49 protein-coding genes and 1 tRNA gene (2 of these 50 cut by a window edge) are annotated in these 57,671 nt (G+C 51.5%); 16 read left to right on the top strand and 34 right to left on the bottom strand.

The features are described 5' to 3' along the window. From queF to ACFO4L_RS07430, 3 genes are all read left to right on the top strand, one after another. Window positions 1–291 carry the 3' portion of a preQ(1) synthase gene (gene queF, locus ACFO4L_RS07440; RefSeq protein ID WP_377909061.1) on the top strand. Its footprint begins 198 nt before the window's first position, so only the last 291 of its 489 coding nucleotides appear in the window; the start codon falls outside the window, past its left edge; it ends in the stop codon at window positions 289–291. Window positions 292–963: 672 nt separating this feature from the next. Continuing rightward, entirely contained in the window at window positions 964–2,484 is a 1,521-nt protein-coding gene (locus tag ACFO4L_RS07435; RefSeq protein WP_377909060.1) for a cryptochrome/photolyase family protein, read from the top strand. Further along, entirely contained in the window at window positions 2,481–3,179 is a 699-nt protein-coding gene (locus ACFO4L_RS07430; protein WP_377909059.1) for a DUF429 domain-containing protein, read from the top strand. Before ACFO4L_RS07435 ends, ACFO4L_RS07430 begins: the two co-directional genes overlap by 4 nt. A 96-nt stretch (window positions 3,180–3,275) precedes the next feature. Here ACFO4L_RS07430 and ACFO4L_RS07425 read toward each other — a convergent pair whose 3' ends face one another. The 7 genes from ACFO4L_RS07425 to ACFO4L_RS07395 all read right to left on the bottom strand — a co-directional run bounded on the left by ACFO4L_RS07425 (window position 3,276) and on the right by ACFO4L_RS07395 (window position 12,583). After that, window positions 3,276–4,028, bottom strand: coding sequence for an SDR family NAD(P)-dependent oxidoreductase (locus tag ACFO4L_RS07425; protein WP_377909058.1), 753 nt, complete (start codon window positions 4,026–4,028; stop codon window positions 3,276–3,278). 337 nt (window positions 4,029–4,365) lie between these two features. Then, window positions 4,366–7,143, bottom strand: coding sequence for an ATP-binding protein (locus tag ACFO4L_RS07420; RefSeq protein WP_377909057.1), 2,778 nt, complete (start codon window positions 7,141–7,143; stop codon window positions 4,366–4,368). Next, window positions 7,140–7,493: a response regulator transcription factor gene (locus tag ACFO4L_RS07415; RefSeq protein WP_377909056.1), complete on the bottom strand. Its 354-nt coding sequence runs from the start codon at window positions 7,491–7,493 to the stop codon at window positions 7,140–7,142. Before ACFO4L_RS07415 ends, ACFO4L_RS07420 begins: the two co-directional genes overlap by 4 nt. A 2-nt stretch (window positions 7,494–7,495) precedes the next feature. Then, a complete protein-coding gene (locus tag ACFO4L_RS07410) occupies window positions 7,496–8,917 on the bottom strand; it encodes a glycosyltransferase family 2 protein (protein ID WP_377909055.1) in 1,422 nt (473 codons plus the stop codon). A gap of 2 nt (window positions 8,918–8,919) precedes the next feature. Further along, a complete protein-coding gene (locus ACFO4L_RS07405; RefSeq protein ID WP_377909054.1) occupies window positions 8,920–9,957 on the bottom strand; it encodes a HEAT repeat domain-containing protein in 1,038 nt (345 codons plus the stop codon). Then, complete coding sequence (locus ACFO4L_RS07400) at window positions 9,957–11,549, bottom strand: response regulator (RefSeq protein WP_377909053.1); 1,593 nt, start codon at window positions 11,547–11,549, stop codon at window positions 9,957–9,959. The genes ACFO4L_RS07405 and ACFO4L_RS07400 overlap by 1 nt, the downstream gene beginning before the upstream one ends. A gap of 110 nt (window positions 11,550–11,659) precedes the next feature. After that, window positions 11,660–12,583, bottom strand: coding sequence for an acetamidase/formamidase family protein (locus ACFO4L_RS07395; protein ID WP_377909052.1), 924 nt, complete (start codon window positions 12,581–12,583; stop codon window positions 11,660–11,662). Between the two features lie 206 nt (window positions 12,584–12,789). Between ACFO4L_RS07395 and ACFO4L_RS07390 the strand changes: the two genes are divergently transcribed. The 3 genes from ACFO4L_RS07390 to thrB are packed head-to-tail and all read left to right on the top strand — an operon-like array spanning window position 12,790 to window position 16,069. Then, window positions 12,790–14,088, top strand: a complete 1,299-nt coding sequence (locus ACFO4L_RS07390) for a homoserine dehydrogenase (RefSeq protein ID WP_377909051.1) — start codon at window positions 12,790–12,792, stop codon at window positions 14,086–14,088. After that, window positions 14,088–15,152, top strand: coding sequence for a threonine synthase (gene thrC, locus ACFO4L_RS07385; protein WP_377909050.1), 1,065 nt, complete (start codon window positions 14,088–14,090; stop codon window positions 15,150–15,152). The genes ACFO4L_RS07390 and thrC overlap by 1 nt, the downstream gene beginning before the upstream one ends. Beyond that, window positions 15,149–16,069 (top strand): homoserine kinase, encoded by a 921-nt coding sequence (gene thrB, locus ACFO4L_RS07380; protein ID WP_377909049.1) that lies wholly within the window; start codon window positions 15,149–15,151, stop codon window positions 16,067–16,069. Before thrC ends, thrB begins: the two co-directional genes overlap by 4 nt. A 359-nt stretch (window positions 16,070–16,428) precedes the next feature. Here the strand turns inward: thrB and ACFO4L_RS07375 are convergent, their stop codons facing one another. Next, a complete protein-coding gene (locus tag ACFO4L_RS07375) occupies window positions 16,429–16,950 on the bottom strand; it encodes a DoxX family membrane protein (protein WP_377909048.1) in 522 nt (173 codons plus the stop codon). A 475-nt stretch (window positions 16,951–17,425) separates the two neighbouring features. On the opposite strand from ACFO4L_RS07375, the gene ACFO4L_RS07370 reads away from it, so the two are divergent. Further along, on the top strand, window positions 17,426–18,178 hold the full coding sequence (locus ACFO4L_RS07370) for a hypothetical protein (RefSeq protein ID WP_377909047.1): 753 nt from the start codon (window positions 17,426–17,428) through the stop codon (window positions 18,176–18,178). A gap of 316 nt (window positions 18,179–18,494) precedes the next feature. Here ACFO4L_RS07370 and ACFO4L_RS07365 read toward each other — a convergent pair. Next, a tRNA-Arg gene (locus ACFO4L_RS07365) sits at window positions 18,495–18,571 on the bottom strand. Window positions 18,572–18,649: 78 nt separating this feature from the next. After that, on the bottom strand, window positions 18,650–19,429 hold the full coding sequence (locus ACFO4L_RS07360; RefSeq protein WP_377909046.1) for a Cof-type HAD-IIB family hydrolase: 780 nt from the start codon (window positions 19,427–19,429) through the stop codon (window positions 18,650–18,652). A 203-nt stretch (window positions 19,430–19,632) separates the two neighbouring features. Here ACFO4L_RS07360 and metA point away from each other — a divergent pair, with 203 nt between their 5' ends. Together metA and ACFO4L_RS07350 are read left to right on the top strand one after the other, a co-directional pair. Beyond that, window positions 19,633–20,547 carry a homoserine O-acetyltransferase MetA gene (gene metA, locus ACFO4L_RS07355; protein WP_377909045.1) on the top strand — a complete coding sequence of 305 codons (915 nt, stop codon included), beginning with the start codon at window positions 19,633–19,635 and terminating at the stop codon, window positions 20,545–20,547. A 139-nt stretch (window positions 20,548–20,686) separates the two neighbouring features. Next, window positions 20,687–22,141 carry an alpha-amylase gene (locus tag ACFO4L_RS07350; protein WP_377909161.1) on the top strand — a complete coding sequence of 485 codons (1,455 nt, stop codon included), beginning with the start codon at window positions 20,687–20,689 and terminating at the stop codon, window positions 22,139–22,141. Between the two features lie 62 nt (window positions 22,142–22,203). Here ACFO4L_RS07350 and ACFO4L_RS07345 read toward each other — a convergent pair whose 3' ends face one another. Together ACFO4L_RS07345 and ACFO4L_RS07340 are read right to left on the bottom strand one after the other, a co-directional pair. Continuing rightward, window positions 22,204–23,568 (bottom strand): aspartate kinase, encoded by a 1,365-nt coding sequence (locus tag ACFO4L_RS07345; RefSeq protein WP_377909044.1) that lies wholly within the window; start codon window positions 23,566–23,568, stop codon window positions 22,204–22,206. A 162-nt stretch (window positions 23,569–23,730) separates the two neighbouring features. After that, window positions 23,731–25,419 (bottom strand): glutathione ABC transporter substrate-binding protein, encoded by a 1,689-nt coding sequence (locus ACFO4L_RS07340; RefSeq protein WP_377909043.1) that lies wholly within the window; start codon window positions 25,417–25,419, stop codon window positions 23,731–23,733. A gap of 413 nt (window positions 25,420–25,832) precedes the next feature. Between ACFO4L_RS07340 and ACFO4L_RS07335 the strand changes: the two genes are divergently transcribed. From ACFO4L_RS07335 to ACFO4L_RS07320, 4 genes are read left to right on the top strand one after another with little or no spacing between them, the layout of a single operon-like run. Further along, the gene (locus tag ACFO4L_RS07335; protein WP_377909042.1) at window positions 25,833–26,729 is read left to right on the top strand and encodes an ABC transporter permease; all 897 of its coding nucleotides are present in this window, start codon (window positions 25,833–25,835) and stop codon (window positions 26,727–26,729) included. 25 nt (window positions 26,730–26,754) lie between these two features. Then, a complete protein-coding gene (nikB, locus tag ACFO4L_RS07330) occupies window positions 26,755–27,675 on the top strand; it encodes a nickel ABC transporter permease (protein ID WP_377909041.1) in 921 nt (306 codons plus the stop codon). A gap of 33 nt (window positions 27,676–27,708) precedes the next feature. After that, window positions 27,709–28,752 (top strand): ABC transporter ATP-binding protein, encoded by a 1,044-nt coding sequence (locus ACFO4L_RS07325; protein WP_377909040.1) that lies wholly within the window; start codon window positions 27,709–27,711, stop codon window positions 28,750–28,752. After that, window positions 28,712–29,731, top strand: a complete 1,020-nt coding sequence (locus ACFO4L_RS07320) for an ABC transporter ATP-binding protein (protein WP_377909039.1) — start codon at window positions 28,712–28,714, stop codon at window positions 29,729–29,731. Before ACFO4L_RS07325 ends, ACFO4L_RS07320 begins: the two co-directional genes overlap by 41 nt. A 206-nt stretch (window positions 29,732–29,937) precedes the next feature. Here ACFO4L_RS07320 and ACFO4L_RS07315 read toward each other — a convergent pair whose 3' ends face one another. The 7 genes from ACFO4L_RS07315 to ACFO4L_RS07285 are packed head-to-tail and all read right to left on the bottom strand — an operon-like array spanning window position 29,938 to window position 35,229. After that, a complete protein-coding gene (locus ACFO4L_RS07315; RefSeq protein ID WP_377909038.1) occupies window positions 29,938–30,534 on the bottom strand; it encodes an FMN-dependent NADH-azoreductase in 597 nt (198 codons plus the stop codon). Next, the gene (locus ACFO4L_RS07310; RefSeq protein WP_377909037.1) at window positions 30,531–31,127 is read right to left on the bottom strand and encodes a CDP-alcohol phosphatidyltransferase family protein; all 597 of its coding nucleotides are present in this window, start codon (window positions 31,125–31,127) and stop codon (window positions 30,531–30,533) included. Before ACFO4L_RS07310 ends, ACFO4L_RS07315 begins: the two co-directional genes overlap by 4 nt. Then, window positions 31,124–32,059 carry an ABC transporter ATP-binding protein gene (locus ACFO4L_RS07305; protein ID WP_377909036.1) on the bottom strand — a complete coding sequence of 312 codons (936 nt, stop codon included), beginning with the start codon at window positions 32,057–32,059 and terminating at the stop codon, window positions 31,124–31,126. The genes ACFO4L_RS07310 and ACFO4L_RS07305 overlap by 4 nt, the downstream gene beginning before the upstream one ends. A gap of 11 nt (window positions 32,060–32,070) precedes the next feature. After that, window positions 32,071–32,862 carry an ABC transporter permease gene (locus tag ACFO4L_RS07300; RefSeq protein ID WP_377909035.1) on the bottom strand — a complete coding sequence of 264 codons (792 nt, stop codon included), beginning with the start codon at window positions 32,860–32,862 and terminating at the stop codon, window positions 32,071–32,073. Beyond that, window positions 32,859–33,704 carry an ABC transporter permease gene (locus tag ACFO4L_RS07295; protein WP_377909034.1) on the bottom strand — a complete coding sequence of 282 codons (846 nt, stop codon included), beginning with the start codon at window positions 33,702–33,704 and terminating at the stop codon, window positions 32,859–32,861. The genes ACFO4L_RS07300 and ACFO4L_RS07295 overlap by 4 nt, the downstream gene beginning before the upstream one ends. Continuing rightward, window positions 33,688–34,893 carry an ABC transporter substrate-binding protein gene (locus ACFO4L_RS07290; RefSeq protein WP_377909033.1) on the bottom strand — a complete coding sequence of 402 codons (1,206 nt, stop codon included), beginning with the start codon at window positions 34,891–34,893 and terminating at the stop codon, window positions 33,688–33,690. The genes ACFO4L_RS07295 and ACFO4L_RS07290 overlap by 17 nt, the downstream gene beginning before the upstream one ends. A gap of 12 nt (window positions 34,894–34,905) precedes the next feature. Then, window positions 34,906–35,229 (bottom strand): CHY zinc finger protein, encoded by a 324-nt coding sequence (locus ACFO4L_RS07285; protein WP_377909032.1) that lies wholly within the window; start codon window positions 35,227–35,229, stop codon window positions 34,906–34,908. A gap of 65 nt (window positions 35,230–35,294) precedes the next feature. On the opposite strand from ACFO4L_RS07285, the gene ACFO4L_RS07280 reads away from it, so the two are divergent. Further along, window positions 35,295–35,825 (top strand): acyl-CoA thioesterase, encoded by a 531-nt coding sequence (locus tag ACFO4L_RS07280; RefSeq protein WP_377909031.1) that lies wholly within the window; start codon window positions 35,295–35,297, stop codon window positions 35,823–35,825. A 208-nt stretch (window positions 35,826–36,033) separates the two neighbouring features. Here ACFO4L_RS07280 and ACFO4L_RS07275 read toward each other — a convergent pair whose 3' ends face one another. From ACFO4L_RS07275 to gltB, 3 genes are all read right to left on the bottom strand, one after another. Further along, window positions 36,034–36,228 carry a hypothetical protein gene (locus ACFO4L_RS07275; protein ID WP_377909030.1) on the bottom strand — a complete coding sequence of 65 codons (195 nt, stop codon included), beginning with the start codon at window positions 36,226–36,228 and terminating at the stop codon, window positions 36,034–36,036. Between the two features lie 113 nt (window positions 36,229–36,341). Next, the gene (locus ACFO4L_RS07270; RefSeq protein ID WP_377909029.1) at window positions 36,342–37,829 is read right to left on the bottom strand and encodes a glutamate synthase subunit beta; all 1,488 of its coding nucleotides are present in this window, start codon (window positions 37,827–37,829) and stop codon (window positions 36,342–36,344) included. Between the two features lie 518 nt (window positions 37,830–38,347). Then, a complete protein-coding gene (gene gltB, locus ACFO4L_RS07265) occupies window positions 38,348–42,940 on the bottom strand; it encodes a glutamate synthase large subunit (protein WP_377909028.1) in 4,593 nt (1,530 codons plus the stop codon). 733 nt (window positions 42,941–43,673) lie between these two features. On the opposite strand from gltB, the gene ACFO4L_RS07260 reads away from it, so the two are divergent. Continuing rightward, window positions 43,674–45,101, top strand: a complete 1,428-nt coding sequence (locus ACFO4L_RS07260) for an NAD-dependent succinate-semialdehyde dehydrogenase (RefSeq protein WP_377909027.1) — start codon at window positions 43,674–43,676, stop codon at window positions 45,099–45,101. A gap of 52 nt (window positions 45,102–45,153) precedes the next feature. On the opposite strand, the gene ACFO4L_RS07255 is transcribed toward ACFO4L_RS07260, so the two are convergent. Next, a complete protein-coding gene (locus tag ACFO4L_RS07255) occupies window positions 45,154–45,951 on the bottom strand; it encodes an ABC transporter ATP-binding protein (protein ID WP_377909026.1) in 798 nt (265 codons plus the stop codon). Window positions 45,952–46,092: 141 nt separating this feature from the next. On the opposite strand from ACFO4L_RS07255, the gene ACFO4L_RS07250 reads away from it, so the two are divergent. Further along, window positions 46,093–46,989: an AEC family transporter gene (locus ACFO4L_RS07250; RefSeq protein ID WP_377909025.1), complete on the top strand. Its 897-nt coding sequence runs from the start codon at window positions 46,093–46,095 to the stop codon at window positions 46,987–46,989. An 82-nt stretch (window positions 46,990–47,071) separates the two neighbouring features. Here the strand turns inward: ACFO4L_RS07250 and ACFO4L_RS07245 are convergent, their stop codons facing one another. From ACFO4L_RS07245 to ACFO4L_RS07195, 11 genes are all read right to left on the bottom strand, one after another. Beyond that, the gene (locus tag ACFO4L_RS07245; protein WP_377909024.1) at window positions 47,072–47,530 is read right to left on the bottom strand and encodes a DinB family protein; all 459 of its coding nucleotides are present in this window, start codon (window positions 47,528–47,530) and stop codon (window positions 47,072–47,074) included. Window positions 47,531–47,631: 101 nt separating this feature from the next. Then, on the bottom strand, window positions 47,632–49,074 hold the full coding sequence (locus ACFO4L_RS07240) for an alanine/glycine:cation symporter family protein (protein ID WP_377909023.1): 1,443 nt from the start codon (window positions 49,072–49,074) through the stop codon (window positions 47,632–47,634). A 525-nt stretch (window positions 49,075–49,599) separates the two neighbouring features. Beyond that, on the bottom strand, window positions 49,600–50,580 hold the full coding sequence (locus ACFO4L_RS07235) for a siderophore ABC transporter substrate-binding protein (protein ID WP_377909022.1): 981 nt from the start codon (window positions 50,578–50,580) through the stop codon (window positions 49,600–49,602). Between the two features lie 20 nt (window positions 50,581–50,600). Then, complete coding sequence (locus ACFO4L_RS07230; RefSeq protein WP_377909021.1) at window positions 50,601–51,359, bottom strand: iron ABC transporter ATP-binding protein; 759 nt, start codon at window positions 51,357–51,359, stop codon at window positions 50,601–50,603. Next, window positions 51,356–52,303: an iron chelate uptake ABC transporter family permease subunit gene (locus ACFO4L_RS07225; RefSeq protein ID WP_377909020.1), complete on the bottom strand. Its 948-nt coding sequence runs from the start codon at window positions 52,301–52,303 to the stop codon at window positions 51,356–51,358. The genes ACFO4L_RS07230 and ACFO4L_RS07225 overlap by 4 nt, the downstream gene beginning before the upstream one ends. Further along, a complete protein-coding gene (locus ACFO4L_RS07220; protein WP_377909019.1) occupies window positions 52,293–53,246 on the bottom strand; it encodes an ABC transporter permease in 954 nt (317 codons plus the stop codon). Before ACFO4L_RS07220 ends, ACFO4L_RS07225 begins: the two co-directional genes overlap by 11 nt. 500 nt (window positions 53,247–53,746) lie before the next feature. After that, window positions 53,747–55,525 carry an ABC transporter ATP-binding protein gene (locus ACFO4L_RS07215; protein WP_377909018.1) on the bottom strand — a complete coding sequence of 593 codons (1,779 nt, stop codon included), beginning with the start codon at window positions 55,523–55,525 and terminating at the stop codon, window positions 53,747–53,749. A 6-nt stretch (window positions 55,526–55,531) separates the two neighbouring features. Continuing rightward, entirely contained in the window at window positions 55,532–56,665 is a 1,134-nt protein-coding gene (locus ACFO4L_RS07210; protein ID WP_377909017.1) for a nucleotidyltransferase domain-containing protein, read from the bottom strand. Continuing rightward, entirely contained in the window at window positions 56,640–57,095 is a 456-nt protein-coding gene (locus tag ACFO4L_RS07205; protein ID WP_377909016.1) for a lasso peptide biosynthesis B2 protein, read from the bottom strand. Before ACFO4L_RS07205 ends, ACFO4L_RS07210 begins: the two co-directional genes overlap by 26 nt. A 37-nt stretch (window positions 57,096–57,132) precedes the next feature. Further along, window positions 57,133–57,420: a lasso peptide biosynthesis PqqD family chaperone gene (locus tag ACFO4L_RS07200; RefSeq protein WP_377909015.1), complete on the bottom strand. Its 288-nt coding sequence runs from the start codon at window positions 57,418–57,420 to the stop codon at window positions 57,133–57,135. Next, window positions 57,371–57,671, bottom strand: the 3' portion of a protein-coding gene (locus tag ACFO4L_RS07195; RefSeq protein WP_377909014.1) for an aldolase. 662 nt of this gene lie beyond the right edge of the window; only the last 301 of its 963 coding nucleotides appear in the window; its start codon lies off the right edge, out of view — the gene reads right to left on this strand; its stop codon occupies window positions 57,371–57,373. The genes ACFO4L_RS07200 and ACFO4L_RS07195 overlap by 50 nt, the downstream gene beginning before the upstream one ends.

Raw genomic sequence — 57,671 nt, 5'->3', positions numbered from 1 at the left:
AGCTACATTCCGGATGAGCGCATGGTGGAAAGCAAATCGCTCAAGCTGTATTTGTTCAGCTTCCGCAACCACGGCGACTTTCATGAGGACTGCATGAATACGATTTTAAACGACCTCGTCAAGCTGATGGACCCCCGTTACATTGAAGTCTGGGGTAAATTCACGCCGCGCGGCGGCATTTCCATCGACCCGTACACGAACTACGGCAAGCCCGGCACGAAATATGAAAAAATGGCCGAGCACCGCATGATGAACCACGACATGTACCCGGAAACCATCGACCACCGATAGCCATCTTAAGCCGCCTGCTGGGCGGCTTCAGGCTGTTGAGAAAGTCAATCAGCTTATATATTTATTCAATTGATTGTATTTCCCCTTTGCTTACCGGCGGAAGCTTGCCGTGGGCTTGCCTTCAGCTATTTCTCAGGGGAAACCCCTGAGAAAGGATCTTCAGGCTGCGCTTATTCCACAGGCGTCCCCGCCGGATACGACGGGAAAACGGGTTTGTTTAATGGAAAAAAACGTCCCGATCGCTAGACGCTGCAGCTCTTTTGCTTTTTTGGTGAATATTTGAAGCACTGGCATCCCTATTCGACATCGAAGTGTTGCCTATATAAAGGTTTTATCCATATGGAACAAGCTCGTTTGAATCATCACCAGGCGTTTCAAACGGACTGCCAGCTGCCAAATCGAAGGACCTCGACTAAAGGAGGATCAGAACGAGGTGAAAGCCGAGCCCATTCCCTCCGGAAAATGAGTATCCGCAGATGCAAGGTTATTCACCTGAAATGACGTTATCAACACTCTGAAGCCGCCTCTTGAGCGGCTTTTTTTGTTGTCTCCTCTACTGCTGATTCAGGACCTTGTGCTGTCATTTGTGATGAGTCTTTCGTTTACATATATCAATGAACGGATTGCAGAGGGATGGATGGGGTATGGAGAAAGGAGAAGGAGGCGGTTATGTTGGCAACGCTTTGGCTGATGGGTCATCAGTGCTCGCTCCGGCAGCCCTGGTTCGAGTCGTTTGATAAAGAAGAGGATACGGTGCTGCTCGTTGAGGAGCATTCAAAAAAATTGTGGAAAGGGTATCATAAGCAAAAACTCGTCCTCATTTTTTCGATTATGCGCCATTTTAAAGAGGAGCTCGAAAAGAAAGGCTACAAAGTGGATTACCGAACGGCCGATACGTTCTCAGAAGGGCTCGACAAGCACGTCAATCAGTATCGTCCAAACGAGCTTTACCTGCATGAACCAACCGACTACCATCGGCTGCAGGACGTTCGGAAATGGGTGAAGGCGCAGAAAGATACGGACGTGCATACGACGGAGGAAGGTGGATTTTTAATCGGACGCGATGAATGGGAATCGCTTCTTCCAGACAATGAAAACTGGCAGATGGACAAGCTGTACCGCAAATTCCGCAAAGACATGGACGTGCTGCTGACGAAGCAGAAAAAACCAATTGGCGGTAAGTGGAGCTACGATGCCGACAACCGCAAAAAGCCGAAAAAAGATATGGAATTTCCGAACCCTGACTGGCCAAAACCGGATCAAATCACAAAAGACGTGATACAAGAGGTCGAAAAAAACTTTCCTGACACGTACGGCACACTGGAGACCTTTCATTATCCGGTTACAGCCGATGCCGCTGAGGCTTTTTTAGAGGATTTTATGAAAAACCGCCTCGAGCTGTTCGGTGATTATCAGGACGCGATGATTCCGGGAGATCCGTTTATGGCCCACTCGCTGCTCTCGACTTCCATCAACAATGCGCTGCTGGACCCGCTCGATGTTGTACGCAGAGCGGAGCAGGCGTATCACGATGAGCAGGCTCCGCTTAATGCTGTCGAAGGCTTTATCCGTCAGATTATCGGCTGGAGAGAGTATATCCGCGGCATTTACATCCGGAAAATGCCGGACTATGAGAATACAAACGAGCTGAACCACAAGCGCGACCTGCCCGACTTTTACTGGACGGCAGACACCGAGATGAACTGCTTAAAGGAATGCACCAGCGCGGTCGTGGATCACGGCTACAGTCATCACATTCAACGGCTGATGGTGCTCGGCAACTTTGCAAATCTGGCCGGTATTGAGCCAAAGCAGGTGTCCGACTGGTTCAATGAAATGTATGTGGATGCGCACGACTGGGTTGTACTTCCGAACGTGCTGGGTATGGCGCTTTACGCGGACGGCGGCCTGATGTCGACTAAACCGTACGTGTCGAGCGGAAACTACATCCAGAAGATGAGCCGCTACTGCGGTGACTGCCGCTACAGCGTGAAAGAAAAATACGGCGAAGACGCCTGCCCGTTCCATGCGCTCTACTGGGACTTTCTTGAACGGCACGAAGACAGGTTCCGCAGCAACCAGCGCATGGGCATGATTTACAAGCACGTAGACAATCGCAGTGAAGAGGATACGAAGCAGCAGAAGGACACCGTCAAGCTGAACATGAAGCGGATGGAGGAGGGAACGCTTTGATTGCAGCCGGACTGGACGGATGCCGCCAGGGCTGGATTGCAGTGACCTCAAAGAACGGCCGGCTCACCGGCGCTTTTCTGCTCCCCCAGCTGAGTAAGCTTGCAGCGGGGGACTACGGGGCCATCTGGATCGATATTCCGATCGGGCTCCCTTCCGCCGGCAGCTATCCGCGCCGAACAGAACAACTGGCTCGAAAACGGCTTCCCGGCCGAGGTTCAACTGTGTTTCCGGTGCCGGCTGAGGAAGTGCTGGAAGCAGCTTCCTATCCTGAAGCGAACGTGCTCCATAAAGAGCTGACCGGCTCCGGACTGCAGAAGCAGGGCTGGTTTATCCTGCCGAAAATCGCCGAAGCTCGAGAAGCTGCAAACATTCTCGCTTTAACCGAGGCCCATCCGGAGCTGTTATTTGCCTGCCTGAATGAAGGTCCCGTATTGTCCAAAAAAAAGCAGCCCGAAGGCCGCGAAGAGCGGCTTACGCTGCTTGAAACGCTCGATCCCGGCGTACGTCGCTTTTTTTCCGACACGCTCCGGCAGTACCCGCGGTCTGCCTTTGCCACGGATGACCTGCTCGATGCAGCCGTGCTGGCACTTTGTGCATCCCACCCCGCCTTAATCCGGGAGCCGCTTGACCCTGAACCGCTTCACGACAGGCTCGGCCAGCCGATGAATATGATGCTTGTACGGCTCCGTGCATAAGAAGGGGCTGCTCCGCGGTCAATCCCGGAGCAGCCCCTTCTATCAGCTTGCATCGTATAGGACCCGGAAAGTCCGCGGTACCTCTCCCGGGTCAATCTATTTCAACGAGTACCCGCCGTCAACGACGAGCTCGGTGCCAATGACATAAGAGGCAGCGTCTGAGGCTAAAAACCGGACAGCTGCGACAATTTCAGATGGATCGGCATACGATCCGCGCGGTGCTTCCTTTGAGGCTTTATCAAAGGATTCTTCGTTCCCATATGCTTTCACGGCCAGCTTTGTCTTTGTAGGACCGGGAGAAATACAGTTGACGCGTATACCTTGTCTCGCAAAACGCAGCGCCGTGCTTTTCGTCATGGCTTTAACGGCTGCCTTTGTTCCGCTGTATGCCGGAAGCATCGGATTGACTTTGTCGTTTCCGAGGATAGCGGCGTTGTTAATGATCGCACCGGATTTCTGCTTCTGCATTTGCTGAAGCGTATACTTCATATACAGAAACAACGCGGTCTGGTTCACTGCGATGAGTTCATCCCAGTCTTCTTCCTTTACCCGTGCGAGCGGGCCACTGCCAAGTGAAAGGACGCCTGAGTTGTTAAACAAAATGTCGATCTGCTCTTCTTCTTCCAACAGCTTCTCAAAAAAATCAGCTACTTCCTGACGATTCGTGTTATCAACTTTATGAAAGTGGGCAGTGCTTCCGGCTTCCTGCTCCACGGATTTTCCTTCATCTTCCCGTCTTCCTGTGAAGTAAACGCGCGCACCGCGTTCAGCAAACTGCTTGACGGCTTCTGCGCCGATTCCGGAAGTCCCGCCGTTAACGAGAACAACCTTCCCTTCAAAGTGTTCCATTCCTATCCGCCTCCAGTATTGTTGAGCTTTTGTTTAATATATTCCCAATCTATGTATAACTAAACCTGTTTGATATGTGATTTTATGTAGTCGTGTTTCCAGGCTTTCACGTGCTGCCAGGTCTTCAAAGTCGTTTGATGTTGAACGGAAGGCCAGATAAGCGGAGAAGGATGGCATAGAAATGATAAACAGTTAACGAGAATAACCTTTTCATCTAAAGGATGGGAGGAGGCTTTCAGCGTACACCCTGAAAGGCAGCGGCATTTTACTTCGTTAAAAAGCGTGAGCGGACGATCGAAAACTCGATCGTCCGTTCATATGCTGCGCGCTAACGTGTTCAGGTAGTGGAGCTGTTTTCGGGAAAAAGAATATCACCGTTTTGCCCTGCGTTCTCCATCACCGCGCGGCTCAGTTTTTCCGGCGGATACGGCTTCGTCAAGTAGCGGGCGATACCGAATTCCTCTGTTTTTTCTTCTGCTTCATCGAGCGCTGAGGAAATGACGATCGGAATGTCCTTTGTGGCAGCATCCTGTTTCATTCGCTGAACCAGATCCCAGCCGTTCCCTCCTTCGCCGAGCATCAGGTCAATCACAGCCGCTGACGGCGGGGTTTCCTTCATCGCGTTCAGGGCAGCTTCCGCGTGTAAATAATGGACTACCCGGTATCCGTTTGTTTTCAGCTCCTCTGACAGCAGCAGAGCGAGACTCGCATCGTCTTCCACGATCACAACGGTTTCGCCGTTCACATTCGGCTCCCGGTCGTCAGACGGCTGTGCGTTTACGAGCAGTGGAAGTTCGACAGTAAACGTGGAGCCTGTTCCCTCTACGGAATCTACGAAGATTCTGCCGCCATGTTTCTCGACGATTTCCCGGCAAATCGCGAGACCGAGTCCCGTACCGCCGATGTTGCGGCGGTCGCTCTGGTCAATTCGCTGGAACTTCTGAAACAGTCTGGCGATTTCTGCCTCTGGAATACCGAGTCCTTCATCAGACACGCTAAGCCGCAGCAGATCCTCTTGAGCGGCAAGCTTCACTTTCACAGCTCCGCCTTCAGGGGAAAACTTCACAGCGTTGCTGATCAAGTTCGTCAGCACCTGCTGCATCCGCTCTCCGTCTGCTTCAACTGTTACTCCGCCTGCCGTATCCTCAAACAGAAGCTCATGCGTCGTCACGTGACGGAACTGGTACATTGTTTCGAGAACCAGCTGATCGAGCTGTATGTTTTCCATCCGGTACGGCTGACTGCCGGCCTCCATTCGCTGCAGATCCAGAAAATCATTAATCAAATTGGTCAGACGCTTCGCTTCTTTATGAATCGTCGTAATGTATTTTTTTTGACGCTCCGGCTTCAGCTCTTTCTTTAAGAGCAGCTCTGTAAAGCCTAACACGCTGGAAAGCGGCGTCCGCAGCTCATGGCTTACCGTGCTGACGAGCTCGGATTTCATGCGGTCGAGCTCCGATTCCCTCGTACGATCACGGTAAACAAAAATGGTGCCGATGCGCTTATCGTCGTCAAAGACAGGTGTTCCGTACACGCTGTACACGACGGAGCCTTCTTCATGCTGTATCGTAAATTCATGAGAAGCCGATCCCGACTGCCGGTGAACCATGTCCTCAAAGAAGCGTTCCAGCTCCTCCGGTTCATCCACAAGCTGAAGAAGACTGGACGGCCACTCCCCAGGAACCAGCTCCGCTGCCGCCCGGTTTTCCTGAAGGCGAATTCCCTCGCCGTCAATCAGCTGAATGCCTTCATTGACAGTGTCGAGTATGGTTTGACTGATTTGCCGCGATGTCGCAATCTCTTCATGAATAAGGACACGCTGCAGACCGATCCCTACATGGCTCATCAGGGCCTCGATTTCTTCCATTTCTTCTTCTGTAAACCGTTTCCCGATCGTAGTAGCGGCAAAGATAGCGTAAATGTGCCCTTCAGCGTCTCTCACAGCTGTATAATAATCGGTCACATCTGCTTCAGGTGCGATCCCTTTATCCGAGGCTTCGGCCGGGCGTGTGATGATGACACGTTTCTCGTTTAACAGACGTTTAACCCAGACTGCTTTATCCGCCTCCCGCCAGGATTCGATCATCGCCTCCGTCATGTTGGCTGAACGGAAATCACTGGTATCCACCATACAGAACATGCTGCGGTCGCTCGGATAAAGCTCGTTCACGTAAGCGAAAACGGCGCTGAGAAGCTCCTGGCGGTCAAGGCGGGTCGACATCGTTTCATTCAACAGGCTGAAACGGTCCACCTTGCGTTTTTCCCGATCCGCTTCTTCCAGCAGCTCCTGCAGCGAATCCTGCTGCGCTTTCAGTTCTTCATTCTGCGCCTGCATTTCCTCTTCGTTCTGCTGCAAGGTGAGTGCCATATTCATGAAAGATCGTCCAAGCACGCCCAGCTCATCATTGCGGGTCGCTGCCTCTATGTCGATCGCTTCCCCTTCTGCCAGCTTATCGGATGCTTCCGTCAGCTCTTCTACTGGAATGATCAGCTGCCGGAGTAAACGCTGTGAGACAAACAATATAGCAATAAAAACGATCATCCCAAACATAAAAGAGAGCACGAGATTGGTCATACTTTCATCTAGTGCTGATTCGTATTCCTGCTGCAAATCAGCGAAAACGGTATTCCGCAGCTCAGATGCTTCATCGAAAAGCCCGTTAATCTGCGCTACCGAACCTTCCTGGCCGAAGCTGCGAAGCCCTTCGTAATCATCGGCAGCTACGAGTGCCACAGCGGTTGGCAGAATGTCCGATTCATAAGTAATCAAAAATGACCGAAGCTCTGCAGCAAACAAGCTTTCTTGCTCCGTCAATTCAAGCTCTTCCATCCGGTCAAGTGCTACAAAAAGCGCTCTTAAGTCCAACTCTGCGCGGCGAAGGTCTTCAGAATCTTGATAAGCATAGTAGGATCTCACGTGAAAGAACAGCTCGTTCAGCCGTTCTGAAACGGCATCAACCACTTCATAACGCTCTGTCAGCTGCTCCTGTGCTTCTTCTGCCTGATTTTGGTCATAAATTAAATAGCCTGTGACCGCAGCTGTGACAATCAAGACAATTGCAACGACGATCGCCGCTTTTCGAATGTAGCTGCTGCGAATCGAACGTTTCATCATAAAATATCCTCCACGAGCGCTTCCAGTTCTTCCGGACTGAACGGTTTTGCCATAAAATAATCGGCTCCTGCAGCGAGGGCGCGCTGCTTATCCTGCTCCTGTGCTTTAGCAGTCAGCATGATAACAGGCATATTCCGCTGTTCATCCGACAGGCTTTCCAGCACTTCCATTCCTGTTTTCTCCGGCATCATATAATCGACGACGAGTAAATCAAACGAGGCTTCGCTAAGCTTTTGCAGCGCATCCGCCCCATCCTCTGCTTCTGTAATATCATGACCGAGATCCTCCAGCGTATCGGTGATCAGCATGCGCAGAATCTCTTCATCATCTGCAACTAAAATTCGTTTCACGATCAGGCTCCTTTCTGCTCTTCTTCAATTCCTTTTCTCTTCATGTCGCCCCAGGACTGCTTCTTCTTCAGGACGGAGAACAATCCGACAACACGGCACCAGACCATAAACGGACGGAACCAGAATGATTCGGTGAGCGCCCAGAAATACAAAACGAGGATGCTCTTCATATCCCGGTACTTGTGATACGTCCACTCCTCCAGCAGCACCGCCAGTGCAGAAAGCAGCGAGCCGTACAGAATCGTGACAATGATCATGAGGGTCGTCACTTCCGGATTCACTAGTCCGAACACGAGACCGGCTATGATAATAAAATAACCGAGAAATTCAAAGACGGAGCTGAGCAGCTCCACAAAAAAATAATACGGCATGGAAAACAGGCCGATGCCTTTATATTTTGGATTAAACATCATCTTCTTATGACGCCAGAGCGTCTGGGCAAGCCCTTTCTGCCAGCGGATCCGCTGCGATTTCAGCGATTTGACGTCAGATGGCGCTTCCGTCCAGCAGACAGGGTCCTGAATGTATTCAATGCGCTGCGTTGATTTTTCATCCTTGAGCATTTTATGCAGCCGCACGATCAGCTCCATATCCTCACCGATCGTTTTCGTTTCATAGCCCCCGGCCCGGATCACCCGCTGCTTTTCAAACACGCCGAACGCGCCGGATATAATCAGCAGAACGTTGACCCGGCTGAGCCCCAGCCTGCCGATTAAAAACGCCCGGAAGTATTCCACAATCTGCATGATCGCGAGCGGCTGCTTCGGCAGGGCGATTTTTTCCACGACGCTGCGGCGGATTTCCGATCCGTTGGCGATCCGGACCGTCCCGCCTGTGCAGGTAACTCCGCCGTTTGAATCAATAATCGGCTTCATCGTCTTCAAGAGGGCGTCCCGCTCCAGAATGGAGTCCCCGTCGATTGCTGCAAAATAAGGGTACCTGGAAAAGTTAATGCCTGCATTCAGCGCATCGGCTTTTCCGCCGTTTTCCTTTTCCAGCAGCCAGACGTTTTTATGGGTGCGGGAGCGGTACACATGGTTCACCTGCGCAGTCGGAAAATGCTGCCGAATCGGTGAGTTTACTTTTTCCATGTTAAATGACGTCAGCATTTTCTCATTCGTTTTATCTTTGGAACCGTCGTTAATGACGATAATTTCAAACTCCGGATACTTCAGCGCAAGCAGCGAACGGACAGTGGAAACGACCCCGAGCTCCTCATTATAAGCAGGAACGAGCACAGAGACAGGATACGTATCCTCGCTCTCGGTGAGCTCTTCTATCGGTTCATCGCGGTCCAGTCCGTGCTCGCGGCGGATTTTCGGCATCGACATAAAAAAGAGAATCAGGTAAATGCCGCCTACGATCAGCATATAGGCGATGATCATGTAACCAGTGATCGTCAAGAGAAGTGAAAGGATGTCCATGTTTACCGCTCCCCTTCCGCTTTTGCTGTCAGCGTCCGCGCTGCCATATCCCGTGCAAAGCGGTCTTCATGATTATTCCGTGCGTATTCCAGCAGAATTTCGCCATCTGAAAAGCTTTGCAGCGCTTCAGCTGCGGCATAGCGGACCCACCATTCCGAGTCTGCAAGCAGCTCCAGCAGCTCATCCCTCCGGTTTTCCAGGGAAAGAACGGCCGCCGTTTTACAGGCATACATCCGCTCTTCCCAATGGTCTGAACGGAAAAAGGGATCGATCAGCGCCGGTGTATTCATGTACTGAAAGGCACCGATGCTCCGCATCGCCTTTAACCGGATTTCCTTATTCGTATGATGAAGCGCCCGCTCCACATCCGGCAGAAATTCCAGCAGCCCCCGTTCCCCAATGTGAACAATAAGCGCCTGGAAGAGCTCCGGGTGCGCTTCAGAGTCGAGCCGGTTTACAAGATGCCGAAGCTCTTCTTCGGGGAGCCTCCGCAGGATTTCTTTTTGAAAGACGACTCCGGTCGTGTCTTCACGAAGCAATTCATCAACCGCACCAGTATGGCCGAGTGATGCAAGTGTCCGGACTGCCTGTCTGTATTCTTCTGTTCCCTGCTGCAGCCGGTTGATGTGGGTATCTACAGCATCAGCCATCTGCGTCAAATGCAGGTCTTCAACAAAGTAGAGCGTATTCATCCGTTCCGCCCAATTGCCTTTACGGAGACGCTTTTTATAAACCGGCAGCAGCTCCTGTTCAGCAAAGAGCTGAAGCCGCTCCTGTTCGCCGGTGTTTTCCGTTATCAGCGCCAGCCGGTCGAGCACCTTCTCGATGATCGCCACCTTCAGCTGGCCCCGTTCCGGAAAATCAGGCAGATGCTGCTCATCACCAGAGGCGTAGGACACCATTTTCGGCAGCAGATTTTCATAATGCGCCTGCAGTGCTTCCTCATAGCGGAGTGCGCGTGACTTCATCAAAAGTAAATAAACGAGCAGCACCAGCTGCAAAGCGACAAACAGTATGATCAGCCACACAGCCCACATCATCAGGCAAACACCCTCTCCATTAATCTTGTCATGCGGGCAGCCACTTCCCTTACTCGGAAGGGCTTGACCATATAATCATCTGCGCCAAGCTCCAGCGCCCGCGCAATTTCGGCCTCGCTTTTTCTGGCCGTAAGCATCGACACGAGTATCCGTTCTTTCGGATACGAGCTGCGTACTTCCGTCAGCACATCAATGCCGTCAAGCTTCGGCATCATGCCGTCCAGGAGCAGAAAGTAATAATCATTTTCCCGGTACCAGTTATCTTCTAAAAATGCGGCACCGTCCGGATAACTGCGGAAGCGGACGATTTTGCCTGCAAACTCTGTCCGGCGCTGCATGTACTGCCGCAGCATATCCCGCACCACTTCGTCATCGTCGACGACAATCACCTGCACGACTCCCTGCTCAACCGCATCTGCGATCCCTTCTTTATAGGGAACCGTTCGGCTCCGGCCGTGCCGCTTGGCGTAATAAAGCGCCTGATCGGCTTTTTCAAGCAGCTCCTCCGGATGGAAGGACTCTTTCTCAGGGGCAGAAATGCCGGCAGAAAACTTCAGCTTGACTCCGCTTTCCTCCAGCGGACGCTGCTCCAGTCGTTCCCTCAGCTGATCCATGCGGTATTCTGCCTGCTCCGGTCCGGCATCTTCCATAATGACGACGAATTCTTCGCCGCCATAGCGGTACAGGCTCTCTCCTGCTCCGAGCAGCGCTTCTGTTTCATCCACAAACAGGCGGAGTGCTTCATCCCCGGTGCTGTGTCCATATGTGTCGTTGATCTTTTTAAAATAATCCAGATCACAAAGAATGAGGGAAAACGAAACGGCTGCTTCTTTCGCTTTTTCCTGCAGGACAGCCATATCCTGAAACAAGCGCTTGCGGTTTCGCGCACCAGTCAGCTCATCCTGCAGTGCCGAATTCCAGATGCGCTCCTGAAGCTGCAGCCGGTTTTTTAAAAAGGGGAAAAACAGCTCCTGCTGCAGCGGTTTGCTGATAAAGTCCATTGCTCCCTGTTCATAAGCGCTGATCCGTTCTTCCAGACCTGCCCCTGCCCCCAGCAGGACAATCGGGGTAAAGTCGCTCACGGCCTTGTCACGAATCCGGCTGAACACGCTCTCCCCATTTAAAGCTGGCATGAGCGCGTCTAAAATAACGAGCTTCGGACGGAACTCATAAAACATGTCGATTCCTTTTTCACCGGTCATCGCCAGCAAAGCCTGGTACCCATTTGATTCCAGCAGTTCTTTTGCATAGGCAATAAACTCTACATCATCGTCAATCACCAGGATAAAAGGTGTCTCTTCCTCCGGCTCGGGCTCAGGCTCCTTTAATACCGGCTGTTCCCTGCTCGGCATGAGCTGCTCAAGCATCGGTTTCCAGGTTGACCGCGGCAGCACTGAGTGTCCCGTTTCTGACAGCTGTTCCAGCCTGGCTGACGCCGCCTCATACACGTCCGTCATTCCAACGGTTCCTGCTGTGCCTTTCACGTTATGAAAAAAGCGGTACAATTCATCTTCGCGAATATCCCCTGACTGCTCCCAGAGCTCCAGTGTCTTCTCGATCCGGTTATACACCATCTGCTGATATCGTTCCATATTGAAGCTCCTTTTATACAAATTAAAGTTATAGACGTCGTTTCTTCTAAGCTGTTACTTCCATTATAGGTTTTTTTACTCAAAAAAACGACAGAATAAACATCCTGTCGCTACTTAAAGATAGATAATGGAAGATACGCAGAGACGAGGTAGTGCGGAATATCCACTACTTCACTCAGCTTCAAGTCAACTGCGGTGCTGCAAAGCATGTATGCTTCCACATCAGAAAGCCCGTACATGTGGCTGATATGCTCAATCATGTAACTCACTGCTTTGCGGCAGGCCGTCATCAGATCCTCACCAAAGCCGGTAGTGACATAATAGCGCTGGTCAGGCGGACCGTGAACGAGCGGGCCTTTCGTCTCAAACTGTGGCTCCTTGATCTGCCTTCCTTTATGCAGCTGAAACTTCAGCTCGATGTCCATCGGCGCCTCAATCGCTGTGCCGCATACTTCCCCGTCTCCCTGGGCAGCATGCGTGTCTCCTACGGAAAACATCGCTCCCTCCACCCACACCGGCAGGTACAGCTTGGTTCCCCGCGTTAAGTGACGGATGTCCATGTTGCCTCCGTTTTGACGCGGCGGTACAACGCTGTGTGCTCCTTGTTCAGCGAGAGCCGTGCCGATCGTGCCTGGAAACGGTGCGATTGGAATCTCGATCCCGTGAAGGAATTCCGCTTTCCCCTGTTCCAGGTCCCAGATTTTTAAAGCAGCCTCCTGAAAATGCTCGCTCAGCAGTCCGAATCCAGGAATGACGCCCGTCCAGCCCCAGCTTTGCGGACCAAAACCGAGAATTTCCACTTCCAGCGTATCGCCCGGTTTGGCTCCCTTGACGTAAACGGGTCCGTTTACGGGGTTTACTCGATCAAAATCGAGTGCTGCCACGTCTTCAGAGGTAGACGTTTTCGACAGCTGGCCGGCAGACGAGTCCGTTACTTCAAAGCCAATTTCCTCTCCCGGCTCTGCTTCATACACCGGTTCGAGCGACCTGTCCCAGACAAAATGGTGGTGGTGACGGTGAATCGTATGGTTCATATACGCTTCCTCCTCTCCAGTCTGTTTCCATATTATCATGTCTATGGATTGACTAAAAAACAAACGCCCTTATAGTGAAAACGCTATCATGAAAATACCTCGTTTATTTGCGTCCAAGTGGTTGTTATTACGCATTATCCTCTATATAATGTCCTTTATACGAAAACATTTGTACCGTAAATAGAGACAATCAGGAGTGAGCGGGGATGGCACAACAGATGAATGTAGGACTACTTGGCTTCGGCACGGTAGGAACCGGAGTACTTGAAATTATTGAGCAGCATCAGGATAAATTAGCTCACCAGATCGGAGCACCGGTAAAAGTAAAGAAAGTGCTCGTATCAAGTCTGGACAAGGACCGCGGCCCGGCCGCTGCACATACAGAGCTTACGACGAATGCAGATGATATTCTTCTCGATGAGGACATTGATGTGGTCGTAGAAGTGATGGGCGGCATGGAGCAGGCACGCGACTATATGAAAAAAGCGCTGGAGCACGGCAAGCATGTTGTTACAGCCAATAAAGATGTGATGGCTGTACACGGCAGCGAGCTGCTGAAAACAGCAAACGAGCAAAAGTGCGATTTATTTTATGAGGCAAGCGTCGCCGGCGGCATTCCGATTCTGCGCACGATCGTGGAGGGGCTGGCCTCCGACCGGATCACGAAGATGATGGGGATCGTCAACGGTACGACAAACTATATTTTGACCCAGATGACGAAAGAAGGACGTCTCTATGAAGACGTGTTAAAAGAAGCACAGGCGCTCGGCTACGCAGAAGCGGATCCGACCGCTGATGTGGAGGGACTTGACGCTGCGAGAAAGATTGCGATTCTCGGCACGCTCGGCTTTTCCATGAACCTTGATCTGGATGATGTGTCGGTTTCGGGCATCAGCAGGGTGACGAGCCAGGATCTGCAGTACAGCAAGCAGCTCGGCTATACGATGAAGCTGATCGGGATTGCTGTCCGTGACGGCGATAAAGTGGAGGTGAGCGTGCAGCCGACGCTCGTTCCGCATGAGCATCCGCTTGCGTCTGTCGATGACGAGTTTAACGCCGTTTACGTCTACGGGGAAGCGGTCGGGGAAACGATGTTTTACGGTCCCGGCGCCGGCAAGCTGCCGACGGCTACCGCTGTCGTTTCCGACTTAGTGGAAGTATTGAAAAACAAGCGGCTCGGGGTCACCGGCAACTCTGCTGTCATTCCTCAGTTTGATAAACAGCTGAAAACCGCAGACGAAATCCGCTCAAAGTATTTTCTGCGGATTCACGCAAAAGACAAGCGCGGCACGTTTGCAGCATTGACCCGCATTTTCGACGAGCATAACGTCAGCTTGGAAAAGATCCTGCAGGTACCGCTGAACGAAGGCCGCCTGGCGGAAATCATTGTAGTCACTCATGAAGTAACGAAAAAAGATTATGGGGAAGTACTGGAGCGCCTTCAGGACGAGGATGTTGTCGTCGAGATTAAGAGCAGCTACCGTACGGAAGGAGACATGTCATAATGCTGTGGCGCGGACTGTTAGAAGAATATAAGGAATATCTGCCGGTAACTGAAGATACACCAATGCTTTCGCTGCAGGAGGGCAATACACCGCTGCTGCCGATGAAGCATCTTTCTGAGAAGCTCGGCGTAGAATTGTACGTGAAATACGACGGTGCCAACCCGACCGGCTCATTCAAAGACCGCGGCATGGTCATGGCTGTTGCCAAAGCGAAGGAATCTGGAAGCGAAGCGATCATGTGCGCTTCTACCGGAAACACGTCAGCTGCCGCTGCCGCTTATGCGGCTCAGGCAAAAATGCGCTGCCTGATCGTCATTCCGGACGGGAAAATTGCCATGGGCAAGCTCGCGCAGGCGGTCGTCTACGGGGCTGAAATCGTCAGCATCGAAGGAAACTTCGACAATGCGCTGCAGATGGTGCGCAACTTGGAAAAACAGACGCCGATCACGCTTGTAAACTCGGTGAACCCGTACCGGATTGAAGGACAGAAAACGGCCGCCTTTGAAGTGGTGGACGCACTCGGCAGCGCGCCGGACGTCCTGACGATTCCCGTCGGCAACGCCGGCAACATCACGGCCTACTGGAAAGGGTTTGAAGAGTATCACAAAGCGCGAGGAACAGGACTCCCGCAAATGCGCGGCTTCGAAGCAGAAGGGTCAGCGGCGATCGTGCAAAACAAAGTCATCGATCAGCCGGAAACACTCGCAACCGCGATCCGGATCGGCAACCCGGCAAGCTGGGATAAGGCAGTAAACGCTGCATCAGCTTCCGGCGGCGCGATTGACTTTGTCACAGACGATGAAATCGTCGCAGCCTACAAGCTGCTCGCGCGCGAAGAAGGCGTGTTCGCCGAGCCGGCTTCTGCCGCTTCTGTAGCCGGCCTGATCAAACAGATCGAATCCGGCGAAATCAAAAAGGGCTCCCGCGTCGTTTCTGTACTGACTGGAAACGGACTGAAGGATCCGAATACGGCGATCGATACCGCTCCTGTGCAGCCTGTCAAGCTGCCAAATGATGAGCAGGTCGTCTTTGATCATATGCTTGGAAGGGTGAAGCAGTCATGAATCAGCAATGGAAAATCCGCGTTCCGGCAAGCACCGCCAACCTGGGTCCCGGCTTTGACTCCATCGGCATGGCGCTGAACCGCTACTTGACGCTGTATGCAGAGCCGGCTGACGAATGGGTATTCGAAGCGGACTCTCCTCATCTTGAGGGCATTCCCGCCGGAAAAGAAAACCTGATTTATATCATTGCCGAATGGATCGCAGAAAAGTATGACGTCGCCCTTCCCGCCGCCCGCGTCAAAATGGAGAGCGACATTCCGCTCTCGCGCGGATTCGGCAGCAGCGCCACTGCCATCGTCGCCGGCATTGAGCTGGCGGATGTGCTCTGCGATCTGCAGCTGACGCGCGAAGACAAAGCGCACTGGTCAAGCCTGTATGAAGGACATCCGGATAACGTCGTTCCCTCCATTTACGGCGGGCTCGTCATCGGCAGCCAGTACGAAGAGGACACATACCTTGTGCACGCCGGCGTGCCGGACATTGATCTCGTCGCGGTCATCCCGTCGTATGAACTCAGCACGAAGGAATCGCGCGATACGCTTCCAGAAGGCTTTTCCTATAAGGCAGCCGTCAACGCCAGCAGCGCGGCGAACGTGCTGACCGCTGCCATTATGCAGAACAACTGGGAGCTCGCCGGCAAAATGATGAAAAACGACCTGTTTCACCGGCCGTACCGCCTCCCTTCCATTCCGGAATGGCAGCGGGCTGAAACGCTGATCGACGAGCTTCCGGTATACGGTGCGACGCTGAGCGGCGCCGGTCCGATCATTTTGTTTTTTATCCCAAAAGGAAAAGGCAAAGAAGTGCTGCTCCAGCTCCGTTCCCACTATCAGGAGCAGGCAGTGGAACAAGTCGAAGTCGACGCAGGAGGCTCCTTCGTGGAGGCGATCCCCTGCCGCGAAGCAGTTCGACGATAGAACGTGACGAAAAGCCCGAAGCCGCGCGTTGCGGCCTCGGGCTTTTAATGTGTATGAGGGGGAACGGACTGACGGCCGGCTGGTGAAGATTAATCAGTTGAGGACGGAGAATGAAAAGTTGGAAGGCTGAAATGAAACGTTTCTGTCCCCAAATAAAAACTTTCATCAGCGTGTTCCAGTCATCAGGAAGCTTCCGGCTCCCGGAAGCGATCCGACATTACAAACACTTGGCTACATGGAGAAAAATACTGCACCTCCTTTCTGCCTCGCTGCATGCGTTTAAGACGAAACATACACATTTTCACAAGGCAGCACGCATGGAAAAACCGGAAGCTTCAGTTGCTCCCGGTTCTCTTTCACTATGCGGCTTTTGGACGGCGGCTCTGCGGCATCCGCTTCTGGATCCAGTCGCGGCCCAGTAGGTGGGTGCGCAGGTAAGGAATCACCCAGCGGTCCCCGCCGAAGCGGCCTGCGTTGGCACCCGCAGCGAGAATGAAGATGGTAACCAGGACGAGCAAAGGATTCGTAGAGATCGTTCCAGCGAACAGGAAGGCGAAGTTCATCACAATTCCAAAGAACGCAGCAGCAGTAGTGAACACACCGAGGATCAGTCCCAATCCGACAAGCAGTTCACCCCAGGCGACCATAAAGCTGAAGAGGCCGGCATTCGGCAATGCTATATGTTCAATAAAGGCGTGGTAGGTAGGATATTGTGCGGCAACATCAGCATTGGCTACAACGCCCTGCAGATAGCCGGAAGCATCAAATCCTCCAACTACCTTGCCCCATCCTGCAGTCAACCAGGCCCACCCTAGATACAGGCGGAGAAACGTGAGAATACCAGCAGCAATTCGATTGTTCCGTAAGAAGTCCATAAACATGATTAATTCCTCCTAAGATTGTTATAAGTTTGGTTTGGAAGAAAAGCTGCTCACGTTTCTTGTCCATGATGGACGGAACAAAGTGCTTCCGGCTCTGCGCGCTGGGATGACCGGATGTTAGTTTGTGAATTAGTGAGCAACCTTTCTATAGGTATACTATAGCACACACTTGTGAATTAGTGAGCATAAACCTTGTGTCTAATTTGTGAAATATTGAGCAAATAATTCGGCCGTGAAAATCTGCACATTTCTAAACACTTGTTCTTCCCAATCTTTCACAAAAGACAGTTCGACCAGAAGCAAAAGTAGTTGATCGATTTGAATGATTAAATGCTATCCAGGAGGCGAAACGCGTTTCATATGAAATAGTGCACGAAACAAACGAAACAATAGTAAATAACCCTTTCTTTTTTACTCACTTACTCCCATAATGTAGTAGGGTTATATTATTTTATTACTAAAATGGGTTGTCTTTTTGAGGAAAGCAGTTTTTACAACTACGATTGGTGTTGCTCTTCTACTCACAGCATGCGGGGATGCTGAGAATAATGGTAACGCAAATGAGAACGAAGCTAATGCAGCTTTGGATAACAATGAGAACGATATGAATAATGACGATGTGCATGAGGACAATAATGAGCAAGATAACGAGAACGAAGAGTTAGAAGAAGAAAACGAAGAAAATGCTGAAGCTGATGAAGAAATGAACGGAAACGAAGAAGACGCTGCAGATGAAATTGCAGAAGACGGTTGGGAAACAGAAGTTGGGGAAACGATTGAAAATGAAGGTGGGACGTTTACCCTTCATGCAAGACAAGATGATATTGATACAATTGAAACTGGGCCCGTTGTCATTGATATTGAACAAGTAAATGCGCAGTCTGGTGAACTGTCTCAGCAAATGGCTGACATGCTGGAAACGGAAGAGCTTGAAATGATCCAAATGGATCTTACTGTCGAAAACACTGCAGATGAAGATATCACTTTCTACGTTTCTCAAGCAACGATCGCTACGAGTACTGGAGAGCAGCTTGAATCAGATATGTGGCTCTCCGATCATATCGATGGTGACATGATGTCAGGAACTTCTCACAATGGTACCTTCTTCTTCGTATTAGAAAACTCTGCAGCGGAAGATGTTGAAAGCGTTCGAATCACATGGAGCTCCCCTACTAATGAGGATTGGGAAGATATTGGAGAAGATGTAGACATTGAAGTTGAGTTTTAAAAAGTGAAGCCTTTCGAGGCTTTTCTTTCCTCGTTAAAAAGAACGTACGTTCGTGTATTTCAAGTGGAAGGATACCTCTTTAAAACGTGAGTTATATATACAGAGACTTTTAGTTAAACTTCGTGTCTATTTCACTCGCCATCGTATATCGGAAAACAACTATTCAGACCAGTTTAATGAATGTATTGAAGGGAATCTGTAAGGAAAGAAAATTCGCTCCCAAACACTGCTGTTAATCACCTTCTTCGAACATATATTCCAACAGAAAACATAAAGAAAAACCCTTGTCTATCAAGGGATTCAGCATTTTTATGTATGGCGACCCTGAGAGGATTCGAACCTCCGACCTGCCGCTTAGGAGGCGGCTGCTCTATCCTGCTGAGCTACAGGGTCATCGAATGTGCCGTCTGCCTGAAATGGGAGACGGCACTGTTCATTATAACGTAATCACCCGGCTTCTTCCACCCGGTGCTATTTGATTAGTCCGAACTGGCGCAGGGCGTCTGCGAGTCCGTCTTCTCCGACGTGACCAGTTACGTGGGAAGCTGCCTTCAGCGCTTCCGGTACTGAGTTACCCATAGCCACGCTGTTTTTCGTAAAGGAGAGCATTTCAATATCGTTCGGTCCGTCCCCGAATACGTAAACGTCGTCACGCGTAGCGCCGAGGCGCTTCATCATGGCCTCAATTCCAATCGCTTTGGAGCCGCCGGACGGGATGATGTCTGTGGAGACTTCATGCCAGCGGATAAAATCAAAGTCGTTGAATTCCTGTTCGTACGGCTTCTCTTCTCCATCGGTGCAGAACAGCAGCGTTTGGTAGATCGGCCGGCTGTTCAAGTACGTATCGTCAAATTCCGGATGATCAAACTTGAGCGATCCGATGCTCTCTTCAATGTGCGGGTGGTGCGGGACGTTTGCTTTCATGTCGCGATGATCCAAGTACACGAGTGGATGGTCATTCGTTTCTGCCATCGCCGTAAGGCGCTTCAGCTCCTCATACTTTAGCGGATTTTCGTGAATCGTTTCGCCTTCAAATTCCACGTATGAGCCGTTAAAGCTGACAAAGGAACTGATGGAAAGCTTCTCTCGCAGCCGGCTGAACATAAATGGTGCCCGCCCCGTCGCGATCGCTGTATAGTGTCCGGCGTCCTGCAGCTCCTGAATCGCTGCGATTGTGGAATCCGGCAGTTTTTTCTCCTCATCTACAAGTGTTCCGTCTATGTCAAAAAAAAGCAGTTTTCGATCGGCCATCGTCTTCTGTCCCCTCTCTGGATATGGATGCTCCGTCCATTATAAGCCAACTAAACACCGTCGTACAGCGGTTTACAGACAACTTCGTGCAGTTAAGCGTTTACATGTGCGCGGCTTCCGGATAAAATCATTGTAGATTTCCTGCCAGTTGTTATAATAGAAGTTATCAGATTTTTGCGTCAGCAGGAGAGGGTGGAACCGCAGTGCCGATTAATGTCCCGAAAAACCTTCCGGCCAAGGATGTACTGGAAGGCGAAAATATTTTCGTCATGGAAGATGAGCGCGCGACAATGCAGGACATTCGTCCGCTTAACATCGTGATTTTGAACCTCATGCCGGAAAAAGAAAAAACAGAAGCCCACCTGCTCAGGCTGCTCGGAAACTCGCCGCTTCAGGTAAACATTACGTTTTTGCGCACGGTGACCTATCAGCCGAAAAATGTCAGCCACTCGCATCTGGAGGAGTTTTACAAGGACTTTGACAGCATTCGCGAGCACAAGTTTGACGGCATGATTATCACCGGTGCCCCGATTGAGCATCTTTCCTTTGAAGACGTGATTTATTGGAAGGAAATCACGGAGATCATGGACTGGGCGGAGCAGAACGTGACGTCGAGCTTACACATCTGCTGGGGGGCGCAGGCGGCCCTCTATCATCTGTATGGTATTCAAAAGGTGCCGCTTGAACAGAAGTGTTCCGGCATCTTCCGGCACCGGATTGATCCGGCCGTGAAGCAGATCGAGCTGCTGCGCGGCTTTGACGATGAGTTTATCGCCCCGCACTCACGCTACACGAATATTGCCGTCGATTCGACGCTGGAGCATGATGACCTGCTTCTGCTCGCTTCGTCGAAGGAAGCAGGGCCGTTTCTGTTAATGTCGAAGGACGGACGTCACGTCATGGCAACCGGCCATCTCGAATATGATACGGTCACGTTGAAAGAAGAGTATGAGCGCGATCTCGACCGCGGACTGAGCGTGCAGATTCCTGCTCATTATTTTCCGAACAATGATCCATCCGAAGCGCCGATGAACCGCTGGCGCTCTCATGCGCACCTGCTGTTTTCCAACTGGCTCAACTACTACGTTTACCAGCAGACACCGTTCGAATGGAATTGATCGTCTCGCTCCGGCCGCGTGCCGGGGCGTCTTTTTTGTATAAGGGGTTGTTTCGGTAATCGAAGGTCCTGTTTCATTCTGCCTGGAACGGGTATAAGAGCATATCCACATCACTTACAGGAGGAATTTTATGGGACAGATACCATCCAACTACACGATGATGCAATTTTTCGAATGGCACGTACCGAACGACGGGAAACACTGGCAGCGCCTGAAGGAGCATGTGGAAGAGCTTCAGGGCGTTGGCATAAATGCTGTCTGGATTCCACCTGTGACGAAGGCAATCTCTCAGGACGACAATGGCTACGGCGTGTACGATCTGTATGACCTCGGTGAATTCGATCAAAAAGGAACAGTGCGAACCAAATACGGGACGAAGGAAGAACTGCTGGAAGCGATTCAGGCCTGTCACGATCATGATGTGATGGTCTACGCCGATATTGTGATGAACCATAAAGCCGGCGCAGATGAAACGGAAACGTTTGAAGTCGTGGAAGTTGACCCGGACAATCGCACCGACGTAATAAGCGATCCCTATGATATCGAAGGCTGGACCAAGTTCACGTTTCCCGGACGGGACGGCGAACACTCTGACTTCATCTGGCACTACTACCACTTTAATGGAACGGACTACGATCAAGCGGAAGAAAAGGATGCTGTCTTCCGGATTCTTGGCGATGGGAAGGAATGGAACGATCACGTCGATGATGAATTCGGCAACTACGATTATCTCATGTTCGCAAACATTGACTACAATCATCCGGAAGTTGTGGAAGAGACGTTGAACTGGGCAAAATGGTTTGCCGCTGAAACAGGCGTCGACGGCTTCCGACTCGATGCGATCAAGCATATTAATCACAACTTTATCTCTGACTTCATCTGGCAGGTACGGGAAGAACAGGGCGGCGGCTTTTACTTTGTCGGCGAATTTTGGAATCCGGACGCGGAAGCGAAAGAAGAGTTTTTGGAGTACGTCGACTACAGCATCGACTTATTTGATGTTGGTCTGCACTACCGGTTTCACGAGGCTTCAGAAAAAGGTGAAGACTTTGATCTGCGGACCATTTTTGAAGGGTCACTCGTGGAAAAGCATGAAGCGAACGTCGTGACGTTCGTCGACAATCATGACTCACAGCCGGGCGAATCGCTCGAATCCTGGGTCGATGACTGGTTCAAGCCGATGGCCTATGCTCTTATTTTACTGCGCGAAGACGGCTATCCGTGCGTCTTTTACGGTGACTACTACGGGATTGACGGCGATGAACCGATCGACGGTAAAAAGGAGATGCTGGATCCGCTCCTGCACGCCCGTAACCAGTACAGCTACGGCGAGCAGATCGACTATTTCGATCATCACAGCACCATCGGCTGGGTCCGGCTCGGTTCAGAGGACCATCCCGACTCCGGCTGTGCGGTCATTATGACGAACGGAGAGCCGGGGTCGAAAACGATGAACGTCGGCGAACACCGAGCCGGTGAAATATGGCATGATCTGACCGGCAGCGTAGAAGATGATATTGAAATTGATGAAGAAGGCAATGCAGACTTTCCTGTAGACGGCGGGAGTGTTTCTGTCTATGTAAAAAAAGAGTAACACCGTGCGTCTTCACCCATAAAAAGAGGCGCCGCTTCCTGACAGCGGCGCCTTTTTTCACGTTATACCGGTTCTTTTTCAAAGCATGCCTTATACAAGCTTTTGACGGCTAAATCGGCATCTTCTGCATTTACGCCAAACATCATGCTCACCTCAGAGGATCCTTGGTTGATCATCTTAATGTTCACGCCCGCTTCTGAGAGGGCCGTCGTCGCCTTAGATGCGACACCGACCGTGCTTGCCATGCCTTCTCCGACTACCATGACCATGGCAAGGTTCCGCTCGACATGCACCTCCTCCACATCGAGCTCCTCGCGAATCCGTTCGAGAATCCGCCTCTCAGCCGCATCGTTCAAATATTCTTCCCGAACGATAATGGACATATTGTCGATTCCGGACGGCGTATGCTCAAAGGAAATACCTTCTTCAGCTAAAATGTTCAGCAGGTTCCGGCCAAAGCCGACTTCCCGGTTCATCAAATATTTCGTCAGGTTAATCGTCACAAACCCGCTGTCGCTTGCAATGCCGATCACCGGCAGACCTTCCCGTTCCCGCTCAGCAGTGATGCGTGTTCCCGGCGCGTCCGGGTGATTCGTATTTTTGATGGCGACCGGCACTTTCTTTGCTACCACCGGCAGCAGCGCTTCATCGTGGAACACCGAAAATCCGGCATACGCAAGCTCCCGCATTTCCCGGTACGTCAGCTGCTTCATTTCTTTCGGGTTTTCAACGAGCGACGGGTTGACCGAGTAAACGGAATCCACATCTGTGAAATTCTCATAGAGAGACGCTTCGACACCAGCAGCGATGATCGAGCCGCTGATATCAGAACCGCCGCGCGGAAACGTCACGATATGCCCCGCTTTGGACACTCCGAAAAATCCAGGAATCACAAGAATGCCTTCCTCTTCGCGCAGCTTCTTCAGCCGCTCGTACGCTTCAGGCAGGATGCGGGCGTTTGCCGGTTCGTCTGTCACAACCATACCTGCTTCCTCAGGTGATACGTACCGGGCTGTTTCTCCTAACGACCGCAAATAGGCAGCCATGAGCTTGGCGTTCTCATTTTCACCACTTGCCATCAGCGCATCCATGAGCCGCGGCGGATCGGTTTTGTATTCGTCAATCAGCTTCCGCAGCTGCTGCTCTGTTTCGGCTGCCGGATTTCCCGACAGGCCAAGTCCGCGGACGATCGATTCATAGCGTTCTTTCACTGCCTGAAGATTTTCCTCAACAGGGCCATCCTCCAGTACGTCAGCTGCCAGGGTGACAAGCAGATCGGTTGTCTTGATGTCTTCTCCATGCCGTTTTCCGGGTGCGGAAACGACGATCAGCCTGCGTTCGCTGTCCGCACGGATAATGGCCGCTGCTTTTTCAAACTGCCCGGCGTCAGCCAGCGAGCTTCCGCCGAATTTTGCTACCTTTACCATATGCCTGTCCCCTTCTTTGTTTCTTTTAAATGTACAAATGTCCTCTTTGAAAAGACATAACGTAAGTATACTAAATCCGAACTCCTGCTTCAACAGGTAAAGCAGGCTTTTCAGCACGAATAAGAAAATCCCCGGAGACTGGCTCCGGGGATAGAAAATGTTCTATTCTTCGATTGTTACTTCGTGTAGCTGGTAAAGGCCGTTTGGATGCTTCCAGAAGCCTTGTACTTCGTCACGAAGACCGACGAGGTAGTCAGAGTGATACAGATATAGCATTGGAGCTTCTTCTACGAGAATTTCCATCGCCTGCTCGTAAAGGTCTTCACGAGTAGCTTCATCTGTTTCTGTACGTGCATCGTCAAGCAGCTGGTCAAGCTCTTCGTTGTCCATGAAGGAACGGTTACCTGCTGCACCGTGCTGGCTGGAATGGAACAGTGCGTACATACCGTAGTCGGCATCCGCTGTTACTGTTACCCAACCGAGGATGAACATGTCGTGCTCACCTTCAGCTGTGCTGTCGAGGTATGCGCCCCACTCAAGTACTTCGATCTCAGCGTTAACGCCGATCACGGAGAGCTGCGCCTGAACGAGTTCTGCAATCTGGATACGCTCTTCGCTGTCGTTCGTCCAGAGCGTGATGTCCATGCCGTCGCCGTAGCCAGCTTCTTCAAGCAGCTCCTGCGCACGTTCTGGATCGTAGCCAAGCTCTTCTACTTCATCAGAGAAACCGAATACGAGATCGTTGATCGGACCAACGGCAGGGTTTGCAGTCCCTCCAGTTGCACCTTCAATAATGTCGTCCTTGTTGATCGCCATTGTCAGTGCCTGACGCACCTGCTGGTCATCAAGCGGCTCTTGCTGCATGTTGAAGCCGATGTATGCAAGGCTTAGGCTTTCCTGCTCGTATACGCTGATACCGTCTGTTCCGTCTACACGGTTACGGTCATCCGGACGTACAGGATAGATGATGCTGGCTGCACCAGTTTCAAGCTCACCAATCTGCGTCTGCGGCTCAGGAGTTACCTTGAACGTTACCTGGTCAACGCCTGCAGGGTCACCCCAGTAGTCGTCATTACGGCTGAGAACTACTTCAGAGCCCGGGCTCCACTCTTCAAACTGGAAGAAACCAGTTCCGGAAGGATTTTCGTTCAGGTAGTCGCCCGGCTGTCCGCCGTCTGCTGCCTGATCGTAGTCTGCTTCAATCGCTTCTTCACTGATGATGCTTCCGCCAGTGTGCGCCAGGTGTGCCGGCAGCGGAGCGAAAGGAAACTCTGTGTGGAATTCTACTGTATAGTCATCTACTGCGACGACTTCTTCAACCATTTCAAAGAGGAACGCACGCTCGGATGCAACATCCGGGTCCTGGATCCGCTCGAAAGTAGCGACAACGTCATCCGCTGTAAAGTCAGAACCGTCGTGGAACGTCACGCCTTCACGGAGCGTGAACTGCCATACGTCTTCTTCTACATCTTCCCACTCTTCAGCAAGAAGCGGCTCGATTTCGCCTTCTTCAGACTGTGCTACAAGTGTTTCGTAGAGGTTGTGCTGCACGTTACTGGAAGGTACGTCGTTGGATCCTTGAGGATCAAGTGCAACGATGTCGGAAATCTGTGCGATAACGAGGTTATTCGGATCGAGATCCTCATCCGTCGCTTCGCCTTCTCCGTCAGCTGCTTCTTCGCCGTCGTTATTGTCGGCTGCTTCTTCGTTGTTGTTCTCTTCTGCCCCGTTGTCCGGTGCAGCGTTGTTGTCCCCGCCGCCGTTGTTATCCGGCTCGCTGGCACACGCCGCGAATGTCATGGCAGCAGCAGTCGTGATGAGCGCTGCTTTCAGCGTCTTGCTTTTTAGCATGATCGTTCCCCCTTAATGGTATCTCATATTTTTACATTCTTGCTCCACTTTAATTTACAATACGGTTCATAAAAAAACAAGTTCTTTTTTTCTGAAAATAATATATTGAGCAATTATTACTGCAATATAACTTCATCACCGCGTTAAAGGAATCCAAGCTTTGTGCAATAAATCACTTGCTTGTTAACCTTTCTTACAAGCTTTTTTACAACATATGCCAGATTTAATTTACATACAAAACTATATTGTAAAAATATCTGCCTTTTTTCTGAATATCCCTTGTGTAAAAGTGTGTTAATGATATAATTTTTTCGTATCGTTTATTCAGTTTCCTATTATTATAGGAGTAAAATGGCAATTAAGCGGTTACATTTGTCAGAATCAAATATATTTTGTGAAAGAGAGGTTTCGTTATGGCTGAGACAACTGTCAGACATGCCCCAAAAGATCCGAAGCGGATCAATCCATATTTGGAAAACTTCAAAACGGCCTGGCGTAAGCTTCGTCAGAACTATTTGGCGATGGCCGGCGGTATTTTGATTGTTTTCTTCATTATTACGGCCTTTGTCGGACCGATGCTGACGAGTCTGGATCCGAACATGCCGAACGTACAGGCACGGCTTCAGGGCCCTTCTTCTGAGCACTGGTTTGGCACGGACCATCACGGACGTGACATCTTTACCCGTATTATTCATGGAATGTCGATTACACTTTACATAGGATTCCTTTCTGTAGCAATCGGAATGGTGTTCGGGGTCGCACTCGGTATCGTGTCCGGCTACTACGGAAAAGCAATTGACGCGATCATCATGCGTACGATGGACGTTCTCCTTGCGTTCCCTGGTATCCTGCTTGCACTTGGTATCGTTGCTGTTCTCGGACCGAGTATCAACAACGTGATCATTGCGATTTCCATTTTCGCCGTACCTGTTTTCGCCCGAATCGTACGAGGTTCCACGCTTGCTGTGCGCCAGCTGGAATATGTGGATGCGGTGCGTGCACTCGGCGCGTCAGATTTCCGGATCATTTTCCGGCACATTCTGCCGAACATTATGTCGCCGATCATCGTTCAGGCAACCTTGTTTATCGCGACTGCTGTTTTGACAGCGAGCGGTCTTTCCTTCCTCGGTCTTGGAGCCCAGCCTCCGACACCGGAATGGGGCGCGATGCTGTCTGCCGGAAGAAACTATATGTGGGAGCATCCGCATATCGCCCTCTTCCCTGGTATTGCCATCGTCCTGGTCGTTCTTGCCTTCAACCTGTTTGGTGACGGAGTCCGTGACGCACTGGATCCGAAGCTGAAAGCATAAAATAACGCAAGCGAGGTGAAACACTTTGATTAAATATACGATACGCCGCCTGCTTCAAACCATTCCGGTTATGTTCGGGGTGACGATCATCGTCTTTCTGATGATGCACCTCATTCCGGGGGATCCGGCTCAAATTATGGCTGGGGAGCGTGCGAGCGAAACACAGATTGAACAAATGCGTGACCGTCTCGGCCTGAATGACCCGCTGTACGTGCAGTACGGTACCTTTGTCGGAAATGCTGTGCAAGGTGATCTCGGCAACTCGATCCGCAGCGGCCGGGCTGTCAGTGATGAAATCGGCGTCCGTTTCTGGATTACCGTAGAACTTGCTCTTTACAGTACGATTGTCAGCGTCTTTATCGGTATTATCGCCGGCGTTATTTCGGCGACAAGACGTAATTCTTTTTCTGACATGTTTATCATGGTCTTTGCCTTATTCGGCCTGTCTATGCCGAACTTCTGGCTTGGTCTTATGCTGATTCAGTACTTAGCCTTGAACATTGACTGGATGCCAGTTTCCGGATGGGGCTCTCCGCAGGCCGCTATCCTGCCTGTTATTACTCTTGGAACCGCCGGGGCAGCCATTATTGCCCGAATGATGCGTTCCAGTATGCTCGAAGTTATTCATCAGGATTACATCCGCACAGCCCGCGCCAAAGGAGTAAAAGAACGCTATGTCGTGTATAAGCACGCGCTGCGTAATGCGATGATCCCGGTTGTCACAGTCGTTGGTCTTCAGTTCGGTACGCTTCTCGGCGGAGCTGTTCTGACAGAAACGGTATTTGCGATTAACGGTCTTGGACGACTCGTCGTGGAAGCTATTTCACAGCGTGACTTCCCGATCGTCCAGGGAGCTGTACTGATTCTAGCCCTGTTGTTTGTATTCGTTAACTTCCTTGTAGATATTTCCTATCGACTCCTCAACAAGCGGATCGAGCTGGATTAACCGATATTCCGACATTGAAAGGTGGGAAACACGTTGGAACAAAAACCATCCATTATTAAAGTGGACGACCTCCAGACGTCCTTCTTTACCCATAAAGGGGAAATTAAGGCCGTTGACGGTGTACACTTTGACGTTCCAGCCGGAAAAACGCTCGGAATCGTGGGCGAGTCCGGTTCAGGAAAAAGTATTACGTCCCTTTCTATCATGCGTCTGATCGAAGACCCGGGTAAAATCAAGGGCGGCCATATTTACTTCCACGGCGAGGACCTGCTGGAGAAAAGCGAAGCAGAAATGCGCCAGATCCGCGGGAACAAAATTTCGATGATTTTCCAGGAGCCAATGACGTCACTGAATCCGGTTTACACGGTTGGCGACCAAATTGCAGAATCCTATCAAATTCACCGCGGCATGTCCAAAAAGGAAGCTTTGAACAAAGCGGTTGATATGCTGGAGCTCGTTGGTATCCCTTCTCCGAAGGCCCGGGTGAAAGCTTACCCGCACGAGCTGTCAGGCGGTATGCGTCAGCGCGCGATGATCGCGATTGCACTCGCGTGCGATCCAGAGCTGCTGATTGCGGATGAGCCGACAACGGCTCTTGACGTAACGATTCAGGCACAGATTCTGCGTCTGATCAACAACTTGCAGAAGGATCTCGGCATGTCGATGATGCTGATCACCCACGACCTCGGTGTTGTGGCAGAAACGTGCGATTATGTTGCCGTTATGTATGCAGGTAAAATCATTGAATACGCAGACGTGGAAACTCTTTTCTCCAAGCCGAAGCATCCATATACGGTTGGCCTGCTGAAGTCGCTGCCACGTCACGACATCGATCAGGACGAGCTTGAAGTGATCCGCGGCATGGTTCCACGTCCGGATGAGCTTCCGGAAGGCTGCCGCTTCGCACCACGGTGCCCGTTTGCCCGTGATATGTGCCATGAACGACTGCCGGACCTTGAAGAGCTTGAAGACGGAAACCAAGTACGCTGCTGGATTCATACAGACCAGTGGGACGGACCGGAGGTGAACGTACGAGATGACTACTCCACAGCAGATCCTGAAAGTACAAAATCTTAAGCAGTACTTTCCGATCAAAGGCGGTATTTTTGGCCGCAAAGTAAACGACGTGAAAGCTGTCGACGATATCAGCTTTGAAGTGAATGCTGGTGAAACGCTCAGCATTGTTGGCGAATCAGGTTGCGGTAAATCGACGACAGGACGCGCAATTCTGCGATTGGATAACCCAACTTCCGGTACCGTGGAATTTAACGGAAAGGATCTCGTCTCTCTCAGCAAGAAGGAAATGCGCGATATGCGAAAGGACCTGCAGATTATCTTCCAGGATCCTTACGCATCGATTAACCCTCGCCAGACGGTACGTCAGATTCTGAATGAGGCGATGGAGATTCAAAACGTCGCTCCGAAAAAAGACCGTGAAGAGCGAATTAAAGAGCTGATGAAGACGGTCGGTCTCGGTGAGCACCAGATTGACCGCTTCCCGCACGAATTCAGCGGCGGTCAGCGTCAGCGTATCGGGATCGCCCGTGCGCTTTCCGTAGACCCGAAAATGATCATCTGTGACGAGTCGGTGTCGGCACTCGACGTATCGATTCAGGCACAGGTATTGAACCTGCTGAAGAAGCTGCAGCGGGATCTCGATCTGACGTATCTCTTCATTTCGCACGACCTTGGTGTCGTCCGTCATATTTCCGACCGCGTACTCGTGATGTACCTCGGGAAAATCGTTGAGATTGCAGACAAGAAATCGCTGTTCGACAACCCGAAGCACCCGTATACGCGAACGCTTTTGTCCGCGATTCCGGTTCCGGATCCGACGAAGCGGAAAGAGCAGATCATTCTGAAGGGTGACGTTCCTTCTCCGATTGATCCGCCAAGCGGCTGCCGGTTCCATACACGCTGTCCATTTGCAACCGATAAGTGTGTAACGGACGATCCCGAGCTCCGCACAAACGATGACTTGATGAAGGACGGCCACCGCGCTGCCTGCCATTACATTGAGGAAATCGAATCCGGCGAGATGCAGCCGAATTATTAATAAGAATCAACGAAACCAAGCCCCCTCTGGCGTTTACAGCCGGAGGGGGCTTTCAGCGTGTCGATAAAGTCTTTACAGATGCATGCACTTGCTGCGAAGTCGGTCAGAAGGTGTTCGGGTTCGTTGTTTATTCACGCCGGCCGTCCTTAGGTGACGTCCATTCGTGTTGACGGCCTGTGGCTGTATCAGATTTTCGGATAAACACGTCAGCCGTGAAAGCTGCGTGCAAGAGCCCGGGCCTGTTCGACCGCTTCGCTCAGCCGGGCTTCCGCTTCATGCGGATACGTGCTCGTGCCCTCTACATAAATGTGGTCATACTGTTTCACCCCGGTGAGGCCGAAGATCGTACGCAAATATGCATCACCGTGCTCGAACGCCTGGAGCTTGCCGTGCGAATAGACCCCGCCGCGCGACTGAAGATGCAGTATCCTGACGTGGCCGAGCAGCCCCTCCATACCGCGCTCCCCAAAGCGGAACGTTTTATCCGGCAGGATCAGCTGATCGATATATGCTTTAACAGGCGACGGCAGCCCCATATTCCAGAGCGGAGTAACGAACACGACTTGATCAAAACGTAAAAATTGATCAACCCACGGACTTGTCACCGGGCGGGTTGTCTTTCGCTCCCACGCGTCCAGCTTGTCGCCAGTCAGCGGCGGCGGCGAGTCCGCAAACAGATCGAGACGCTCTACGTGAGCTTTCGGATAGGTGTCCTGATAGGCGGAAAGAAACGCTTCTCCGAGACGAAGACCGAATGATTCGTGTGTTTCTTTCGGATTCGCAGTGACGTAAAGCAGGCTCATGCCTCTTCCTCCTCCTGAAGCAGTTTTTTCGCTAAATAAAGCCGTTGAAAGGCCGTGATCAGTTCGACAGCTAAAAACAGCAGCGTAAAGAACAGCAGGTACTCCGTAAACAAAATCATCAGGGACAGCAAAATGAAGCCTTCTGTCCGCTCCGCCAGAGCAGGCTGATAGTAAAACGATTTCTCAGTCTTTTTATCAGCAACAGCACCAACCGTCAAAAAGATAGTAACCGTATATAAAATCGATGCCATCAGCAGAAGCATCGCCCACATGAGATCCGGGTAGCGAAACGCAAGGGCGAGAATGATGCCTGCTTCTACGAGACGATCAAAGCTGACGTCCAGGACAGTACCAAATTTCGTACTGGTCGTTTTCCGGGCCATCGTGCCGTCAACGGCGTCTAAAAACCCGGAAAACCATAGCAGCAGAAAGCCCGTGACGTACCAGCCTGCGAAGACTGCTCCTGCTGCGGCTGCCCCTGTCAGAAAGCCAAGCACCGTCATTTGATTGGCCGACAGTCCGGTTCGCAGCGCAGCGCCTGCTGTTTTTTCAATCACCGGCTGCACGATGTATCTTGCTTTCGTATCAATCACAGCACACCATTCTCCTTCTCTTCCTTAACGGACAGCTTCACCTCGTCCCCCTCTTGATACATCGTATCACTTCGAACAACGACCGTCTGCTTTAGTGCTGGCACTGCGATACGGTAAAAGCGGTAGCCGTGCATAAAGAGCGGATGCTCCACGATGCCGCTGTACGATCCTGCTGCTTCTACGCTGATTGAGGATGCAGGAATGAAGCGTTTGTCGTATAACCCGTCCCCAATGACATCCGCCGCCGCGCGGTTTTCCGGATGATGATAGACTGCTTCAGGCGAGCCCTGCTGCTGCACGGCGCCGTCCTTCATGACGATCAGCCGGTCGCTCATCATGACAGCCTCCTCCTTGTCGTGAGTAACGAAAAGAGAGGTCACGCCCTCTTCACGCAAAAATCCGCGCACCCACGTCCGCAGCGACTGTCGAAGCGATGCGTCAAGACTCGAAAAAGGCTCATCAAGCAGCAGCAGCTTAGGCTTTAACACAAGTGCCCGCGCCAGAGCCACGCGCTGCTTTTGACCGCCGGAGAGTTCGACCGGGTAGGCGTTTTCCCACTGATTCATCTCTATTTTCTGCAGCATACGCCGGCTTTCCTTCAGCCGTTCGTCTCGCCCGAGCTTCCGTCGTCCATACTTCAACCCATAGGCAATGTTTTGCAGCACGGTGAGCTGCGGGAAGAGCAGCGCTTCCTGGAATAACAGTACGACGGGCCGCTGTTCGGCTTTCCAGCTGGTGATATCTGTGCCGTCCAGGATGACGCTGCCTTTTGTTAGCTGCACGAGACCTGCCGCAGCCCGCAGCAGCGTTGTTTTGCCGCAGCCGGATGGTCCGACGATACAGGCTGTTTCTCCTGCAGCTGCAAAAAGAGAGACACCGCTGAAAACGGTGTGTTTCCCGTACTGTTTTTCTGCGTCAATGATTTCCAGCATGCTTTTCCTCCTTAAACCGTCTTGCTCCATTTCGTATACGCATACAACGCCGCTTCCAGCAGAAGAAGAAATGCGATCGGCAGTATGGCAAACAGCATCGTAAACGCTGCTGTTACTGCTTCATCCGCACTGCTGAAAAACGGAAAATATAAGATGGGCAAGGTCGTAACTCGTCCTCCGCCGATGATCGCCGTCAGCACGTACTGGCTGAGAGAAATGACGAAAACGAGAATACCGCAGCTGCGCAGGCTTGGCAGCATCATCGGGAGCATCAGGCTGAAAAATGTCCGCACCGGGCTCATTCCAAGCGTCCGCCCCTGCCACATCCAATCGGTCTGCAGCCGGTCAAATCCTGACTTTAAAATCCGCACCGCGTACGGGAGTGTCGGAAGCATGTGAATCAGCACGACGCCGATCCAGCTGTCGGCCGCCCCAATACGGATCATAAACAGATGCAGCCCCATGGCGACCGCCAGAACCGGTACAAAAATTGGCAGCATGATAATCGTTTCCATCACTGCTTTCCCGCGAGGTTCATAGTGACTGAGCGCGTATGCTGCAGGCAGCGCCAGCAGGTAATTAAGCAGAACGACCGCTGTCCCGATAGCCATCGTCGAACCCAGCGCCTGTATCAGCTGCGGATCCGACCAGACAGCCTCCCAGCCCCGCATCGAGAATGCAGACGGGACTATGTCCGGGAATCGCCAGCCGAAGGCAATGCTGCGCACGAATAAAAACAACACTGGCGCAACAAACAGCAGCAACAGCAAAGCAGCGAGCAGCGTTTTCCGGCTCTTGTTCATGTACGCATCCCTCCTCGCAGCCAGCGCCGCCGGGACCGCTGAATGATAAACAACAGCAGAAAGGCAGTAAAGGCGGAGAGCAGCGTCAGCACAACCATCATGGCCTGAGCCAGCGGACGCTGGCTCCAGCCGGCCTGGTAAAACCACTCAAATGCAAGCACCGGGAGCATAGATGGGTATGTGACACCAAGAAGCGCTGGAATTTCATATGCTCCAAGCATAAAGACGAACAAAATCAGCCATACTTCAAGCAGTACCGGCCCGCACCAAGGAAGCTCAACGGTTTTAAAGCGCGTCCATGCACCGGCTCCAAGGCTTTTGGCCGCTTCCTCCATGCGCCAGTCAAGCTCCTGATAGACCGGCAGCAGCATCAATACGACAAACGGAATTTCTTTCCACAGGTAGGTCAGGATCACGCCAATATAAAGCGGGTCATTGACGAGAATCGGAAATCCACCTAATCCTGCTGAAGCCGTTAAAGAGGCAAACCAGCCTCCCGGAGAAAAAAACAGTACGGTCAAATAAGCTGCTGCAAAATGAGGAATAAGCATTGGAAACCAGACGGCAAGCTTCCAGTCATCGCGTATAAAATGACGGTGAAGCAATCGCACCAGCCAGAGTCCGATCACAATAGAGAGCGCGGCTGACAAAAAGGAAACGTACACGCTGATGCCAAAGGACGACCAGAAGCTTCGACCTGTCAGCAGCTCCGCATAGGCGCTGAACGAGGTTTCCGTCTGCATGCTTTCCAGCCAAGCCCGGTACAGCCCCTGCGCAGCGAACACGGCCATAAACAACAGCACCGGCAGCGCCAGCAGCCAGCCTTTAACGCTGCTGGACAACTTCCTGCTCCCAGTTCTGCTGAATCCAGTCAACGTACCGTGCATCAAGCTCAGGCAGGATCATTTCCTGCGGCACCACCTCTTCACCTGACAGGGATTCGACTGCTTCTCTTTCTTCCTCTGATAACGCTTCAAGCTCCAGAATATGACCTTCGCCCCACCGTTCCGGGTCCAGCTTCGCTGTTTGTGCTTCCGGTGACAGCAAATAATTGACTGCCGTCAACGCGGCTTCCGGCTCCGTCGTGTTAAACGGGATGCTCAAATAATGCGTGCTCGCAATCGATCCAGATGCAAGACCGATTGTTTGTGTATCTTCCGGAAAGGTTCCTTGATCAATTAAACTTTCTGCCCGGTGCTCATTGAAGCCGAGCGTCACATCGATCTCCCCGCTGCTGAACAGCTGGTCCTGCTGCTCCAGCGTTTCCGGATACGTCTGTCCTTCTCTCCACAAGTGCGGCTGCAGGTCGCGCAGGATGCGCCAGACGTCCTCACCGTTTTCTGCGATCCAGTCTTCATCGTACGTTTCCAGGTCTGCTGGATCATCGGCAACATAATGCATCACGTGCCGTACAAAGCCCGCACCTGTATCATTAGACACATTTGGGTACGTAAAGGACCCCGGATTCTCTTCCGCCCAGCCCAGCAGCTCCTCCATTGTTGCCGGAGGTTCCACATCACCGCGGAATTGAAACGCGTATTGTACATTGCCCCATGGCACTTGCATCCCTTCGACTGGAGTACCCATGTCCACCTCGACGTAAGGAGCCTCCTCATTAACGTAGGCTTCCTTATTTGGCAGCAGTTCTGCAAACGACCCGTAAAGCAGCTCGTTTTCTTTGGCAATCCGGAAGTTTTCGCCGTTAATCCAAAGAATATCCGCAGTCCCGTCCATGCTCCCCGCTTCCCGTTCCGTCCGCAGCCGGGATAAAAATTCCGGTGCTTCCATCGGATAGCGTGTCAGCGTAATGCCGTATGTCTCATCCAGTTCCGGCGCAACAATCTCATCGATATACGCGTTTACCCCTTCATCGCCGCCCCACATATAGATGCCGATCTCAGCACCATCGGCTGCGTCAGTAATTTCTTCCCAGTCCTGCTCTGCAAGATTTTCTGCGTCTGCAGCTTCTTCTCCGCCTCCGCAGGCTGCGAGCAGCAGCAGTCCGGCTACCCCACTCCATTGTCTTCTCACTAGTTGTTCCTCCTAAGCTTTTGCAAAATAAAGATGGTGATGCAGTCTGCATCCCGGGTTGAAGGCTGCTCCGCATGCCGGACAGCTGTTTCCACCGCTCGTATATTCGTTGATCGTCAGCTCCTTGCTGCAGCTGCCGCACAGAATAGCTTTTTCCTCTTCATATCCGGGCGGCCATGGTGTAAAGGCCCTGCCGGTCTGCTCCTGATGGCAGGCATGGCAAGGGAAATACTCCCGGCAGCAATAGCACTTCAGCGCGATGATATCTGTCGGTCCATGGTAATGACTGCAGCGCGTTTCGCCGTCAACCGCTCCTCGAATCGTGCGTTTGTTCATTTTTCTCTCTCCTTATGTACGAACGTGATATAATCAGGCATACCTTTTAGCAGGAGTGATCATTCATGAATGAAAAGACATGCCGGGCCTCTAAGGTCATTAAAACGGGGCGCGTGTTTCCGCAGGATACAAACAACCACGATACGCTTTTTGGCGGCAAGCTGATGCGTGATATTGATGATGTCGCCTCCATTTCCGCAGCTCGCCACTGCCGGACGGAATGCGTAACGGCGTCTACGGATTCCGTTGACTTCCTCCACCCGATTCGCCAGACCGATTCTGTCTGTCTGGAATCGCACGTTTCCTCCACGGGGAGAAGCTCGATGGAAGTGTTCGTGAAGGTGATTGCAGAGGACTTGCTGACCGGCGAACGCCGGCTTGCTGCAACCAGCTTTTTAACGTTTGTCGCTCTCGATGACAAAGGCAAGACTGCTCCCGTGCCCCCGGTCGTTCCAGAGTCGGAAGAAGAGAAGTATTTATTCGACACCGCGCCAGAGCGTATCTCCGTACGGAAAAAGAGCCGGGAACAAAGCCGCAAGCTGGCTGACATTTTAACCGACTTAAAACCGTGGGATGACCAGCCTGAACAATCATGATGTATATAGTATTATGATAGCATGAATAAGGATTGTACAAACGTAATTCCGCTTACAAAGGAGTACGTCTTGGACAAAGAATGCCTTCCCTACTGCGCTTACTGGGTCAGAAGCATAATACAGCAGCAAACCGGAGCGTACGACGTGCTGCCTGTTAAACGCACAAAAACGTGCTGGGATCATGTACGATTCCAGCACGTTTTACTATCTATTCTCCATTTGGGTCCAAGTCGTCATTGACGTCAATGTTTACGTTAATTCCATTGTTTTCGCCTTCACCACCGCCGCCGCCAATCATTGGCAGCAGGAAGTTCACGATAAAGAATAAAATAATGATGACAATAATCGTGATGAACGCGTACTTAATAAACACGGAGCCGGCTCCTCTTTCATCGTCTGCCATTGTGCTTCCTCCTCCCTTTATTGTTCTCCTTATACCTATTACCTTAGAAGGGGAAGAGCAAACCTCAAACAAAAAAACACCGCAGGACGAGGCTGTCCTGCGGTAAAGAATCATCACGGAAGCTTTGTTTCCCCCATGAGGAAACGGTCGCATTCGCGGGCTGCACCGCGTCCTTCGTTGATCGCCCACACAATCAGACTCTGACCGCGTCTCATGTCTCCGGCTGCAAATACGCCTTCCACATTTGTACGGTAGTCATCGTACTGGGCACGTACCGTTGAATTTGTTTTTGTCTCTACATTCAGTTGTTCAATCAGACCTTGTTCCGGTCCTTTAAAGCCGATGGCTACGAGTACGAGATCTACCGGCCATACTTTTTCAGTACCTGGAATCTCTTCACGGATTTTTTTGCCTTCTTCGTCATAGCGAAGCGAAACGTTCACCGTGTGCACTTCCTTCACATGGCCTTCATCATCTCCGACAAATTTCTTTGTCATGACGGCGTAAGCACGCGGATCGTCACCAAATACAGCCTCCGCTTCCTTCTGACCGTACTCAATACGGTGAATGATCGGATACTGGGGCCACGGATTGATCATCATGTCGCGGGCAGGCGCTTTTTTATCGTAAATATCGAACTGAACAAGGCTCTTACATTCATGACGAAGAGAAGTAGCGATACAGTCGGTTCCTGTATCCCCTCCCCCGATAACAAGCACATTTTTGTCCTTAGCGGAAATGTAGCTGCCATCTTCCAGCTTGGAATCAAGCAGGCTCTTTGTATTGGCATGCAGAAAGTCCATTGCATAGTGGATGCCCTTCAGATCATTGTTCTCCGCAGGAACGTCCCGGTGCACCGTTGCGCCTCCGCAGAGAATCGTTGCGTCGAAATCGCTCTTCAGCTGCTCGGACGTTACGTCTTTGCCAACTTCTGTGTTCGTAAAGAATTCGATGCCTTCCGCTTCCAGAATATCGATACGACGCTGAACGATCGCATACGGAAGCTTCATTTCCGGAATGCCGTACGTGAGCAGTCCGCCGAGGCGGTCTGCGCGCTCAAATACGGAAACGCTGTGACCAGCTTTATTGAGCTGATCGGCAGCAGCGAGTCCTGCAGGTCCTGAACCGACCACAGCAACACGCTTGCCAGTGCGCTGCTTTGGCGGGTTCGGCTGCACCCATCCTTCTGCGAAGCCCTTTTCAATGATCGACTTTTCCACAGAGCGGATAGCTACCGGCGGTTCATTTATGCCAAGCACGCAGGCTCCTTCACAAGGCGCCGGGCAGGCAAACCCAGTGAATTCCGGGAAATTGTTCATTTCGTGCTCTTTATCCAGTGCTTCTTTCCACTGGCCGCGGTATACGAGGTCGTTCCATTCCGGAATCAGGTGGTACACAGGACAGCCTGTTGTTACCCCGTTCAGCTCCATACCGGTGTGGCACGTCGGCACACCGCAGTCCATGCAGCGGGCGCCCTGCTTCTTAGCCTCTTCATCCGACATCGGGAGCGTATATTCATCCCAGTCCTTCGTTCGTTCAGAAGGGTTACGCTCGGGTATCGTCTGGCGAGTATACTCCATAAATCCTGTCGCTTTTCCCATCACAGTACCCTCCTTCAATCCATTTCTTTTGGGTATCAGCAGCTTTGCTGCTCCGTGTTTCCATCATTTATCTGTCTGCAAGCTAACGAATCAAACAGCTCCGCCTGGCTGAGGCTTGGCCACTTCCCTTGCCCTCCTAAGTCATCATCTGCCTCTCGGCAGTGATTCCTTTATCTCGCAGGGCGCAGTCCACTGGCTTCACCTCAGAACGCCAGGCTCCGCTTTTCTTTTTGTCCAGCTTCGCGTCCCAGGGGCTGGGCGATTTCCCTCTGCTCTCTTACGATAAGGCGACATCTGCCTTTCGGCAGTGTCTTCTTTATCTCGTGAGTGTCAGTCCATTCGCGGCGCCCCTAAGCGGGACGCTCCGCTTTTCTTTTTGTCTAGCTCCGTGGCCCAGGGGCTGGGCGATTTCCCTCTGCTCTCTTACGATAAGTCATCATCTGCCCTTCGGCAGTGATTCCTTTATCTCGTGAGCCTCAGTCCAATCGCGGCGCCCCTGATCGGGCCACTTCGCTTTTCTATTTCGCTGCGACTTTTGGTTTTTTGCTGTCTTCGAACGCGGCCATTTCGGCGTCATACTGGCTCATGCCTTGAGCGAGGTGGTGCGAGATTCGCTCCTGGATAGCACGGTAGTCCTGCGGGATGACTTTGACGAATTTCGCTTCGAAGTGCTCCCAGTTATTTAAGATTCGCTGGCCTTTTCGGCTGAGCGTGTAGTCAACGTGGCGTTCGATCATCGCTTTGAGTTCGGCGATCTCCTCTTTATCGTTCAGGCTTTCCAGATCAACGAGTTCAGCGTTGCACTTCGCATCAAAATTGCCTGCTTCGTCGAGAATATACGCGACGCCGCCTGACATACCGGCTGCAAAGTTTCGGCCTGTTTCCCCAAGGATGACGACCTTCCCGCCTGTCATATACTCACATCCGTGGTCTCCGACACCTTCGACCACGGCTTTTACGCCGCTGTTTCGGACGCAGAAGCGTTCACCGGCGATACCGCTGATGTATGCTTCGCCTCCGGAGGCACCATAAAAGGCGACGTTTCCGACGATGATGTTTTCTTCCCACTTGAATGGCGATTTACGGGATGGACGGGCGATGATTTTACCGCCTGATAGTCCCTTGCCGATAAAGTCGTTTGCATCACCGACGAGCTTCAGCGTCATACCGTGCGGCACGAACGCACCAAAGCTTTGTCCGGCTGAGCCTTTGAACGTGAGGCGGATCGTGTCTTCCGGCAGACCTTCGAGGCCATAGCGTCGTGACACTTCACTGCCGAGAATCGTACCAACTACGCGGTGAATGTTTCGTACCGCCGCCGTTCCTTTTACAGGCGTACCGTTCTCAAGGGCTTCCTCACAGAATGGAAGCAGCTCTTGATGATCAAGCGATTTTTCCAAAGCATGATCCTGCTTGCGGCTTGCGTAAACTGTCTGGCCGGCCTTCACTTCAGGCTGATAGAGGAGCGCTTCCAGGTTCAGATATTTACCTTTCCAGTGATCCACTTCTTTATTGACTTCCAGCACATCGGTGCGTCCGACCATTTCATTGATTGTACGGAAACCGAGCTCTGCCATCAATTCTCTCGTTTCTTCCGCGACAAAGCGCATGAAGTTTTCAACAGCCTCTGCAGATCCCATGAACTTTTTACGCAGCTCCGGGTTCTGGGTGGCAACGCCGACCGGGCACGTATCGAGATGGCAGACGCGCATCATGATACAGCCAAGCACGACAAGCGGTGCTGTGGAGAATCCGTATTCTTCTGCTCCAAGAAGCGTTGCGACAACAACATCACGGCCGGTCATCATCTTGCCGTCCGTTTCGACAACAATTCGGTCACGCAGTCCGTTCAGGAGCAGCGTCTGGTGCGTTTCAGCCAAGCCGATTTCCCAAGGCAGACCGGCGTGCTTCAGGCTCGTACGCGGTGCAGCACCGGTACCGCCGTCATAACCGCTGATCAGAACGAGGTCCGCACGGCCTTTTGCCACACCTGCTGCGATCGTTCCGACTCCGCCTGCGGATACAAGCTTGACGGAAATGCGGGCGCGCGGGTTGGCGTTTTTCAAGTTATGAATCAGCTCGGCCAGATCCTCAATCGAATAAATATCGTGGTGAGGCGGCGGTGAAATAAGCTCTACGCCAGGCGTCGATCCACGCACCTCTGCAATCCACGGATATACTTTCTTGCCAGGCAGGTGTCCGCCTTCACCTGGCTTCGCTCCCTGTGCTACCTTGATCTGAATTTCGTCCGCATTTACCAGGTAGTGACTCTTGACGCCGAAACGTCCGGAAGCGACCTGTTTAATCGAGCTGCGGCGGGAATCGCCGTTCTCGTCCGGTGTAAAACGCTCCGGATATTCGCCGCCTTCCCCGCTGTTGCTGCTTCCGCCGATGCGGTTCATCGCAATGGCAAGCGCTTCGTGTGCTTCTGCACTGATGGCACCGAGTGACATGGCACCCGTCTTGAATCGCTTGCAGATTGATTCAACGGATTCTACCTCTTCAAGCGGAACGGACTGGCGATCCTTAAAGGCAATTAAGCCGCGCAGCGACTGCAGGTTATTTTTCTCATCCGTAATAAGCTTCGAATATTCTTTAAATGCTTCGTAGTCACCCGTACGGGTAGAGTGCTGCAGCATATGAATGGTTTTCGGATTGTACTGATGATCTTCCCCGTTTTGACGGTACTGGAATTCGTCCCCAGCTTCGAGCTTCTTGCTTCCGCCGCGGATTTCCTCGAAGGCCGGCACGTGCCGTTTCAGCACTTCTTCGGCAATCACGTCAAGCCCGATACCGTCGAGCTTGGCAGCTGTCCGCGTAAAGTGACGGTCGATGACGTCTTTTGCGATCCCGACAGATTCAAAGATTTGAGCACCACGGTAACTCTGGATCGTGGAAATCCCCATCTTCGACATGACTTTTACGACACCGTCTGTCACAGAATCAATATACTGGTAGGTAATTTCATGCGTTGTATACGCTTTGTCGATTTCCCCGCGTTCACGCAGATCTGCAAGAGAAGCGAGTGCCAGGTACGGGTTAATGGCCTCTGCGCCGTAGCCAAGCAGGGTCGCCACGTGATGCACCTCGCGCACTTCTGCTGATTCGAGCAGGAGGCTTACCTTCGTTCGGTTGCCTTGACGGATCAGGTGGTGATGCAGCGCGGAAACGGCAAGCAGAGATGGGATCGCTGCTTTATCTTTGCTCAGTTCGCGGTCCGATAAAATGAGCAGTACACAGCCGTCTTCCACAGCTCGATCAGCCTGCTTGAACAGATCCTCGAGTGCAGGCTCCAATCCTTCTTTTCCGGAGGCCACATCAAAGAGAATCGGCAGCGTGCATGATTTAAAGCCTTTCAGCTCCTGCTGACGAAGTGTTTCCAGCTGCTCATTGCTCAGCACCGGTTTATTCAGACGAATGTGACGGCAGCTCTCCGGCTTCGGATTCACGAGACTGCCTTCTGCTCCGATCGTCGTGCTGACCTGGGTAACAATTTCTTCCCGAATCGCATCGATAGCCGGGTTTGTGACCTGCGCAAACAGCTGTTTAAAGTAGTTAAACAACAGCTGCGGCTTCTTTGACAGCACCGCAAGCGGAGAATCGTACCCCATAGAACCGACCGGATCTTTTTTGTCTGCTACGAGCGGCTTTAGAATTTTGTGCATTTCTTCATTGGTGTAGCCAAACGCAAGCTGCTTATCCACGAGATCCGCAGAGTCATCCGGCAGCTCAGACTCGCTGACCTTCGGAATATCGTCCAGATCGATCATGTTGTTGACAATCCAGTCGCGGTAAGGCTTTTCTTTCGCAATGTTCATTTTGATCTCTTCATCCGGAATAATCTTTCCCTCTTCCAAATCAAGCAGCAGCATACGTCCCGGGTGAAGACGCTCTTTCACCAGAATGTCATCTGCAAAAATATCCAGAGCCCCTACTTCAGAACCGAGCACGAGCATGCCGCTTTTCGTTACATAGTAACGAGCTGGACGCAGTCCGTTCCGGTCCAAAATGGTACCGACGTGGCGTCCGTCTGTAAAGCCGATGGCGGCAGGACCGTCCCATGGCTCCATGAGCGTACTATGGTACTCATAGAAGTCACGCTTTTCCGGTTTAATGGAATCATCGTTGGCCCAAGGTTCAGGAATCATCATCATCGCAGTGTGTGCGAGGGATCGTCCGGAGAGATGCAGAAATTCAAAAGCGTTATCGAACATGGAAGAGTCAGAGCCGTTTTTATCAATAACCGGCAGCAGGCTGTCCAGCTCTTCATCAGTGAAGTACTTGGACTGGCACATCTTCTCTCTTGCTTTCATCCAGTTCATATTACCGCGGATGGTGTTGAATTCTCCGTTATGAATCGTGTACCGGTTCGGGTGAGCACGCTTCCAGCTCGGGAAGGTGTTCGTACTGAAACGGGAATGGACGAATGCGACCGCTGTTTTGAAATCCGGGTGGTTCAGATCGATATAAAATGAATCGAGCTGTTCCGGAATCAGCATTCCCTTATAGATGATCGTACGCGTAGACAAACTGCAAATGTAGAAGTCCTGGCTTTTCAGCGTTTTCGCAATTTCAATTTCTGTGCGTTTACGGATGACATACAGCTTACGCTCGAATGCATCCTGATCTTCCAGATCTTCTGATGGAGCAACGATCACCTGGCGGATGAACGGCTCGGTTTTTTTGGCTTCATCCCCAACGAACGAATCGTTTACGGGAACCGTGCGCCAGCCGAGTACCCGCTGGCCTTCTTCTTCAATAATACGCTCGAAAATGCGTCGAGATTCCTTTCGTTCCTTTTGTTCCTGAGGAAAGAAAATCATGCCGATTCCGTACTTGCCTTCTTCCGGAACCGCAATATCTTCCTTATGGAACTGCTTCTGGAAAAACCGATGCGGAATCTGAGTCAAAATACCGGCGCCGTCACCGGAGCTGACATCCGCTGACTGTCCTCCGCGGTGCTCGAGGTTACAGAGAATGGTGATCGCATTTTGAACGATATCATGGGATTTCGTACCGTTAATATTCGCAATCATCCCAATCCCGCAGGCTTCGTGTTCCTCTCTGGGATCATAAAGCCCCTGAGCAGTAGGATATCCGTGATTCATCATGATAACGTCCCTCCTTAAAGATACAAATATGCACGAACGAAAAGATACGACGCCGATACGTTATATTTAATCGTTCGTTCACATTTTTATACACATCGGTGTACACTCCAATAAATGGAACAAACCGGTGTGCGCAGCAGAAAAATTCAGAAATTGGTGAACTTTTCTTTCATATCATTGAATAATACCATCTTTTTTCGAATTTACAAAGGCATTAATTAACACTTTGTCGCTATTTTCTGACTACAACCGTTTGCAATCCCTTGTGAGGCAAGGACTTTCGTGTTCCGTAGCTTTCGCAGATTTTCTGACTGAAAACGCTGTCATTATAAGCTTTTCATCCAAAATGATCGTGTTTCTTCATATTTAAAAGTCAAGGAGAAAGATCCGGTGAATGAGGAGTGATTCAGTTAAAATGTCACTTATTGTAATTAAAGGGGCTTAGAGGGTGAATAATCATGTTTTATACAAAACAGCTGTCTGTCATTTTGAATACGCTTTCATTTAAATGTTCGGAATTTACTCACTATCTGGTCATAAAAACAGGTGTTAAACGCAGGCTGGCAGTAAATTTCCGGAAAACAATCCGTCACCTTAAAATAATATACAGGTGTTGCTTTATACCTCTTTTGATTTCAATCGAAACCTTCTTTTTGGATGCTGCTCCGTATTTAGCAGAAATATGTTTCAGTCCATCACGGAAAAGGAACATTTTTACTTAGGAGGGATAGCGATGAAAAACGAACTATATGTAAACGGATCATGGACCGGAAGCTCGCTGGAGCAGATTAACGTCACCAATCCCGGAACAGGCGCCCTGATCAGTACGGTTCCAAAAGCGGGCAAAAAGGAGGCGGAGTCAGCGGTCGACGCCGCGTCTGACGCCCTCAGTGACTGGAAACAGACGTCGGCACAGGAGCGATCCGGATATTTGCGCGAAGTATACCGGCTTATGATGGAGCAGAAGGAGGAGATCGCCGAACTCATGACGCTCGAGAACGGCAAAACGCTCGCCGACTCTAAGGCAGAAGTCGTTTACGCCGCTTCTTTTCTCGACTGGTTCGCGGACGAAGCAAAGCGTGTGTACGGCAGGAAAATTCCCGGCAAGCATGCCGGACACCGGATTGATGTGCTCAAGCAGCCGATTGGCGTCACAGCTGCCATTACGCCGTGGAATTTCCCGGCTGCCATGATTACGAGAAAGCTCGCGCCAGCGCTCGCTGCAGGCTGTACGTTCATTATTAAGCCCGCTACAGCAACACCGCTGACTGCGATGAAGATCATCGAGCTTTGCGAAGAAGCAGGCATTCCGGAAGGTGTCGTAAACCTGCTTACCGGCAGCGCCTCTGATATTACCTTCGTCTTTATGGAAGACAGCCGGGTGCGCAAGGTCTCCTTTACTGGTTCGACAGAGGTCGGAAAAATGCTGATTGAACAGAGCGCTGCTCAAGTGAAGAAGCTTTCGCTTGAGCTTGGAGGACATGCTCCGCTCCTAGTGTTTGATGACGCAGACCTGGATAAAGCAGTAAAGGAAGCCGCTATAGCCAAATTCCGGAACGGAGGACAGTCCTGTATCGCTGCCAACCGGTTTTACGTCCAGGAAGGAATACTGGATGCCTTTACGGAACGCTTCGTTGAAAAAGTAAAAAGCATGAAGGCCGGCGACGGCATGAAGGAAGAAAACGACATCGGCGCCGTCATCGACGAAGACGGCTACGAAAAAATAGACAAGCACGTGCAAAATGCAATTGAACAAGGAGCAAACGTTGCCGCAGGCGGAACAGGTTCAGCTAAAGACGGCGCCTATTTCTATCAGCCGACCGTCCTTACCGGCGTCACCTCTGATATGCTCATCATGCAGGAGGAAACATTCGGGCCGGTAGCGCCAATTCAGTCGTTTAAAACGGAAGCTGAGGCGATTGAGCTCGCCAACAATACCCCTTACGGACTCGCGTCTTACGTTTTCACAGAGGACGCGGCTACCGGCACGCGCGTCACGGAAGCACTGGAATTTGGCGTTGTCGGCTGGAACGACGGTGTTCCTTCCGCAGCTCAGGCACCGTTCGGCGGGTTAAAGGAATCCGGCTACGGACGCGAAGGCGGTGTGGAAGGCATCGAGGAATACCTTGAAACGAAATATGTCGCTCGCAACATTGAATAGGATATGTTTAAAAAACAGGACTGTTCCCATGCCGGGAGCAGTCCTGTTTCTTCTATAGTAATGGCTTCACTTTCACCCACGGCCTGCCGTGCTCCCATGAAACCGAAACCGGGACGTCAAACGCAGCGGACGCCTCCTTCTCATTCAGCACCGTTTCTTTCTCTCCCTGACTGATAAACGATCCATCTTTCATCAGCGCCGCATGCGTGATCGGTGCAATCAGCTCTTCCATATGGTGCGTGACATAAATGAGCGTTGGTCCTCCCTGCCGCAAGCTTTGCTCAAGCCGGCTGAGGAGCTCTTCCCGTGCCGCAAGATCCAGCCCGGAGCAAGGTTCATCCAGAATTAACAGCGCCGGCTCCGCCATCCAGGCCCGCGCCAGCAGCACTTTTTTCAGCTCGCCCTGCGAAAAGTGCTGCTGCGGTGTTTCTGCCAGATGACCAGCTCCAAATTGCTCCAGCAGCTGATAGGCGCGGTTCATTTCCTGCTGCGTGACCGGCTCATACAGACCGATCGAGGCGTGCAGGCCGCTGAGCACGATTTCCAGACCGTCTGCATGCGGGTAGTTTTGATACTGCCGCTCAAGCGCCTGACTGACCCAGCCGATCGATTTTTTCACGTCCGGCATGTAGGACTTTCCATAGCGGTTTCCGAGAATATCAACCGGTCCGCTTCCTGCTTTCGGCCACATTGAACCGGACAGCACTTTTAACAGCGTCGTCTTGCCGCAGCCATTCCGGCCGAGGAGCCCCCAGTGCTCGCCGCGCTGAATCTGCCAGGAGACATCCTTTACGAGTATATTGCCACCGCGCTGTACGGTCACATTTGATAGTGATACGATCTCTTTCATAAACAGGCCCTCCGCTCCAATTGTTTGTTTTTCAGTGTACCGTATATTACGGGAAATTCACAAAATTGTATTCATTCGGATGAAATTACAGGCATGGAGGCGTAAACTAAAGAGTGGAAATGGTGGAAAGAAGGGCTGTTCATGACAATTTTTATTCAGGTGGTTCTGCCTGTGCTGCTTATTTTTGCAGCGGGCTTTGCCATACAAAAATGGAAAAAGGTCGATATTAAGCCAGTTTCGGTCGTCGCACTGTATGTAGCAACGCCGGCGCTAGTTTTTCAAACATTTTATGAAGCCGAGCTGGACCGGCAGTATGTGTATATGGTTGTGTTTTCCTTCGCGCTGCTGTTCTCGCTGATTCTTTTAAACAAGCTTGTAGCGAAGATAACCAAGCGTTCGGAGAAAAAAGAGAGCGGATGGATTTTATCGACGGCGTTTATGAACGCCGGTAATTACGGTGCGCCGATTATTTTATTTGCCTACGGCCAGGAAGGCTTTGCTTACGCAGTCTCCTTTATGGTGCTGCAGTCGATTATTATGAACGTGTTCGGCGTTTATTACGCCGCGAAAGGCTATGCCGGCTCACGTTACGCTGTCCGCAGTATCTTGACGATGCCGGTCACGTATGCGCTGTTGCTTGCGGTGGTCATGCAGGCAACTCCGCTTGCGATGCCGGATAATCTGATGGGGGCAGTGGATATTGTGGCGGCGGCAGCGATCCCGATTGTGATGATTATTCTGGGCATGCAGCTTGCCAATATGCAAATCGGTCAGTTTGACTGGCCGTCTATCTCCTACAGTACAACAGTCCGGCTGTTGATTTCTCCGCTGATCGCCTGGGGATTGACGATGCTGATGCCGATGGATCCTCTTCTGGCAAAGGTACTGATCGTTTCTGCTGCTATGCCGTCTGCTGCGACCATCGTTATGTTCTGCGTGCAGTTTGATAACCAGCCGCGCTATGTATCAAGCGTCACAATGGTTACGACGCTGCTGAGCGTGATCACGATTACCGTGCTGCTTGCGATTCTGCAGTAGCAGAGCAGCTGCTTCAGCACATAAAAGCACGGAGCAAAGGGAAGCCTCCCTTCTGTTCCGTGCTTCCTTTGTTATAAAAGGCTTACGCTTTCACGAACATCGGCAGCTCATTAAAGCCGAGACTTCGGACGTATACGAACAAATTACCCTTATGGTTGATTTCGTGATCGATGCCGATTTCAATCAGGCGCCACGCCGGCACTTTCATGCCGAACGTATCGGAAAGATCAATTGTTTCCTCCAGCCGCTCCTCGCTGATCGATTCGATTTTTTTCACAGAGGCATTGGTATAGCGCTCTGCAAGCTCTTGCAGTGTCGCCTTTTCGGTATCCTCGTGCAGCTTCTCCGGCTCGTCACCTGCAGCAATGCATGCAAACTGATGAAATGACGTCAGCATGTGTGTGACGAGCTCCTGTGCCGTCATGGATGTGTCCGTCGGCTTATACGCGTAATCCTCTGAACTGATTTTTTCTGTGAGTTCTTTCGTTACTTCCCGGTGGGAAAGGAAATATTTTTTTAGAAACGACGTGCTTTTTGTCATGATTGTCACCCTCCTCGCTGAACGTATTCCCGCGTACAGGCTTTTAAAACCGGCGCCTGAAAAAAGACCGGCTCCCGCAGGAACCGGCCTTCATTATATTGTTACTTGCGGCTATCCGACTTCTTATCCCAGCTTTCGACGTTTTTCAATCCTTTAATGCTGTCCGCATAGAAGGTAGGATCAAGTCCGCGCCGTGACTGATTGTTGAAGTGACGGAGTGCTTTGACAGCAATGCCGGAAAGCAGCGCCACTGCGATCAGGTTGACGAGCGCCATGGAGCCCATAAAGACGTCAGCCATGAGCCAGATCAGCTCGAGATCGGCTGTCGCTCCTACGATAATCATCGCCAGAAAAGCAAGGCGGAAGGCAAGCAGCGCCCACGGCTTTTCTGAGATAAATTCCACGTTCACCTGGCCGTAATAATAGTTGCCGAGCAGGGAGCTGAAGGCAAAGAAGAACACCGCAATGGCCACAAAGACACCGGCCCCTTCACCGACATGTTCCGCAAGCGCCATCTGCGTAAGCTGAATCCCTTCAATATCCCCGACAGTATATACATCTGTAAGGAGGATAATAAAGGCGGTCGCGCTGCAGATAATGATCGTATCAACCAGAACTCCGAGAGACTGGACCAGCCCCTGCTTGACTGGGTGATTCACGTAAACGGTAGCAGCGGCGTTCGGTGCACTACCCATACCAGCCTCGTTGGAGAAGAGGCCACGCTGAATACCATTCATAATCACAGCGCCAAGTCCCCCGCCGACAACCTCCTGGATACCGAAGGCGTTCTGGAAAATCAGGGCAAATACTCCAGGCACCTGGTCAAAATTAATGATCATGATGACAAGCGCCGCGAGCACGTATGTAACCGCGAAAACCGGTACGATGACCTCAGCAAGGACGGCGATTCGGCGCACTCCGCCAAAGATAATAAAGGCCATTGCAGCCGAGATCACAATTCCAACGATAAGCGGGTCGACGTTGAAGGATCCTGCGAAGGCGTCTGAAATCGTGTTTGTCTGCACGCCATTAAAAATAAGACCAAAGCAAAGAATCATCAGGACGGCAAAAATAATCCCCATCATGCGGGAGCCGAGACCTCGCTGCATGTAGTAGGCAGGTCCGCCGCGGAAGCCGTCCTTGTCCTTTACTTTATAAATTTGAGCCAGCGTGCTTTCGATGAAGCCCGTTGCTGCACCGATGAGTGCTACGATCCACATCCAAAAAATTGCACCTGGGCCGCCGAGTGAAATCGCGATCGCCACACCGGCAAGGTTGCCTGTTCCTACCCGGGCCGCTGTGCTGATAGCGAAGGCCTGAAACGGCGTCGTCCCCTTCTTTTCTTTAAATGCCGTCCGATCTGTGCCTTTAAACAGCTCGCGCACCATTGTCGGCAGCATGCGGAACTGCACAAAGTTCGTGCGGATCGTTAAATACAGCCCGAGGCCGAGAAGCACATAAATTAACACATAGCCCCAAATAATACCCTCGAAAAAGCCAAGAATATCCCCGAGCCACGTGTCAGCGGAAAACCATTGTTCCATGATGTTTCCTCCTCATCTAGTAGGTTATCTATATTTTCCCTCGGTTATTATAGCACAAACTATATTTGGATATTTTTTCTTGATCAGGCAGAGGCTGTTTTCGTATTGCATTCGAATCCGCTGCACCCGGAGAGATGCGTTGAAATGATAACTTTACGGCCGAGATTGAAAACTTCGCATGCGAGCTTGATAAACTATTCGCTATCAAGAACGAAAGTTGATAACCGTAATAAGTTTCAGCCTCAGGTTAATAAGTTGAGAGTGGAGAATGAAATGTTTGAGTCGCTGGTTAATAACATCAGCCGCCACCGTGAAAACTTTCCTCCTTCAATTCATTTAGAGAGCTGCCGGAAGCTTTCCGGATAGATGCTCAAAAACGCTTGACTCGTTCCCATGAGAGGGAAGCCTGTTAAACCCTTGCCGTTAAAAGTCGTCGCAATGAATGCCGTTCGCCGGCATGTCTAAGGTGAAGAAGGAAAACAACGCGAAAAAGAGCCTCCAAGGCTGGAGACTCCCCCGCTGCGATTATTCCACTGCGTTTTGCACTTCTTCGATCATTCCGCTCACTGACGTCAGTCCGCCTGCGGAAATGTACCAGTACTCCGTATTCAAGTAGACAATACTGTCATTTTCAGATGCCTGCGTCTGGTTAATGATATCGTTATTCAGCACTTCATCTGCGCTGTCTTCCTCTTCACCGCCAACGACGGAGCCGCGGTCGAGTACAAACAGGACATCTGGGTTTGTTTCCAGCACATATTCAAACGAGACGTTCTGCCCGTGGCTGGCATCATCAATTCCTTCATCCGCTGGTGCAATCTCAAACTCGTTATGCAGAAGACCGAAACGGGATCCCGGACCGTAGGCGCTGAGTGATCCCTCGCTCGTCATCACCATCAGGCCGTTCCCATCAAAGTCAGTCTGCTGCAGCTCCTCAAGCTGCTCCTGCACATCCGCAAGCGCTGAAGCTGCTTCGTCCTCCTTCGCAAAAATGTCGCCGAGAAGCGTTACTTGGTCTTCAAACGATTCGATGTAGTTTTCCTGATCGACGCCCATCATCACGGTCGGTGCAATCTCACTGAGTTCATCGTACGCTTCTGCCGTGCGTCCGCCGATTAAAATCAGGTCCGGCTCCATCGCATAAATCGCTTCGAAGTCCGGCTCGAACAGCGTTCCGGCATTTTCGTATGCATCGCTTTCATAGTCCGACAGGTAAGACGGAACGTTTCCTTGGGGCAGAGCAATCGGCTCCTCGCCGAGTACGTCCATCGTATCCAGCACGCCGAAATCAAACACGACGACGCTTTCCGGATTGACCGGTACTTCTGTTTCGCCGAGCTCATGGGTTACGGTGATGCTTTTTGCTTCATCATCGGCGTTCACTTCGTCCTGGCCGTTGTCTCCCGCCGCTTCTGCATTGTCCGTCTGATTTGCGTCTCCTTCTCCTGTGCAGGCTGCGAGCAGCAGTGCTCCGGCAAAAAGAGATGCGGTTTTTCGTTTTTTCATGATCTATTCCTCCAATTATATTATGAAAAGTAGACGCATATTTTCTGATTGTTTATTTCCTGCACTTGAAAATCCATGTCGTAAATGCGTTTCAAGTGCTCCGGGTGAATCACTTCCCACGTGCGGCCTTCCTTTACCACGCGGCCTTCCTTCATTGCCACAATGTAGTCAGAATAGCAGGACGCGAAGTTAATATCGTGCACGACAAGCACCACTGTCTTACCCAGCTCATCCACGAGCGAGCGTAGTACTTTCATCACCTGCACAGAATGCCGCATGTCGAGATTGTTTAACGGCTCATCCAGTAAAATATAGTCGGTATCCTGTGCGAGAATCATGGCGATAAAGGCCCGCTGACGCTGTCCTCCGCTCAGCTGGTCCAAGTATTTATCCTTCATGTCCTCCAGCTCGGTAAACGCGATCGATTCAGCGACGACATTTCGATCTTCTTCATTCAGCCTCCCCTTCGAATAGGGAAAGCGGCCAAAGGAGACAAGATCCTGGACAGACAAGCGCACATTCATCTCGTTCGTCTGCTTTAAAATCGACATCTTTTGTGCCAGCTCGTTTTCTGCAAAAGCCTCCATCGGCATGCCGTCAATCGAGACAGAGCCGCCGTCTCGTTTCAGCAGTCTGCTGACCATCGAGAGAAGCGTACTTTTCCCCGCGCCGTTCGGCCCGATAAAGGTCGTCATCGTTCCTGTCTGGATCGATGCCGTCACGTTGTCGACAACCGGTGTATCTCCGTACTGTTTTATGAGTGACTCCGCTGCGATCATGTTTTCCTCTCCTTTAGGATCAGCCAGAGAAAGTAAACTCCGCCGATAAAGTTGATAATGACGCTGAGCGTCGTGGAGAACGTAAAGACGTGCTCTACGACGATTTGTCCGAGAATCAGCGCTCCCATTCCCGTGAGCATACCGGCCGGCAGCAGCCACCGGTGTTCATGCGTACGCATCATTTCATAGGTGACGTTTGCGACAAGCAGCCCGAGAAACATAATTGGCCCGACAAGCGCTGTTGCGATGGAAATGAGTGCGGCGACGAGAATGAGAAGCTTCCGTACGATCCGATCATAGGCTACGCCTAAATTAACCGCGTGATCCTTGCCGAGCGCGAGTACGTCGAGATAATCACGCCAGCGCCAGCCAATGAACGCCAGACCTGCAAATGCGGTGCCGGTAAGCAGAAGCAGATCCGTCTGCACTCGCTGAAAGCTTGCAAACATGCGGTTTTGAACGTTTTGAAATTCGTTTGGATCCATCAGCACCTGCATAAACGTCGAGAGACTGGAGAAAAAGGTTCCGAGCACAAAGCCGACGAGCAGAAGGAAGTAGAGCTGGCGCTTCTCTCCTTGAAAAAGCAGCTTGTAAAACAGAAACGAAAAACCGATCATCGCCGCTGTTGAGAGCAGAAAGTTGATGTTTCCCTGCACCATGACGTAGCTGAGCGAGCCGAACACGAAAATAATAAACGTTTGAATCAGCAGATACAGCGAATCCAGTCCGATAATATTCGGAGTCAGAATCCGGTTGCCCGTGATCGTCTGAAACACGATCGTTGAATAGGCGATAGCAGCACCGGTCAATGCGAATGCAGCGAGCATCCGTCCCCTTCTCGGCAGCACATATTCCCAGTTTCCATCTGCGCCGATCGTCAGAAAGAGGAGAGAGAGAACCGCCACCAGGATCGTTATCAGCATTAATTTCCACTTAGAGTCCATAGCGGTGCCTCCTTAACAGAAGATAAAGGAAGAGCCCGCTGCCGATCACGCCGACGGTCAGCCCAATTGGAATCTCATACGGATAAATAATCGTTCTTCCGAACAAATCACAGATGAGAACAAAAACAGCTCCAAACAGTGCCGTGTACGGCAGGTTTTTGCGCATATGGTCTCCCCGGAAAATTGAGACGATGTTCGGCACGATCAGGCCAAGAAACGGAATCATACCGACTGTCAAAACAATCAGAGAGGTCATCACTGCCGTCAGCACGAGGCCGAGATTGACGACGGTCCGGTACGAGAGCCCGACATTTTTAGCAAAGGATTCTCCCATGCCGGCAACGGTGATGCGGTCTGCGTACAGATATGTAAACGCGACAATCGGAATCACAAGCCAGAGCAGCTCATACTGCCCGCTGATCACTGTGGCAAAATTTCCCTGCAGCCACGCCGACATGTTTTGAATGAGGTCATACCGGTAAGCAAAAAATGTCGTAATCGAGCCGAGAATATTTCCGAACATAAGACCGACGAGCGGAATGAATATTTTATCCTTTACTTTGACCCGCTCCAAAATAAACATGAAAATAAAGGTGCCTGCGACTGCAAACGATACGGCAACAGAAATACGGACGAGCGACGAGGCCCCTGCAAAGCCGATCATCGACACAAGAATACCTAGACGGGCCGCGTCCATCGTGCCCGCCGTCGTTGGGGATACGAACTTGTTCTGGGTCAGCTGCTGCATAACGAGCCCGGCAATCGCCATGCCCGCTCCTGCCATCACAATAGCTACGAGCCTCGGGAACCGGCTCGACCAGAAAATCTGCTTCTGCTCCTCTGTCATCTGTCCAAGATCGAAAAGCGACAGGGAACTGACGCCGATAAACAAACTTGCAAAGGAGAGGGCACACAGAAGCAGAATCACATAACGCAATTTCATGGTGCTCCTCCTGACAGGCTGCCTGAACAGCCCTGATGCATTTCCGCGGAAAACACACTTTTGATAATGAGATTCATTCTCAATGACTAGTCATCGATTATCTTACTCCCGACTTACAAAAAGTGCAAGCAAAATCCGGAAAATTGTCAGATGAGACGTAACTGATTTGTGTTTCAGGTGTCTGTTTAGTTCATTTCAAATTGTATGAATTGCATAAAAATGCAAAATGAAAAACAAGTAAAATCAATCAAAAACGTTTTCTTACAGAGAATATGTACATCAAAAAACAAACTCTATTTATACACACTTTCATTCAATAATTTCATGAAAAGCGTAATGATTTCGCCTTGTAATTTTTTTCGCTTTACATGATAAAAAGGGTGTATACTATCCGATCGTGATGAGAATCAGACTGGATTTTTCACTGAGAACAGCTTGTTTAGCCTCAACAAAAACACCGCCCGCTTTTTCAAAGCGAACGGCGTTAAGTATGATTTTGGCTATACCTGCTGCTTTTGCAGCAGGTCGTGAAAGGCTCCGTTCTTTTCTTTGGCGAGCGTCTGGTAGCCTCCCTGCTGAATGACCCGACCGCCTTCCAATACGAGCACCTGGTCCGCGTGTCGAATCGTGGATAAACGGTGTGCGATAACAATAACCGTCATGCGGCCGCGCATGTTTTCCAGCGCCTGCTGGATTTTCTGCTCGTTGTCGGAGTCGAGTGCGCTCGTGGCCTCATCCAGAATCAGTACCGGGGTCTGCCGCAGAATTGCCCGTGCCAGCACGAGCCGCTGCCTCTCCCCGCCGGAAAGCCGCACGCCGCGGTCGCCAAGCTCCGTATCAAGTCCGTCCGGCAGCTTCTGCACGAATTCATCGGCCGCGGCAAAGCGGAGCGCTTCCCACATCTCTTCCACTGTCGCATCCGGCTTTACGAGCCGAAGGTTGTTGCCTACTGTACCGTGAAAAACAAACGGATCCTGGGGTACATAGCCGACCGACTGGCGAAGCCCTGGAATCATTTCATTCGTTACACGCTGTCCGTCTATCGACATCTCTCCCTGCTGCGGGCGGTGCAGCCCAAGCAGCACATCAATCAGCGTGCTTTTTCCTGCACCCGATTTACCGACGACCGCTGTTGTCCTCCTGGCCGGTATTCTGACAGACACATCCTTTAGGGCAGCTTTTCCGCTCTCATAGGAAAAGGACACATGCTTGAGCGCAATACTTTCATCGATAGCAAGCGGCTGAGCCACTGTTCCCTTCGGCCATTCGCGTGCCTGTTCTGCCTCCTCTGTCACTTTTCTGACTTCCCGGAAAGACGGCATCCTCGTGCCGAGCTGCTCCAGTCCATCCTGCAGACCCGTTACACGCGGCCAGAGCCGAGCGAAAATGACAATAACGAGAAGCAGCTGTGCAGTCTGTGCCTGAAAGAGACTGACCGCCGCAAAAATGACCAGTGCCGTCAGAGTCGTTGAAGCCAGTTTATAGTACATGCGTGATTTTGTTTTTACTTTTGTAAACTCCACCTGCTCCTGCTTCATGTTCTCCGTTACCCGCTCAAACCAGGTTAACCGCGACTGTTCCAGCGCATTGCTTTTAACGTCCTTCATCCCGTTCATATGATCCGTAATGCCAGCCATATATTCTTCACCAAGCGTCAGATTGCGTCCGCCAAGCTCCATGGACCGTCTGACAAAATGTCTTGAAAACAGCAGCAGCATGACGCCGGACACGATGACGAAAAGCGTTATGGACGGAGCCAGCCAAAAGGCAACTGCAATTTGAATGCCTGTAAAGACGAGTCCGGACATAAGCTGCAGGAAGGAGTGTGCTCCTGTACTCGCTTTCGCCGTTTCTGCTGTCAGCGTATGAAGCAGATCGGAATTCCGATGCTTCATAAAAAATCGCCAGTCTGCGTGCAGAAGTGCTTCGTAAATTCGAACTCGTACATAGCGGAAATACCCGTGCTGAAGACCCGCATGCTGAATTTCCACAAACCGTGCGAGCAGCTGCTGGGTGGTGACGAGCAGCACATACAGGATCAGGATCCCTGGCAGACCCCCTACCAGCTCCGGCAGTCTTTCCAAATAGGTGAGAAGCGACGCCACTACCGTGCTTCCGCCCTCAAAGCTCATAACGCCGGTCAGGCTGATGAGCGGTATTAGCAGCAGCACGGCCGCCCCGTCGAGCAGACTCATGATCCCCATGACAAACATCGTGCCGTACAGCTTCCATCCAGCATAGTCGTGCATCTGTTTATAAAAATATAATAAATCCTGCACGCTCCATCAGCTCCCTTCTGCCGGCGAGGCTCGTCTCGATCGCCGCCACGCCCATAGAAACGGCCTGATCGGCACGTAAAGAAAGTGAATTCGCTCCGGCAGCGGCAGCAGTTTGACATCTTCCGGATATGGATAAAAGAAGCTCGCTGCAAGCAGCATTTTCCTGCGCCATGACAGCAGACTTCGTTGATATGCTTGATGATAGGAAGCGGTTTCACGTGAAACATGCTCAGCGTGCAGTTCAATATCCCGGTACATGTAATAAAAAGCCTGCTCAGCAAGCACCGTTGCCTTTCTCCCCATCAGCCATCGCTTCTCATGAACCGGCAGCGCCGTGCCAAAGCAGGCACCGCTAAGAATCAGCGCGGAGGCACCGATTGGATGCAGATCTCCCATCACCTGTTTCACGAGGCGGAAATCAAGCTTTCGCTTCATCAGCTGGTGAATATCATACAGCCAGCGCAGCCGCGACCATCCATGTCTTGCGCCGTGCACGCTTAAAAAGCTGAACAAATCCTCGTTTCCGAGCACCGGCACTGGTACGCCCCCAAGCTTTTCCGTCTGGCTTCTATCTGCAAGTTCGCGGAAGGCGGGCTCTTTCCCAGGTCCTGGATGAAGCCGCCAGTGAAGCTCCACCTTAACGTCGGTATGGGAATGATAAAACGTGCGATGATGATGACGCCACTTCCAATCCGGGAGAACCGTCGAAAAGTAGCAGTTCTCCTCGTAACCTTCGCTCCGGAGCAGGCATGCCGCCATATCAAGTGCCTCAGGCGGAACGAGCATGTCGATGTCGCTCGTCATTCGCTGCCCGGTGTCTCCATACAAAAGACTGGCCAGCGCCGGACCTTTCAGCATCAAAAGCTCCACCCCCCGCTGGTTAAAAAGCTGCGCCAGCCGGGATGTTTCCCCTGCCAGACGCAGCGCGAAAAACATATGCTGCAAACGCAGCGGCTGAAGTGCAGCAGTCAGTCGTTCTTCCTCATGTCCGGAAAGCACTGCTGCAAGCTGCGGGACAAGCCGGTGATGGACCGCGGCTTCCAGCAGGGCTTCCGTATCTGCTTCTGTCATTGCAGGCTTTTCGCCGCGCAGAGCCGCTGTGATCCATTCTGTTTCAACTTGGATTCGTTTTTCCTGCATGAGAACGGGCTCCTTCCTCTGCTTTCGGTACGGCAAACGTCGTTAACACGGTATACTGTGCTACATCATCTGCACCTGTAATATACCAGGGACCGCTTCTCGTCCAGGCATGGGCGACAAATTCTCCTGCGTCGTTACGAGCGGTGCCGAGATAAACGGTGACCGGCATTCCTCTCCGCTTCAGCATCTGAACGGCAGCGCCTGCCTTGACCAGGCATTCACTTTCCCAGAAGGCATACCTGCTCATCACCTCTATTGCCACTGCGATGCTTCCTGCCTCTCTTTTGGCTACCTCGTCTTCTACCGGTGTCTCCTGCTGAATCGTACCGAGACTTGCCTGAATGCGGCCATGCTGCCGGTACTTCAGCCACCTTGCACGCGCCAGCTCTAGATACGCTTCGAGCATCAGTTTTTTTACGTACGGATCCATCCTGCGCCAGCTTTGCCATCGGCGCTTGATTAAACCACTAGTCCTGAACAACGATCAGACCCTCTTTTCGCAGGCTTTGCAAAAATGCTTCTGTTTCCTGTTGGCAGTCTGCTTCTGATACGTCATATTCACGCATCAGCTGTGCCGTGATCGACTTCGCCGTATTCGGCTCCGCGAGAAGCTCCCAGATTCGTCCGCCGACTTCCCCAAAGTTGTAGTATTTACCATTTGCGGCACTGAACATGACTTTTTCATCACCCATATCGCTGACGATATTACCAGCCGCCTGTGTCATATACGGCTCGGTCACTTGCTTTTCGATCATATTCTTCCTCCCCTTTCAGCCGGTCTAATACCGCTTCAACGACTTCGTCTGCAGAAAATCTGTTGATCGGCCTTCTTAGCGTATAGACGGGAATGCGGCCTGCAACTGCAGATAGTGCGCGAAAGTGCCAAAACGAAAAACCAGCAGGCTCAATCACAAATTGACGGTACGTATTTCGGTACAGCAGTTCCAGCTTTGCCAGACCTGTTACTTCTACAAGGGTAATCTCTTCCGTATCAGCAGGAACAAGC

The sequence above is a fragment of the Bacillus daqingensis genome (genome assembly GCF_042654445.1).
Lineage (GTDB): Bacteria > Bacillota > Bacilli > Bacillales > Salisediminibacteriaceae > Alkalicoccus > Alkalicoccus luteus.
Note: the sequence above shows the minus strand (reverse complement) of the source record. Positions and strands in the feature narration are given on the sequence as shown.

What these genes read in the sequence shown, in the direction of transcription:
- ACFO4L_RS07425 (WP_377909058.1), bottom strand. Translation starts at nt 4,028, where the DNA reads ATGGAACACTTTGAAGGGAAGGTTGTTCTCGTTAACGGCGGGACTTCC.
- ACFO4L_RS07420 (WP_377909057.1), bottom strand. Translation starts at nt 7,143, where the DNA reads ATGATGAAACGTTCGATTCGCAGCAGCTACATTCGAAAAGCGGCGATC.
- ACFO4L_RS07410 (WP_377909055.1), bottom strand. Translation starts at nt 8,917, where the DNA reads ATGGACATCCTTTCACTTCTCTTGACGATCACTGGTTACATGATCATC.
- ACFO4L_RS07405 (WP_377909054.1), bottom strand. Translation starts at nt 9,957, where the DNA reads ATGATGTGGGCTGTGTGGCTGATCATACTGTTTGTCGCTTTGCAGCTG.
- ACFO4L_RS07400 (WP_377909053.1), bottom strand. Translation starts at nt 11,549, where the DNA reads ATGGAACGATATCAGCAGATGGTGTATAACCGGATCGAGAAGACACTG.
- ACFO4L_RS07395 (WP_377909052.1), bottom strand. Translation starts at nt 12,583, where the DNA reads ATGAACCATACGATTCACCGTCACCACCACCATTTTGTCTGGGACAGG.
- ACFO4L_RS07390 (WP_377909051.1), top strand. Translation starts at nt 12,790, where the DNA reads ATGGCACAACAGATGAATGTAGGACTACTTGGCTTCGGCACGGTAGGA.
- thrC (WP_377909050.1), top strand. Translation starts at nt 14,088, where the DNA reads ATGCTGTGGCGCGGACTGTTAGAAGAATATAAGGAATATCTGCCGGTA.
- thrB (WP_377909049.1), top strand. Translation starts at nt 15,149, where the DNA reads ATGAATCAGCAATGGAAAATCCGCGTTCCGGCAAGCACCGCCAACCTG.
- ACFO4L_RS07375 (WP_377909048.1), bottom strand. Translation starts at nt 16,950, where the DNA reads ATGTTTATGGACTTCTTACGGAACAATCGAATTGCTGCTGGTATTCTC.
- ACFO4L_RS07360 (WP_377909046.1), bottom strand. Translation starts at nt 19,429, where the DNA reads ATGGCCGATCGAAAACTGCTTTTTTTTGACATAGACGGAACACTTGTA.
- ACFO4L_RS07345 (WP_377909044.1), bottom strand. Translation starts at nt 23,568, where the DNA reads ATGGTAAAGGTAGCAAAATTCGGCGGAAGCTCGCTGGCTGACGCCGGG.
- ACFO4L_RS07340 (WP_377909043.1), bottom strand. Translation starts at nt 25,419, where the DNA reads ATGCTAAAAAGCAAGACGCTGAAAGCAGCGCTCATCACGACTGCTGCT.
- ACFO4L_RS07335 (WP_377909042.1), top strand. Translation starts at nt 25,833, where the DNA reads ATGGCTGAGACAACTGTCAGACATGCCCCAAAAGATCCGAAGCGGATC.
- ACFO4L_RS07320 (WP_377909039.1), top strand. Translation starts at nt 28,712, where the DNA reads ATGACTACTCCACAGCAGATCCTGAAAGTACAAAATCTTAAGCAGTAC.
- ACFO4L_RS07315 (WP_377909038.1), bottom strand. Translation starts at nt 30,534, where the DNA reads ATGAGCCTGCTTTACGTCACTGCGAATCCGAAAGAAACACACGAATCA.
- ACFO4L_RS07305 (WP_377909036.1), bottom strand. Translation starts at nt 32,059, where the DNA reads ATGCTGGAAATCATTGACGCAGAAAAACAGTACGGGAAACACACCGTT.
- ACFO4L_RS07300 (WP_377909035.1), bottom strand. Translation starts at nt 32,862, where the DNA reads ATGAACAAGAGCCGGAAAACGCTGCTCGCTGCTTTGCTGTTGCTGCTG.
- ACFO4L_RS07285 (WP_377909032.1), bottom strand. Translation starts at nt 35,229, where the DNA reads ATGAACAAACGCACGATTCGAGGAGCGGTTGACGGCGAAACGCGCTGC.
- ACFO4L_RS07280 (WP_377909031.1), top strand. Translation starts at nt 35,295, where the DNA reads ATGAATGAAAAGACATGCCGGGCCTCTAAGGTCATTAAAACGGGGCGC.
- ACFO4L_RS07275 (WP_377909030.1), bottom strand. Translation starts at nt 36,228, where the DNA reads ATGGCAGACGATGAAAGAGGAGCCGGCTCCGTGTTTATTAAGTACGCG.
- ACFO4L_RS07270 (WP_377909029.1), bottom strand. Translation starts at nt 37,829, where the DNA reads ATGGGAAAAGCGACAGGATTTATGGAGTATACTCGCCAGACGATACCC.
- gltB (WP_377909028.1), bottom strand. Translation starts at nt 42,940, where the DNA reads ATGATGAATCACGGATATCCTACTGCTCAGGGGCTTTATGATCCCAGA.
- ACFO4L_RS07260 (WP_377909027.1), top strand. Translation starts at nt 43,674, where the DNA reads ATGAAAAACGAACTATATGTAAACGGATCATGGACCGGAAGCTCGCTG.
- ACFO4L_RS07255 (WP_377909026.1), bottom strand. Translation starts at nt 45,951, where the DNA reads ATGAAAGAGATCGTATCACTATCAAATGTGACCGTACAGCGCGGTGGC.
- ACFO4L_RS07250 (WP_377909025.1), top strand. Translation starts at nt 46,093, where the DNA reads ATGACAATTTTTATTCAGGTGGTTCTGCCTGTGCTGCTTATTTTTGCA.
- ACFO4L_RS07245 (WP_377909024.1), bottom strand. Translation starts at nt 47,530, where the DNA reads ATGACAAAAAGCACGTCGTTTCTAAAAAAATATTTCCTTTCCCACCGG.
- ACFO4L_RS07240 (WP_377909023.1), bottom strand. Translation starts at nt 49,074, where the DNA reads ATGGAACAATGGTTTTCCGCTGACACGTGGCTCGGGGATATTCTTGGC.
- ACFO4L_RS07235 (WP_377909022.1), bottom strand. Translation starts at nt 50,580, where the DNA reads ATGAAAAAACGAAAAACCGCATCTCTTTTTGCCGGAGCACTGCTGCTC.
- ACFO4L_RS07230 (WP_377909021.1), bottom strand. Translation starts at nt 51,359, where the DNA reads ATGATCGCAGCGGAGTCACTCATAAAACAGTACGGAGATACACCGGTT.
- ACFO4L_RS07225 (WP_377909020.1), bottom strand. Translation starts at nt 52,303, where the DNA reads ATGGACTCTAAGTGGAAATTAATGCTGATAACGATCCTGGTGGCGGTT.
- ACFO4L_RS07220 (WP_377909019.1), bottom strand. Translation starts at nt 53,246, where the DNA reads ATGAAATTGCGTTATGTGATTCTGCTTCTGTGTGCCCTCTCCTTTGCA.
- ACFO4L_RS07210 (WP_377909017.1), bottom strand. Translation starts at nt 56,665, where the DNA reads ATGCAGGAAAAACGAATCCAAGTTGAAACAGAATGGATCACAGCGGCT.
- ACFO4L_RS07205 (WP_377909016.1), bottom strand. Translation starts at nt 57,095, where the DNA reads ATGGATCCGTACGTAAAAAAACTGATGCTCGAAGCGTATCTAGAGCTG.
- ACFO4L_RS07200 (WP_377909015.1), bottom strand. Translation starts at nt 57,420, where the DNA reads ATGATCGAAAAGCAAGTGACCGAGCCGTATATGACACAGGCGGCTGGT.